This is a genomic window from Streptomyces sp. CRCS-T-1, assembly GCF_024442335.1.
Classification (GTDB): Bacteria; Actinomycetota; Actinomycetes; order Streptomycetales; family Streptomycetaceae; genus Streptomyces; species Streptomyces koelreuteriae.
Genome location: NZ_CP101651.1, coordinates 4,103,657 through 4,159,112, shown reverse-complemented (window position 1 = coordinate 4,159,112; position 55,456 = coordinate 4,103,657). Strand labels below are relative to the sequence as shown.

Below are 55,456 nucleotides of genomic sequence, written 5' to 3'. Positions count from 1 at the left end.
AGGCCGACCCCTGGTCGGTGATGAAGGTCAGCTTCCTGCTCTCCATCGCGCTCGGCATCTGCACGATCGTCGCGGCCGCCGTGCTGTGGATGGTCATGGACGCGATGGGCGTCTTCTCCACGGTCGGCGGCACGATCTCCGAGGCGACCGGCTCGAACGAGTCCAACGGCTTCGACCTGCAGGCCTTCCTGTCGCTGCCCAACGTCCTGATGTTCACCTCGGTCATCGCGGTCATCGACGTCGTCCTGGCGACGGCCCTCGCGACCCTCGGCGCGTTCATCTACAACCTGTCCGCGGGCTTCGTCGGCGGGGTGGAGCTGACGCTCGCCGAGGACGAGTGACACGACCCTTTTGACCTGGATTGAGGCAGTCCCGACAACCGATTTTGGGACTGCCCATGTCGTGCGCTAATCTTCAGGAGTCAGCGCGCGGGACACACCCCCGCACAGCGCGGCGGGGCTATAGCTCAGTTGGTTAGAGCGCATCCCTGATAAGGATGAGGCCACAGGTTCAAATCCTGTTAGCCCCACCAGCGAAAAGACCCCCAGCCGGTACCGGCTGGGGGTTTTGACGTTCATGGCTGACATCAGCCGGTCGAAGTATGGAGATCGCAGAAAGCCGTACGCCTCCCGTGCGCGGGGCGCGGCTGAGTTCGTGGAGCTGCCGACCGGCCTGACTCCGACCCCACCGGGCCTTTGCGCATGGTCTCTACGCGCACTGCTTCTCGACCTCGAGTCCGGTCATACACGGCATCACGCTGAAGCCCGAGCACGAACCCTTACGCGTTCCATGGGATAGGGCGTGCGGGGCATGAAGAAGCCCGGCGGCTCTGTCGAGCTGCCGGGCCTGTACGCAGGGTCGCCGTTCGGATGGGATCGGGCGGGGGGTTCAGCGCTGCAGGGGAGTCAGGTAGTCCGCCATGGGGTCCGAGTCCGCGTCGGTGTCCGCGAGTGGGCGGTGGCGGCAGCGGGGGGTCTTGCCGTGGGCCTCGGCCCGGATGCGCTGTTTCATCGTGGGGGGCAGGGCTTTCGCCAGGGACACGGGAGATGTCGCCGATGCCGTTCGCTGGTGCGGGATGCGGTCGCTGCCGCTGTTGCGCTCCGGCTCCGCCTGCGGTACTGCCGCGCTGGCGGTCGTGGCGGCGTTCGTGGTGACGAATCCGAGCTTCGTGCACAGCGCCAGGAAGGCGGTGACGATGGCGGTCCACAGTTTCATAACCTTGTTCCGGGCCATGGCCCCTCACTTTCGGGTCGGGCGATTTGCGTACTTTCCTCATGATGTGTATGGGGGGCGAGAAGTGGTGGACCGACGCCCGTGGCGCGGCGATGTTCCGATGAACACCACTCGGATGGACGCAAGAGGGGTGAAAATGTGAGGAGAGAGGAGAAGGAGGCCCAAAGTAACCGTCCGTCGGGGTGTGATCACCCTCCGATCGGAGCGGTGGACTCCGCTTCTATCCCGGTTCCGGGGAAGGGAGTTGAGGTCCGACTCAGGTCACCGATCGGTCTCGGTCGGTGTGTATAGTCGGGCGCCAGAGGTCCCCTACGTCAACGAAAGACGAGGTCGCGCGGTGAAGAAGCTTCTCCTGGTCGCACTGGCCGCTATCGGCGGGCTCCTCGTGTACCGCCAGATCCAGGCGGATCGCGCCGAGCAGGACCTGTGGACGGAGGCGACTGACTCCGTGCCCACGGGTTCGTGAGTCACGACATCCCAAAGCGAGCACACCCCGGCCGCCTCGCGGTCGGGGTTTTGTGTGTCCTGGGGCCGGCCGTACGGGCAGGATGGGCCACGGCTCACGGAATTTCGTCGTTGAGGGGTGGCGCGTGAGGGGACGGGGTCGTACGGCGTGGGGGCGTGCGGGCGCGTGGCAGGGGCGTCCGTCGGTGGCTGTGCGCCTGGGGCTCGTGGGGGTGGTGCTGGGCGCTACGGCTGCCGTGGCGCCGGGCCAGGCCGCTCTGGCCGCTGCCGGGGCCTCCGGGGTCTCCGGGACCTCTGGGGCGTTAGGGGCTGCCTCCGGAGCTGCCGGGACGCCGAGCCCGTACGCCTTCGCCGACGGTGCCCGGAGCGTCGAGGGAGCGAGGAGCACCGCGGACGCCGAGTTGCTGAAGCCCGGCACCGCCTACAAGAGCTCGCTCCCGAGCAGCGGCAAGGTCAGCTACAGCATCGAACTCGACGCCGCGTCGGACGCGTATGTGTCCGTCACCGCCGCCCCCTCCCCCGACAGCACCGTCTCCGTCATCGACGGGCTGAGGGTGTCCGTGCAGGACGCCGAGGGCAATTCCTGCTCCGTCGACACCGAGAGCTTCGGCGCCGCCCGTAGTCCGCACCCCATCGCGGCCTGGGGCATGCGCGAGATCTCGCCCACCAAGGCCCTGTGCCGGAAGGCCGGCACCTATTACGTGTCCGTCGAGCGGGCCGACCCGAAGGGCGAGGGCTCCTCACCGGACGCTTGGGACCTGGAACTTCTCGCCATGACGGAGCCGCGGACGGCGAAGACCGGGCCGACCGGCGCGCCCGAGGTGTGGAACTCCGCCACGCCCCAGCCGCTCCAGGGGAAGGCCGAGCGCCGCCGGGGCGGTGCGGGATTCGCCGGGGCGACCCCCCTCGACCAGGGCGTATGGCGGGACTACCTCCGGCCCGGCCAGACGGTCTTCTACGAGGTGCCGGTCGACTGGGGCCGGCAGCTCCACGCCACCGCCGAGCTGGGCAGCACGGACTCCGGCGGCACCGGCTACACGACCGGCGCCCTTGACCTGGTCCTCTACAACCCCGCCCGCGGTCATGTCGCCGATGTGAGCGTCGGCTACGACGGCGACCAGAATTCCGGCAGCCTGCCTCCCCTGCCGCCGGTCGACCACGCCAACCGCAATGCCCCCGTCGAACAGGTCGGCGCCGTGCGCTTCGCCGGTTCCTACTACCTCGTCGCGCATCTCGCCAAGAGCGTCGCCGACAGCTTCGGGGACGGGCCGTTCGCGATGACGCTGCGCGTCCGGGTGAGCGGAGCGGCGAAGAGCGGGCCCGAGTACGTGGGGGAGTCCGAGCCCGCGGGCGTCTTCGAGGTCTCGGACCAGGAGCGTGAGGCGGCGGCGGAAGGCGTGGCCGGGGGTGGCGACACCACGATGCGGGCGGTCGCCGTGGGCGGCATCGGCACCGGGAGCGCGCTGCTGGTGGGGCTCGGGGTGTGGACCGTGATGGCCCGTCGGCGGGGTCCTGCCCAGTAGCGCCGGTTCCTCGCAGGGGCTCATACCCGTGCGGGCTCAGATGCGGGTCAGGGCCCAGAAGCCGACGGCGTAGCAGGCCAGGGCGAGGAGCAGGAGCGGGACCGCCACCTTGGCCGGAGGGCCGGGGCGGCGGCGCGGCCGTTCCGCGCGATGCCGTGAAGCGGGCCGGGCGGGCTGCGCGAGCGGAGGGGCCTGTGGCGCTTGTGGGGCCTGGTGTGGGTTCTGGGCGGTGTACGAGGCCGTTGAGGTGCCGGTGGCGTAATGCGCTGCGGGGGGCAGGGGCTGACCGGGGTGGCCCTCGTGGCCGGCGTACGCCGGTGGGAGCGGCTGGTAGGTGTGCGGCCGGTGGGCGGTGTCGTAGGGCGGGCCGTCGGGCGCGGGGGAGTACGTGCCGGTGGCCTGCGGAGGCGGCAGATGGAAGCTGCCGGTGTCCGACATGGAGGCCGGCTGAGCAGGCGTCGACGGGGTGGCTGAAGGGTCGGTCTCCTGGCGCGGGTCGGGCGGTACGGCCTCGGGGGACGGCCAGGCGTTGCTGTGGTCGCCCGACGGTGCCTCGTCCGTTCCCGGGCCGGACGGCTCTTCCCTGCGGTCCTGCCGCCCCAGCCCCCGCGCTCTCTCCAGCGGGCCCTCGGGGGCGAACCCAGAGGGCAGCGGGCCGAGTTGGTCGAAGATCTCGATCAGCTCGTCGTCCGGGCCGGGCTCCGGGAGGAGTTCCGCGGCGGCGGCGAGCGCCTTGCGCGCCCCCGTGGCCGTACGGAACCGTGCCTGCGGGTCCGGCTGCAGCAGCGTGGCCACCACCTGCCACAGCGGTTCCGGAATGCCCTTGGGCGCACCGGGCGTCCCGTGCTCGGCGAAGTACTGGATGAGCGCCTTGCTGTCCGGCTTGGCCCCCTCCAGCAGATACAGCGCGACCAGTCCTACGGCGAACAGGTCGGCGGGGAAGTCGGGTTCGGCGCCCATCAGCTGCTCGGGCGCGAGATAGCCGGGCGTTCCCACGACGAGGTTGGTCTCCGTCAGGCGGGGCTCGCCCAGCCGCATCGCGATGCCGAAGTCGGACAGCCGCAGTCGCGGCCGGCCCGTACCGGTGGCCTCCAGCAGCACGTTGGCGGGTTTGACGTCACGGTGGACGACGTCCTCAGCGTGCACCGCGGCCAGCCCCGCCAGCAGCTGGTCGAGCAGGGTGCAGACGAAGGCCGGTGGCAGAGGGCCGTAGTCCCCGACGAGGTGGGCCAGGGAGCCGCCGGCCACCAGGTCCATGGTGAACAGGACCTTGTCGTCGTCCGCGGCCCAGCTGGAGGGGGCGAGCACATGGGGGTGGTCGATCCGCAGGGCCTGTTCGCGCACGAAGCGCAGCAGCGAGTGCGCGTCGCTCTGGAGCAGGACCTTGGCGGCAACATAGCGGCGGCGGCGGTGGTCCCAGGCGCGCCAGACGGCACCGACCCCTCCGCGCCCGATCGGGTCGACCAGTTCGTACCGGCCGGCGAAGACCTCACCCATGGCTGTACGTCGCTCCTCCCCCTGCGGCTACCCCCCTTGCTTCCCCCTCGCCGGGTGCTGCGACTCCCCGACGAGCGAGACGAATCCCTCGATGAGTCGTACGACCCCGACGATCGGGACAAATCCCCGATGAGCGATACGACTCCCCCGTCGCATCCCACCTTCGCGGCCCCCGCCGCATCCCCCGTCGCGGCCCCCGCCGTGCCCCCGTTGCGCGGGAGAACCCGCTCGCGCCGGCCGGTCCCCCGTGCGTGACACGACCCCTCGTGTCCGCCCGTGCCGTGCGCTGTCCCCCGTGACGCCGGTCAGCGTCCGTCCCCCGTCAGATCACTCTGTCCGGCCGCCGAACCCCCTTCGGCTGCCGGGCGGTGCGATCAGCTCTGGTGGGACTGGTAGTGCGCCACCGCGTCCGAGGTACGGCCGGCGCCGTACACCCGCAGGAACTCTGCCAGTTCCGGGTGGGTCGGGGCGAGGGTCTGAGCGGCGTCGATGATGTCCCCCGCCGCCGCGACCGAGCGCAGCAGCGACTGGATCTCCCGGACCACGCGCTTGACCGTGGGCGCTCCCGAACTGGTCGTCGTCTGTGTGGTGTTGCTCAACACCGAACCCCCCTGTGACTTCTTGATCTCCTCCATGCGCTCAGTGGCCTCGGCCGCGCTCACGCTGCCGTCCGCGACCTGCCCGGCCAGGTCCTGCAGCAACTGCACGCGCTGCACGACGGCCGGGTTGCCGATCTTCGCCCGCTGCCCGCTCATCAGCTGTGACAGCATCGGCGCGGACAGTCCCAGAACCCCCGCGAGACGAGCCTGGTTGAGACCAAGATCGTCGATGAGCCTACGGAAGAGCGCCCCCAACGGCTCCCCGTACCAGTTCCGCTGCAGTTCCCGCGCTCTTGCGGTGGCTTCCTGCTGTGCGGCGTCCATTGCGTCTCCCCATCGCTTCCCCATGTACGGCGGTTCGCGGTAGCGAACCACGCCGAGCATCTTACGGAGAGTGGTCGGCGACGGGGACCCCCAATCCTTTTGCGGAATCACGGGGGTGACCCGGTACTCTGGTCTCCGACGCCCGCCGGGACATGCTTCGTCCGGGCGGATGTCCCCTTCCGGGGCCTTAGCTCAGTTGGTAGAGCGCTGTCTTTGCATGGCAGATGTCAGGGGTTCGACTCCCCTAGGCTCCACTTGATCGGACCCCTCTGATCTGCGGAAACGCGGTCGGAGGGGTCCTTTTGCATGCCGGTCGGGCAGCGGGTCAGGCGGTGCTCACGGGCTCGGCCTCGTTCACGTCGTACGTGCCCAGGTGGCGGTTGAGGACGACCCAGGCGATGGAGGTCGCGAGGCCGCAGGACGCGATGACCAGGGCGGTGGTGGGGCTGAGGAACTGGGAGACGGTGCCGCCGACGATCGCGCCGACGGGCTCGAAGCCCAGCGTCGTGAAGCGCATCGCGGAGGTGACCTGGCCGATCATGTGCGTCGGCGTCACCATCTGCTTGATCGTCTCGCTCATGACCAGGTTCACGACGATGGCGAAGCTCCACAGGAACATCCCCGCGGCCACGGCGAGGAACCGCAGGAGGGAGGAGTCCAGCAGTCCGGAGCCGGGGACGAGGAAGGCGCCGACGGTGGGCACGACCAGGGACAGCACGTAGAGCAGCCGGGTCCGCACCCTGCTCATGAACGCGGAGGCGGCTGTCGCGGACAGCACGCCGCCGAGCCCGCCGGCCGCGCTCGCGAGGCCCACGAGGAGCGGGCTGAAGCCCAACTCCTTGACCACGTAGAAGGTGTAGACGGCGAAGAACATCGCGGTGAAGAAGTTGAAGTGGGCCGCGGAGACGATCACCGGTCGCAGGATGGGGTGGGAGAAGGCCCAGGTGAAGCCGGTCAGGGCGCCCTTGACCGTCTCCTGCTCCGGCTGCTCCGACTGTTCGGACTGCTCCGGCTGCTCGGACTCCTGCTCCGTGGTCTCCGCGCCCTTCTTCGGACCGTCTCCGGACCCCAGCAGCAGCACTGTGCTCGCGACATAGCTGCAGACGTCGGCGACCAGGGCCATGGGCGCGCCCAGCGCCTGGACCAGGAGACCTCCCAGGCCCGGTCCCGCGACCTCGCTGACCGCGGTGCTGCCCTCCATATACGAGTTGATCTTGGGGAGTTGACGGCGGTCGAAGGTCAGCACCATGTGCGAGGACAGCGCGGAGTCGTACAGCAGGGTGAGGGCGCCGACCAGGAAGACGGTCGTGAAGAGCAGGGGGATGCTCAGCAGGTCCAGGGCGTAGGCCACCGGGATCATGCCGATCAGCAGCAGGCGCGCGATGTTCGCCGTCACCATGACCGACCTGCGCGGATAGCGGTCGGCGGTCATGCCCACCCACAGCCCGAGGAGCAGCACGGCCAGCGACTCGGCACTGCCGAGCAGACCCATCTCGAACGCGGAGGCGTCGAGGGTTTCCAGGGCGAGCAGCGGGATGATGACCACGCTGGCCTGGGTACCGAACAGGGACACCGTCTGGGCGGTCCACAGGTTTCTGAAACTGCGGTCTTTGAGCACGTCGGACTCCTGGCGGCACGCCGCTAGATCTGATGAGAACGGTGGCGGACGTCACCGCACGGCCCCGCCGGTGGCGGCCGGAGCCGTGCGGGGATCAACAACCGGCCGCCAAAGGCTCGTTGGGGCGGGCCGTCGTCCGTGAGCGGCCGCTACTTGGCCGTGCCGAAGTGTACGGCGATGGAGTAGCGCACCCAGGACTGCGAGCGGATCGCGCACACGCTGTGGTGGTAGCCGGGGTTGATCCGCAGAAGCGCCACGCGGCCCTGCTCGGGCTGCGTGGCCAGGGCCGCGCCGCTGGGCGCCTCCACCACGAGTTCACCGCCGTCGCCCGCGGCCCAGCCGGGGGAGAGGAAGAAGACGAGGCCGAAGCGCCGGTCGTCGAAGGTGTCGGAGTGGCGGCGCAGATAGTGGCCGGCCTCGTACTTGGCGATGTCGGCCGAGCGGAAGGACACCCGCTCGCCGAAGGCCTCCGAGAACGCGTCGGCCACATCGGTGCTCTTGAGCGCGGAGATGAAGGCGCGGATGCCGAGGGCGTCCCGGGGGATGTCGCGCAGACAGCCGCTGCGCGAGAAGCGCCGCTCCGGGGGAGCCTCGGTGAACTCGTCCTCGCCGCACGGCTTCACGTTGTCGTCGGGGGTGAGCAGCCAGTGCTCCGTGGCCCAGGTCGGCAGCGCGGCCAGTTCGGAGACGAGGGGGTGTGTCATGTCCGGGGGCATCAGAGGCAGGCTGGTGGCCGGGGCGTCGCTTCCGGGCCGCAGCAGGCCGAGTGCTTCCCGTGCGGGGGCCGCGGTGAGCAAGTCGATCGTCTTGCCGTGAAAGGCGATCGCGGCGTCCCTGCTCATGTGGTCCATGACGGAAGCGGTCTGCGCCGAGTCCTGCATTGTGCCTCTCCTTCGGTCGGTAGGGGCCACGCCAAGGGGTCAGCGGGCCCTGGTCACCCGGTTCTCGTCCCACACCGGTTCCTGCGTCTGCGCCACCTCGCCGTCGGAGCGGAAGAGGAGGTAGCGGTTGAAGGAGCTCGCGAGCCAGCGGTCGTGGGTGACCACGACGACCGTGCCGTTGAACTCCTCGATGGCCTGCTGCAGCGCCTCGGCCGAGACCAGGTCGAGGTTGTCCGTCGGTTCGTCGAGCAGGAGCAGCGTCGCGCCGCCGAGCTCCAGGAGCAGGATCTGGAAGCGGGCCTGCTGTCCTCCGGAGAGCGTCTCGAAGCGCTGGTCCGCGGCGGCCGCCAGTTCGTACCGGGAGAGCATGCCCGCGGCGGCCCCGCGGTCCAGGCCCTCGCGGATGCCCTCGCCGCGGCCCATGATCTCCACGAGGGTCCTGCCCACCCACTCGGGGTGTTGGTGGGTCTGGGTGAAGAAGCCGGGTACGACCCGGGCGCCCAGCCGCCAGGAGCCGGAGTGGTCCACGTCGAGGCCGGCCAGCAGCTTCAGCAGGTGGCTCTTGCCGGAGCCGTTCGACCCCAGCACCGCGACCCGGTCTCCCAGGTAGATCTCCAGGTCGAACGGTTTCATGAGCCCGGTCAGTTCCAGCCGCTCACAGGTGATGACGCGGGTTCCGGTACGGCCGCCCGTCAGCCGGGGGACCACGCGCTGCTCGCGGGGCAGCTCGGGCGGGCGGCCGGCCTCCTCGTACTTGCGCAGCCGGGTCTGGGCGGCGCGGTAGCGGGGTGCCATGGCGGCGCTGATCTTGGCCTGTTCGCCGAGGGTGTGCACCAGGTCCTTGAGCCGCTCGTGCTCCTCGTCCCACCTTCGGTGCAGCTCGGCCAGGCGTTCGCGCCGTGCCTGGCGGGCTTCCTTCCAGCCGGTGAAGGAGCCGCCGTGCACCCAGGTGCTGCGGCCTTCGAGGGCGACGACCTTCGTGGCGACGTTGCCCAGCAGGGCCCGGTCGTGGCTGACCAGCAGCACGGCTTTGTCGGTGGTGCGCAGCTGCTCCTCCAGCCAGCGCTTGCCCGGGACGTCCAGGTAGTTGTCCGGCTCGTCGAGGATGAGCACCTGCTCGCGCCCGCGCAGCAGCGCCTCCAGGACGAGGCGCTTCTGCTCGCCGCCGGAGAGGGTGTTGACGTCGCGGAAGCGGGCGCGGTCGAAGGGCATGCCGAGCGCCGCGGTGGTCACCACGTCCCACAGCACTTCGATCTCGTAGCCGCCGGCCTCGCCCCAGGTGCTCAGCGCCTCGGCGTACCGCATCTGCGTGGCCTCGTCGTCGCGTTCCATCAGCTCGAGTTCGAGGGCGTCGATGTCCGCCGCGGCCGCGGCGATGCGCTCGGGGGCGGCGGCCAGCAGCAGATCGCGCACGGTCGACTCGTCGCGCACCGAACCGATGAACTGCGGCATCATCGCCAGGCCGCCCTGCACATGGACGGTGCCCGCACGCGGCTTGAGGCGCTTGCCCGCGACGTTGACCAGGGTGCTCTTCCCCGCGCCGTTGTGGCCGATCAGCGCCGCGACCTCCCCTGCCCCCACGGAGAAGCTGACGTCTTCGAACAGTGTTCGCCCGTCGGCGAGATTGCAGCGGACACTGTTGAATTCAAGGAATCCCATGATTCTGAGCTTCGTTCTCTCGCTTTGGAAGATGCGCGGCGTGCGGTGCGGAATTTAATGCTCCGGTTTTAGGTGGTCCGCCCAAGGGGTCCACTACCCCGCACCGGTGGCTCTTCAATCCCCCTGTTGCGCGGCGTCAAAGGCGTTCACGCGTTTCACGGATCCTGCCTGGCCAGCACCTCGAACACAAGGGGAAGAAATGTCCGTGTTGCTAACGTTGAGCATGCTTTGCGGTGAAAAATAAATCCGGCTGAGAGATGCTTGACAAGCGGCTGTCGGAATGGTGAAGCTTCCTGACGTCAGAGCAATTCAGTTCCGCTGCACATGAGGAGCGACAGTGAACGAGAACGTTGCTGAGTCCGCAATTCAGGTTGCCTCGCAGGAGCAGGATGACATCTTCTTCATCGAGGAGATGGACGTGGCCGACGCCGCTCAGGTGATGGTCCACCGCTGTTGACAGTGTGAGCGGGGGTGCGGCTTCGGTAAAACGGAGCCGCACCCCGCTCCGTGCATCCCTGAGTGGTATCCGCTTTCTGCCCCGAGGATGTGTTCGCGCGCTATGCGTGTATGGCTGAACCCGGCCTGGCAACTGGAATCGGCCGACGGCACGGTGACGTTCCAGGGTGAGAAGAAGAAATACGTTCTCGATGACAGCAAGGGCACGGTCAGCCGGCTGCTGGAAACCCTTGAGGGCGGCTGTGAGAACGAGGCACTCGAAGCGCTGACGCGCGGCGATTCCGCATGCGCGGGCCTTGTCGAAGCCCTGCGGAAACGCGGCCTTCTCATCGAGTCGCCCTCGGGCCCCGCGGGCGACGACAGCGTCCATGCCCGGCAGTGGGGGCATCTGGCCCTGCACACCTACCGCCCTGACGAGGCACAACGCCGTCTCTGTGGCGCCAAGGTCATGGTCATGGGCGTCGGCGGCACCGGCAGCGTGATCCTCCAGCACCTCATCGGAGCCGGCGTCGGACGCTTCGTCCTCGTCGACGCCGACAAGGTGCAGCTGAACAATCTGAACCGGCAGTTCACCTTCCCCAGGGCGGCCGTGGGCGAACCCAAACTGGAGGCGGCCCGCGGCTATATCCATGAACGGGTGCCGGACGCCGACGTCTCGCTCGTCGACCGGTTCGTCCGATCACCCGAGGAAATCGGCGAAGTCCTGGAAGCACACGCGGACGTGGATGTCATCGCCGTCTGCATCGACCAGCCGATCGGCAGTATCTCCGATGCGGTGGCCGAATCCGCCTGGGCTCGGAATACGCCGTCGATATTCGGCGGTGTGGGCATGCAGCGGGGCTTCTACGGTCCGCTCTTCGCCCCTGGCCGATCAACGGTCACCCCCGGGCAGCTCGCCTTTCCGGTACGCGCCGACATCGCGCCGGAGAATGACGCCGGGAATCTTCGGAGCACGCGCTATTCCTTCGGCCCCAACAACACCATCATCGGTGCCTGGATGGCCGCCGCGATCATTCATCACCTCGCGGGCATCACCGAACTCGTCGAATACGACGTGCGGAAAATCATTGACTTCGAAACCGGTCATATCATCGCCCAGGCTCAATAAGCGGTCGCTCGGCATGCCGTGGTCAAGGATTTGAGCGGCTGTACCTCGCCCTAGCGGCACGGTTCGCGCCAAAAACGCAGCAGTATCGCGCCAAAGGGGAAGCGGCATGTCCAAGCCGATCCGAGTGGAAACGGACCTGATTCCGTCGGGCCTCTACGGCGCGGCCGACGACTGGACCGGCCTGACGATCACGCGCCAACTCGCCCGCCCGCTCTTCGTGGAAGGCCCCGACCGCACCCTGCGGCCGGGCCTGCTGCACAAGGCGCTGCGGCTGGACGAGAAACGCTGGGACTTCGCACTGCGGCCCGGTGCGGGCTGGTCCGACGGCCGGCCGATCCACGCCCGCGACATCGCCCGGCACATCGCGGGAGTCGCCAAGCAGGCCGGCCCCTTCGCCTGGCTCGTGTCGCTCATCGAGCGCATCCAGCCCCTCGACCCCGACCGGCTGCTGCTGACCACCCGCCACCCCGTCGGCGATCTGCCCGCCCTCCTGGCCAACCCCGTCTTCGGCCCCCGGCACCCCGACCCGGCCGTCACCAGCGGCGCCTACACACTGGCCGAAGGACCACCCGGCGAAATCCGCCTGCGGGCGACCGGCCCCTGGCCCGATGTCACCTACGTGCTGTCCTCCGGCGCCGAGCACGGGCAGGACCTCTACGACCGAAGAGCCGTCGACATCACCTGCCCGACGACCTTCCCCGTGCCCCGATGGGCCCAGCGCGCCGACTACCCGGACCTCCAGGTCGACGACCTCGACATCGCCGTCGCCCTGCTGCCACCGAGCGGCATGACCGCGAAGCACAAGCGGGCCGTCGCGGCCGCCCTCGACCGCCGGGATCTGTCCCGGGGACTGCACGGAGCCCTCAGCCCGCTCGACTCCTTCACCGGACTGTGGGACCCGCACCGGAGCGTCGCACCGGCCCGCGCGGCACACGAACTGTTCCCGGCGGCCGGGCGCACTCCCGTCCGTCTGGTCTTCCCGGACTTCTCACCGAACCGGGAGACGGCCCGCATCCTGGCCGAGCAGATCGGCGAGAACACCGGACTCACCCTCCGGCCCGAGGCCATCGACTACCGGGCCTATCTCACCGAGCTGCACACCACGTACCGCGAAGACTTCCGTCTCGTGCTGATGGCCTCGCCCTGGCCCGACCCGGTCGCCCTCCTGCTCCCCTTCACCCGCCGTCCGGCGGAGCAGCTCCCCGGCGGACCCGCGTCCGCGTTCAAGGACACCGTGCACCGGGCCCTCGCCGCGGACGACCTCCAGGACCGGCTCGCCCACTGCGCCCGGGCCGAGCGGGTGCTGAGCGAGACCGGCGAGATCTGCCTCTTCGGACGGCTCAGGTCGGCCGCCCGGCTGCGCGTGAAGAACTACGTCAGCCCGCCGTCCGGCTGGGCCGACCTGTCGGTGTGCGAACCCCCGCAAGACTGAGGACGGGCGATGGCAAAGATCAATTACCTCAAGGTCAACGAGCAGTACTGGGACTCCAACAGCGAGCTGTACCACGATGCCCACCCCGAGCACTTCGACGCCGAACGGCATCCGTCCTGGGGGATCTGGCACCTCCCGGAGAGCGACCTCAAGATCTTCACCGACGACCTCCCGGCCGGCTCCCGGATCATCGACCTGGGCTGCGGCATCGGGCACGACACCACCGGATTCGCCCGCGCCGGATACGAGGCCTACGGAGTCGAACTCTCCTCCGGCCAGCTCTCGCGCGCCCTCGGCGAAGGGGCCGCGGGCTTCGTCCAAGCCGCCGCGGAGCGCCTGCCGTTCCGTTCCGGAGTCTTCGACGCGGCCTTCTGCGACCATGGCGCGTTCGACTTCTCCCCGCCCCACCGCCTGCTCCAGGAAGCCCACCGCGTGCTCCGCCCCGGCGGCGTCCTAGGCCTGTGCACCTACTCCCCGCTGCTGCAGATGTGCTTCGACAACCGGAGCGGCACGGTGGGCGAGCGCCTCGCCAACCCCTACGGCGACGCCCGGATGAAGTACGGCGGTGATGTGGTTGTCTTCCACTCCACCTACGCCCAGTGGATCGACATGTTCCGGGACTGCGGATTCTCCATCGAACGACTGGTGGAACCCCTGGCCCCGGTCGGCGGCGCCACCTACTTCAAGGAAGCCCTCGACCGGAACTGGGCGGAGAGGTGGCCGGCGGAGGTGGTGTGGAAGGTGCGCAAGGTCTGAGCCTGGGCTTGTTTCACGTGAAACAGCACGGCGGGGCGGGAGACTCGCAAGGTCAGCCCTTGAGTCTCCCGCCCCGCCGTGCTGTTGCCCCGGCGGCCGTCAGGAACGGTCGTCGCGCTGAGCGGCCTCTTCCTCGGCCTGCTTGGCCTCGACCTCCGGGTCCAGGACCGACTGGCCGCTGCCGTCCACGGAGGACAGCCGACCCGACTCGGGCACCTCGGTCGCGGCGGGCGGTTCCACCAGCCAGTCCGGGTTGGCCTGCTTGTCCCACCACTTCCAGGCGGCGAAGGCACCCCCGGCGAGGGCGCCCAGAATCGCCAGTGTCTTCAGGGCACGGCCGGCCCTCGCCCGCCGTTCCTGCTTGCGGACCAGCTTCTGGATCTCCTTGGCCGAGACCTGACCGCGCAGCGCGGCCATGGCGGCCACACTCCGGGCGGCTGCCTCGGTCGTGACGGGTCCGGCCGCGGCCATCGCCTGCTCAAGCCTCGGCCGGGAGTAGTCCGCCGCCTGCTTTGCGGCCTTGCGCGTACGGACGGCGGCTTCGTGGGCGGCCTGGTCGACCTTCGGCGGCACATGCGTACGGGCCTGCTCCAGATACGGCTGCACATGGGCGCCGTACTGAACGCGTGCCTGTCCGGCGGCCTGGGTCACCTTGGGCGCCAGCCGTACGCGTGCCTCGTGTGCGTAGTGCGTTGCCCTGTCCTTGGCCGTGTCGGCGTAGGGCGCCACCACTTCCGCGGCGTGCAGCACGCTGTCCTTCGCCGAACCGGTCGCGGCGCGCACGCTGTCGATGCGGGTCACGGGTTCCTCCTCCTCGGTGGCGTACGGTATTTCGACTTTCCACCCTTTTACGGATCATGCCTCCGGGTGCGCCGCCAGGCATGCGCGGACGCGCATCCGGGTCACGGGAATCGGCCCCGGGCCATCTCGGGTCGTCAGCCGATCACGTGCAATAGCGGATGAATCGGGGGCAACAGGAGCTTGTCGTCGACAATGCCACGGATCGCTGCCCCGTGCCCCCGCCCCGGGACTACTCGACTGGTTTCCGCAACCGAACCGCCCGGTTTCCCCCCGGCGAACGGAGGTCAGGCGACGTGGAGCCCCGTCCATGCGAGGATCAGGGAGTCACGGAAAGACAACGGAAGGCAGGATCGTGGCTGAGCAGCTCTACGCCACCCTGAAGACCAACCACGGCGACATCGAAGTCCGGCTTCTGCCGAACCACGCCCCCAAGACGGTCAAGAACTTCGTCGAGCTCGCCCAGGGCGAGCGGGAGTGGACGCACCCCGAGACCGGGAAGAAGTCCACGGACAGGCTCTACGACGGTACGGTCTTCCACCGGGTGATCAGTGGCTTCATGATCCAGGGCGGTGACCCGCTGGGCAACGGCACCGGCGGTCCCGGTTACCAGTTCGAGGACGAGTTCCACCCGGACCTGCGCTTCGACAAGCCCTACCTGCTGGCGATGGCCAACGCCGGCCCGGGCACCAACGGCTCGCAGTTCTTCGTCACCGTCTCCCCGACGGCGTGGCTGAACCGCAAGCACACCATCTTCGGCGAGGTCACCGACGCGGCGAGCCAGAAGGTCGTGGACACCATCGCCACGATCCAGACGAACCCGCGCACCGACCGCCCGCTCAACGACGTGGTCATCGAGTCGGTCGTCATCGAGACCCGCTGAGCACGAAGGCCCCCACAGGGGAACCAATCGCCCCGCTCATCCGTAAGGATGGGCGGGGCGGGGCTTTGTCCACCACGGCCTTGCCCACGACGGCTTTCACGACCTAGGGGATCTCATGGACGACCAGGCTGCGGGCAGCCCGCAGGACGCCCACAGCGTCCCCATGTGCTACCGCCACCCGGACCGCGAGACCGGCATCCGCTGCACCCGCTGCGAGCGCCCGATCTGCCCCGAGTGCATGATCAACGCCTCCGTCGGATTCCACTGCCCCGAGTGCGTCCGCACCGGCTCCGGCACAGGGCACGCGCCCACGGCCGCCATGCCCCGGACGATCGCGGGCGGCACCATTGCCTCCGACCCCCGGCTGCTGACCAAGATCCTCATCGGTATCAACCTGGCGGTGTTCATCGCCGTCCAGGTCCGCGAGTCGATCCTCACCGACATCGTCCTGCTCGGCGCCTGGCCGCCGGCGCCCTTCATGCCCACCCAGGGCGTGGCGGGAGGCGAGTGGTACCGCATGGTGACCTCGATGTTCACGCACCAGGAGATCTGGCACATCGCGTTCAACATGCTCAGCCTGTGGTGGCTCGGCGGCCCCCTCGAAGCGGCCCTCGGCCGTGTCCGCTACTTCGCGCTCTACATGGTCTCGGGTCTCGCGGGCAGTGCCCTGGCCTATCTGCTGGCCTCTCCGAACACGGCCACGCTGGGCGCCTCGGGCGCGATCTTCGGCCTCTTCGGCGCCACGGCGGTGCTGATGCGCCGGCTCAACTACGACATGCGGCCGATCATCGCGCTGCTGGCGATCAACCTGATCTTCACCTTCAGCCCGGGCTTCAACATCTCCTGGCAGGCCCACATCGGCGGTCTCGTCGCCGGTGTCGTCCTCGGATACGCCATGGTCCACGCCCCCCGTGCGCACCGCGCGCTGGTGCAGTACGGCACCTGTGCGCTGGTCCTCGGTGTGGTAGTCCTGCTGACCGTTCTGAGGACCGCCCAGCTCAGCTGAGCGTGATGTTGTCCACAGCGGGTGGCGAATCTTGTGCATGCGGTGCGGGAACACATGTGCCCCCTGTCACTGACCTGCGTTTCCGCAGGTCAGGCAGGGGGCGAACAGGTTTTCGAGCTGCGGTACTTCCGTCGTACCGGCGTCAACACTCAACGAGTTATCCACAGATCGTCTTTCTTTTCCACCTGTGGATAACCGCTGTGGATAACTCAGCGAACAGCCCTGGGCAGAGCTGGGTTCAGCGTCCGGCGAGTGCTACTTCCACTGTGTGGAGACGCCGAATCCGGCGGCGATGAAGCCGAAGCCGACCACGATGTTCCAGTTGCCCAGGGAGTCGATGGGCAGCGAGCCGTCGGTGACGTAGAAGACGACGATCCAGGCCAGGCCGATGAGGAACATGGCCAGCATGACGGGCGCGACCCAGGAACGGTTGGTCAGCTTGATCGCCGTTGCCTGCTTCGCCGGCGGCGGCGTGTAGTCGGCCTTCTTGCGGATACGTGACTTCGGCACGAGGGTCTCTCCTGTCGATGCGCTGCGTGGCCGCGCAGGGATCTGGGTCTGGCTCGGGGCAGCGTAAGGGGACTCTGAGTGCTCCCCCGGTCGTCCGTTAGCGTAGTGCTTCCGTGGCGCCGAAGGAGATAAGGGTACGTTGAGCAATTCTGCCGACTCCCCCGGGACGGGATCCACCCCTGAGCGCGCGCGCCGCTTCCGGCCCGTGCGCATTCTCACGGCGGCCGTCTTCGCTCTCGCGGGTCTGATCTTCTTCACCAGCTTCAACACCGCCAAGGGCACCAACATCCGTACGGACAGCTCCCTGCTGAAACTGTCCGACCTCATCCATGAGCGCAGCCGGGAGAACGGCGAGCTGGACGAGACCAACGGAACCCTGCGCCAGGAGATAGAGGCGCTCGCCGAGCGGGACGACGGCAGCTCCAAGGCGGAGGACCTCAAGCTCGCCGCCCTGGAGCAGCGCGCGGGCACCCAGAAGCTCAAGGGCGACTCGTTGACGGTCACCCTCAATGACGCCCCGCCGGACGCCACCGCCAAGCTCCCCGGCTACCCCGAGCCGCAGCCCGACTTTCTGGTCATCCACCAGCAGGACCTCCAGGCCGTGGTGAACGCGCTGTGGCAGGGCGGGGCCAAGGGCATCAAGGTCATGGACCAGCGGCTGATCTCCACCAGCGCGGTGCGCTGCGTCGGAAACACCCTGATCCTCCAGGGCCGCGTCTACTCACCGCCGTACAAGATCACGGCGGTCGGGGACCCGGACAAGCTGCAGCGGACGCTCGCGGCGTCCCCGGCGATCCAGAACTACATGGTCTACGTCAACGTCTACGGGCTCGGCTGGAAAGTCGAGGAGAACGGGCCGGTGACTCTTCCCGGCTACTCGGGCACAGTGGATCTGCATTACGCGAAGCCCGTGGAGCAGTAGCCAGGCCGGGGGGAGCCGCCGGTGCGCGTGATCGTCAGGACCGTCAGCGAACTCTGCGTCACCGTCGGCAGCGTGATCGTGCTGTTCGTCGTCTATGTGCTGTTCTGGACCGGTGTGAAGGCCGACCATGTCATGGACGACCAGATCGAGCTGCTCGAGCAGGAGTGGTCGAAGCCCCGTCCGCCGGCCGACGGCACCGCCGCGGGCCCGCAGAAGCCCGGGCCCTACGCCCAGGGCAGGCCCTTCGCGATCATGCACATCCCGCGTCTTGGTTTCACGTGGAACAAGCCCGTGCTCGAAGGCACCACCACCGGCACCTTGAAGAAGGGCCTCGGGCACTACGCGGACACCGCCCGGCTGGGGCAGAAGGGGAACTTCGCGGTCGCCGGCCACCGCCGCACCTACGGCGACCCCTTCAAGGACTTTCCCAGGCTGCGGCGCGGCGATGCGGTGGTGCTGACCGACGGCACGACATGGTTCACGTATCGGATCGACAAAGGCCCGTACAAAACAGTGCCCTCGGACATCGAGGTGATCGACCCTGTTCCACGTACTTCCGGGTACACGCGTCCGGGCCGGTACCTGACGCTGACGACGTGCGAACCGGAATGGGGTCACAGTCATCGGTTGATCGTCTGGGCGCACCTGGACTCCACCCAGCCTGTGGAGGCCGGGAAACCCGAGGCGTTGCGCCGTTAGTCTGGTGGCTGTACGGCGTGGGTCTGGTGCCGTGGTACGACGGAAGGGACGGCATGTACGGCTGGGTCTGGCGGCATCTGCCGGGGAACACGTGGGTGAAGGCGCTGATCTCACTCGCCCTGGTCGTGGCCGTGGTCTACGTCCTCTTCCAGTTCGTCTTCCCGTGGGCGGAACCGCTGCTGCCCTTCAACGATGTGACGGTGGACAACCAGTGAGCGCGCGCATTCTCGTCGTCGACAACTACGACAGCTTCGTCTTCAACCTGGTCCAGTACCTGTACCAGCTGGGCGCCGAGTGCGAGGTCCTGCGCAACGACGAGGTGTCGACGGCGCACGCCCAGGACGGCTTCGACGGTGTCCTGCTCTCCCCGGGCCCCGGCACTCCGGAGCAGGCGGGCGTCTGCGTCGACATGGTCCGGCACTGCGCCGCCACGGGTGTCCCGGTCTTCGGCGTCTGCCTCGGCATGCAGTCGATGCAGGTGGCCTACGGCGGTGTCGTGGACCGCGCGCCCGAGCTGCTGCACGGCAAGACCTCGCCGGTGGAGCACGCGGGCAAGGGTGTCTTCGCGGGTCTGCCCTCGCCCTTCACGGCGACGCGCTACCACTCGCTGGCCGCCGAGCCCGCGACGGTCCCGGCCGAGCTGGAGGTCACGGCCCGGACCCACGACGGCATAGTGATGGGCCTCAGGCACCGCGAACTGAAGGTCGAGGGTGTGCAGTTCCACCCCGAGTCGGTGCTGACCGAGCACGGGCACCGGATGCTGGCCAACTGGCTGGTGGAGTGCGGCGACCAGGGCGCGGTGGCGAGGTCGGCCGGGCTCGCCCCGGTGGTGGGCAGGGCCACGGCGTGACGGCGCTGCGCCCCGAGCGCGAGTCCGACACCTCGTACGGGCAGCAGTCGTACGGGGCGCAGGGTGCGTTCGAGGACTGGTCGGGCTCAGGGGCGTACGGCGCTTCCCCGCAGCCACCACCGCAGCAGCAGCCGAACCCGCAGCAACAGCCGTACATGTCAGATCCGTACATGTCAGAGCCGTATGTGCCGGAGCAGGAGCCCGATCCGTACCCGGCGTCGTACGAGCCTCTTCCCGAGGAGCCGTACCTGCCTCCCGTCGACGACGAGACGGTGGCGCTGCGGATACCGGATCCGCCGCCCGCGGCCGATGACTCCCTGACGGGCTCTCCGGGCTCCTCGGGCCCGCGCGGGGCCGGAGCGGCCCCTGGCGGCCGGGCGGCCCGCAGAAAGGCCGCCAAACGCCGTCATGGGCGCCATGGCGGCGCTCCGGACACCCGCTCCGCTCAGGAGGAGCCGGCCCGGGAGGGGCGGCGGGCGCCGCTGTCGCGGGTCGAGGCGCGGCGGCAGGCGAAGGCGCGCAAGCCGGGCGCCGCGGTCGTCGCCAGCCGGGCGATCGGCGAGGTGTTCATCACGACCGGCGTGCTGATGCTGCTGTTCGTCACCTATCAGCTCTGGTGGACGAATGTGCGGGCGCACGCCCAGGCCGGCCGGGAGGCGAGCAGCCTCCAGGACGACTGGGCGAACGGCAAGCGCAACCCGGGGGCCTTCGAGCCGGGGCAGGGTTTCGCCATCCTGCACATCCCCAAGCTGGACGTGGTCGTGCCGATCGCCGAGGGCACCAGCAACAAGGGTGTCCTGGACCGGGGCATGGTCGGCCACTACGCGGACGGCGCGCTGAAGACCGCGATGCCGGGCGACAAGACCGGCAACTTCGGGCTCGCGGGCCACCGCAACACTCATGGAGAACCGTTCCGGTACATCAACAAGCTCGCGCCGGGCGATCCGATCGTCGTGGAGACGCAGGACGAGTACTTCGTCTACAAGATGGCGTCGATCCTGCCGGTGACCCCGCCGAGCAACACGAGCGTCCTGAAGCCCGTCCCCACCGGGTCCGGCTTCACCGAGCCCGGCCGCTACATCACGCTGACCACGTGCACGCCGGAGTTCACCAGCAAGTACCGGATGATCGTCTGGGGCAAGATGGTCGAGGAACGGCCGCGCAGCAAGGGCAAGCCGGATGCGCTCGTCAGTTAAGGGCAGATGACCAGTGGCAGCGACCACCGACACGGACCACGAAGAGCACATCGGCGCGCCCGCGCCACGGCGGGCCGCGGCACGCCGTCGGCCCGGCCCGATCGCCATAGCGGTCAGTGTCTTCGGGGAACTCCTCATCACCGCGGGCCTGGTCCTCGGCCTGTTCGTCGCGTACTCGCTGTGGTGGACGAACGTCGTCGCCGACCGCGCGGCCGGCAAGCAGGCCGACAAGGTCCGTGACAACTGGGCCCACGGCCGGGGCGGCCCCGGTGTGCTGGACACCAAGAACGGCATCGGCTTCCTGCACGTGCCCGCGATGAGCGGTGGTGAGGTGCTGGTCGAGAAAGGCACGTCGAACAAGATCCTCAACGACGGTGTCGCCGGCTACTACACCGACCCGGTCAAGTCGGCCCTGCCGATGTCGGGCAAGACCGGCAACTTCTCCCTCGCGGCTCACCGCGACGGCCACGGCGCCAAGTTCCACAAGATCGACAAGATCGAGAAGGGCGACCCGATCGTCTTCGAGACGAAGGACAAGTGGTACGTCTACAAGGTCTACGGCATCCTTCCCGAGACCTCGAAGTACAACGTCAAGGTCCTGTCCGAGGTCCCGAAGGAGTCGGGGAAGAAGAAGCCGGGCCACTACATCACCCTGACGACCTGCACGCCGGTGTACACGAGCACGTATCGCTACGTCGTGTGGGGTGAGCTGGAGCGGGTCGAGAAGGTCGACGCGGACCGGACGCCGCCGAAGGAACTGGGCTGACTGCCGCAAACTTTCCTTGCGGCTTCGGGCCTTTGTGCCGTGGTCCGATTGCTACTCCAGACCGTTCAGCGGCGCACCGGCGCTCCACTCCTCCAGCAGTCCGCGGTGCACCACGGTGATGCCGCTCTCGGCTGCGATGTTCCGGGCGTCGCGGGTGAAGGGGCATGTCGCCACGAAGAGGGCCACGTCGGATTCGTGCAGGACTTTGGCGGCCCCGGCGAACTTCTGGACGTCGGGGCTGGTGATGGAGAGGTGCGGAGCGAACCTCTTGCACTGGACGACGATGCGCCGCCCGGAGGCTGTGAGGGCGGTGATGTCGATGCCCCGGTCCCTCGCGCCGCCTTGGACGACGACGTCGGTGCAGCCGTCGCGGCGCAGCAGCTCGGCGACGTGCTCTTCGAACTCGCGTCCGTTCATGGCGTCCATGGCGGCCATGACTCCGGCGAGGGGGCGGTCTTCTCGTGGGCCTTCCAGCCGCTGCAGCCTCGCGTTGTGCTGCTGCAGTCGCTTCTCGATGCGCTGGACGCCTGCCCGTAGGGCGATGAGCTCTCGCCGGTGCTCGCCCGACGTTTCGATCAGGGCGTTGAACATGGGAACGACTGTCCTGCCCAGGATGTGGGTGATGCGCTGGTCGATCCGGTCGTCGAGGGATCCGACGTCGGCCGGGACAGGGTTTTCCACAGGCTGTGTGCGTGCGAGGTACTCCATGTCGAGGAGATACACACGTACCTGACGTGCGACTTCGCTGTCACGGAGCAGCATGGCGACGTTGAGGACGGCGCGTCGGGAGAAGAGGGCGAGGGACCGGGTGCGGGACTGGATTCCACTGAGGTTCTTGAAGGACCTCAGTTCTTCGCCGGTCAGCAGACGGTAACCGTTGGCCTCCAGCTCGGTTCGGTGGTCCTTGACGAGTGACTTGATGGCTTCGAGACCGACCTCGAAGTACGTTGCCACCATCGCCGTCGTCACATGCATCCCGTCCGGCAGCAGGGTCAGTGTGTTGACTCTGTCGAGTACGTCCGTGCGGTCGAGCACACTGCAGCGCAGAGTCGGCGATTCCAGCAGCGCGGTTTCGTTGATCATGTCTTGCCCTCCGGCTCGTGTGGCCGGGGCGGCGTTTCGATTCCCCACCCCACCCGGTGAACGAGTCATGAAATGTGAAGACACGATCGATGGGCGTACGAGTCTGCGAGACGAACCCGAAACGGCACCCTGGCGCAGGAGCAGTGCGCCCAGCACCAGGTGGATCCCGGGCTCCGGGGCGACTGATCCACGGTGTCACCCTGGCCCGTGAACGGCGTCCCGGTCCCGCGTCGAGGACGCCCTCGCCGCCTACGACGCGGCCCGCCGCCGTCCCACCCAGCGGCAGGCCCGTGCCGCCCGGTTGATGAATCGCGCGGTGCACACCCGCCGCCGGGGCGCCCCGGTGCGGGACGCCGCGATGCGCCTCTTCCTCACGGTGGGACGGCCGCCGGCCTGACGCGCGTTTCGATGTCCCGGCGGGCTTCGCCGATCATTGCGACTCCAACGGCATGTCGGTCGGGCGGAGCTTCAAGGACCCCACACCGGCTATTGCCCGGGCGCGGAGCACATGATGGCCTCCGGGGTGGTTTCGACAGGCTTCAGACCTTCTAGCAGGGATTCGTGGACTGAGTCATGACCGACTGGAACAAGTCTCTCCGGCCGGAACGCTTCGCCTTTCTGGCCGGGCTGGCCGTGATGGGCGTCGCGCTGCTGTTCCTCCTGGGCGCCACCGGCATCGTCGTGGCGGCCGTGGTCGGTGTGCTGTGCCTCGGCGCGGTCGCCGGTGGCCGCAGCGGTGTCCGGGCCGTCCGCGCGCGCCGGTGGGGCCGGCCCGGGACCTGGCTGACCCTGGGCGCGGCCTGCGTGTCGACCGGTGTCGGCGGATTCGCGGTCGCCTATCTGACCGGGATCCTCTCCGGGGGCCTGGACGTCGAGGAGGCCTGTGTCCACGGGCACGGCGTCAGCTACGACGACGCCTACCGGGAAGCGCACGCGCAGGAGTTCAACCGTTGGTTCCCGCTGTCCAGCAAGTGCAACGAGAACTTCGACCTTGTTCCCGCCTGGGTCAACCCGGCCCTTGTGTTCTTCGCCCTGCTGGCGGCGATCGGCGTGCTGTGCCTCGCCGCCGCGGTGGTGACTGCTCTGAGACCTAGGAGAGACAGATGAAGATGGGTGACCTGACGAGGCGTCGCTTTGCCGGTGCCACCATCGGTGTGGCGGGTGCGGCGGCCCTGGGCTCGCTCCTGCCCGCCGGAGCGGCCGTCGCGGCGGCCGAGGCCGGTTCCTGGACGAAGGACACCAGCGGCAACGGCTGGCCGCTGCTGAAGGAGGCGGAGTCGTTCACCGTCGAGGGCAGCGACCAGGAGGTCAGACTCGCCGGCGGTGACGCCGCCGTGGTCCTGCTGCATGTGGCACGCCGGTTCCACTACGAGATCGACCGGCTGCGGGACGGCGATGTCCACGGATGGGTGGGCGAGCGCCGGATCGAGGCGGAGTACGAGTCGAACCACCTCTCCGGCACGGCGATCGCCATCCGGCCGCTGTCGTACCCGCTCGGCGCGAAGAACGGTCTGTACCCGAACGAACTCATCGTGGTCCGGGACATCCTCGCCGAACTCGACGGTGTCGTCGTCTGGGGCGGTGACCTCACGCCGGCGAAGGAGTCCCACTTCGAGATCGGCGTCAAGCCGGGGCATCCGCGGCTGAAGGGCGTCGCCCGGAAGATCGTCGGCTGGCAGCAAGGGCCCGGGGACCAGGGAGCGGGGGCGACGGACGCCTTCGACCCCGAGCGGCGCGGCAAGGCCCGCTCCTTCGCCCGACGCTCGGCGTAGCAGGCCCGAGACGAAGGGAGCCTGCCCGCATGACCTGCGGGCAAGCCCCCTTCAACCGCTCGTCACACCACCGTGGTTCAGGTGGTGAGGTTGTGCTTGAAGCCGCTGAACTTGTCGCCGCTCTTGATGAGCGAGACGCGCACGCCGACCTTGATGTTCTCGGGCACCTTGCTCCCGAAGCACTGGTACTCGTGCGTCAGGGCGGGCTGCTTCGTCTTCAGCTGGGCGATCGTCTTGTAGTCGCTCATCCTGAAGAGGTGGATCTCGACGGCGTAGCCGTCGCTCTGCTCGTCGTAGACGGTCAGGCAGTCCCCGTCATGACCGAAAGCGCCCCTGCCGCCCGGGTCCCAGTCCGTCGTCTCGACGAAGCCGCTGTTGGTCCCGGCGTTCGCCGTCCCCGAGGCGAGGAAGGTCAGGGCGCAGGCAGCCCCCAGGGCGGCCACGATGTGCTTCTTGATGATTACCCCCATTGGTCATGTCGCGTTCAAGACGCGATCATGGCGTGATCATAACCCAGGGGACAGACAGGCGCCCCGGCACCGAGGGTGCCGGGGCGCCTGTCGTACGCGGTGCGGTCAGTCGTCCTCGTTGCGGCCGTTGAGGCCTCCGAAGATGCCGCCGTTGCCGTTGCCGCCGTTGTTGCCGCCTCCGACGCCGACGGTCTGCAGGGTGACCGTCGTGGCCGCCGGGTCGTCGACCTCCTGGTTGCCCTGGGGGTCCTGGCCGGCGACGAGGGCGGTGTCGCTCTGGTCGCTGCCGTTCGCGAACTGGATGTTCGTGAAGCCGGCCGCCGCCAGCGCCTGCTTGGCCTGGCCGACCGTCTGGCCGACGACCTGGGGCACGCGCGCCTTCTGCTGTTCCTTCTTGCCGATCTGGATGTTGACCGACGAGTTCTTGTCGACGGAGGAACCGGACTGCGGTGTGGTCTGGATGACCTTGCCGACCTGGTTGTCGTCCTGGGTGTCGACCTCGGTGCAGTTGCCGACCAGGTCGTTGGCCGTCATCTGCGCCTTGGCCTGGTCACAGCTCTGGCCGAGAACATCCGGGACGGTGGACTTCGCCTCCGCCTTGGCGATGGTGAGGGTGATCGTGGATCCCTTCTCCACCTCCTTGCCCAGATCCGGGCTCTGCTCGAGGACGGTGCCGGGGTCCTCAGGGGACTCCTGCGGCTTCGTCTCGACCTTGAACTTGTACTTGTCGTCCTCCAGCGTCGCCCTGGCGTCGTCGATGATCTTGCCGACGACACTCGGCACGGCCACCTTCGGCGCCCCGGTCGACACGGTCAGGGTGATGGTGTCGTTCTTCTTGACCTTCGTCCCGGCCGTCGGGTCCTGTTCGCACACCTTGCCCTTGCTCTGCTCCTCGCAGGGCTTGTTGGTGGTGGTCAGCTTGAGGTCGCTGTTCTTCGCCAGTCTCCTGGCGTCGTCCACCGTTTCGCCGACGAAGTTCGGGGTGTCGACCGATTCGTTGCCGACCCCGTTGCCGCTGAACGCCCACCGGCCGATCAGGATCGCGCCCACCAGCACCAGGATGCCCGCCGCCACCAGCAGGATCGTCGAGGTGTTGGACTTGCGCTGCTGCCCGCGGCGCCGGTCGGGGCGGTCGTCGTAGCCGAAGCCGTCGTCCGGGCCCACGGGGGGCATCATGGACGTGGCGCCCGCGCCGGCGTCCGCGCGCAGGGCCGTCGTCGGCTGGTCGTCGGGGTAGCCGCCGTAGCCCACCGAGCCCATCGCGGCGGTGGCCGCGACCGGCTGGCCGTCGAGGCAGGCCTCGATGTCGGCGCGCATCTCGTCGGCCGACTGATAGCGGTAGTCGGGGTCCTTGACGAGGGCCTTCAGCACGATCGCGTCCATCTCGGGCGTGATCTCGGGATCGAAGACCGACGGGGACTGGGGCTCTTCCCGCACGTGCTGGTACGCGACGGCGACCGGGGAGTCGCCCACGAACGGCGGACGGACCGTCAGCAGCTCGTACAGCAGACAGCCGGTCGAGTAGAGGTCCGACCGCGCGTCGACCTGCTCGCCCTTCGCCTGCTCCGGGGAGAGGTACTGGGCGGTGCCGATGACGGCCGAGGTCTGGGTCATCGTCATGCCGGAGTCGCCCATGGCGCGGGCGATGCCGAAGTCCATGACCTTGACCTGGCCGTTGCGCGTCAGCATGACGTTGGCCGGCTTGATGTCGCGGTGGACGATGCCGGCTCTGTGTGAGTACTCCAGGGCCTGGAGGATGCCGATGGTCATCTCCAGCGTCCGCTCCGGCAGCAGCTTGCGGCCGGAATGCAGCAGCTCACGGAGCGTCGAGCCGTCCACGTACTCCATGACGATGTACGGGATCGACACGTTGTCGATGTAGTCCTCGCCCGTGTCGTAGACCGCGACGATCGCGGGATGGTTGAGCGAGGCGGCCGACTGGGCCTCCCGGCGGAACCGGGCCTGGAAGGAAGGGTCACGCGCGAGATCCGCGCGCAGCGTCTTCACCGCCACGGTGCGGCCGAGGCGGGTGTCATGCGCGAGGTAGACCTCCGCCATGCCACCACGCCCGAGCACCTGGCCCAGTTCGTACCGGCCGCCGAGGCGACGCGGCTCTTCCATAGCTACCTACCAGCCCTCTCCGTCGGTCCCGACCGGAAATCTTGTACGGTCGGAGGCTGCCGTCCGGGCCTACCGTACCCGGCTCGCTTTGTGTGACCTGGCCAAGCCCGTCAGCCGATACAGGACCGGTATCGCAACGTGCACCGATGTGAAGCAGACGTGAGCGGGGTCACTTCTTGCTCTTGATGACCGCCTCCATCACGTTCCTCGCGATCGGCGCCGCGAGGCCGCCGCCGGAGATGTCGTCACGGACGGCGTTGTCGTCCTCGATCACGACCGCCACGGCCACCGGTGCGCCGCCGTCGCTGTCCTTGGCGTAGGAGATGAACCACGCGTAGGGGTTCTCGCTGTTGTCGACACCGTGCTGGGCGGTACCGGTCTTGCCGCCGACCTTGACGCCGTCGATCTTGGCGTTGGCGCCGGTGCCCTTGTCGACGACGGTCTCCATCATCGACTGGAGGATCTGGGCGTTCTCCGAGGACATCGGCTGGCTGAGCTCTTCCGGCTCGGTCTTCTCGATGGTGTCGACGCTGCGGGCCTGGAGCTCGTCGACCATGTACGGCTTCATCAGCTTGCCGTCGTTGGCGACGGCCGAGGCGACCATGGCCATCTGCAGCGGGGTCGAGGCGGTGTTGAACTGGCCGATCGACGACAGCGCCGTCTCCGACGGGTTCATGTCGTCACCGAAGACCGAGGCGTTGGCGCGGACCGGGGTGAACTGCTCCTCGGTGAAGCCGAACTTCTTGGCCATCGCCAGCATCTTCTCGTTGCCGAGGTCGGAGCCGATCTTGCCGAAGACGGTGTTGCAGGAGTACTGCAGCGCCACCCGCAGGGTCGCGTTCTTGCAGGGGATGTTGCCCTCGTTCTTCAGCGGAGTCGTGGTCCCCGGCATGGTCCACGGCAGCGGCGTCTCCGTCTTCTGGTCCGCCTCCGAGTACAGCCCGTCCTCCAGTGCGGCGGCCGCGGTGAGCACCTTGAAGGTGGAACCCGGCGGGTAGGTCTCGCGCAGCGCCCGGTTGAGCGTCGGGTCGTCGGGGTTGTTCTTCTTCTCCAGCTTCTGCCACGCCTTGGTGTCCGTGGTCGTGGAGTTCCCCGCGAAGGTCGACGGGTCGTACGACGGGTAGGAGGACAGCGCCAGGATCTTGCCGGTGGACGGCTCCAGAGCCACCACCGCGCCCTTGGCGCCCTGCTTCTTCAGACCGTTGTACGCGGCCTTCTGCGCGGCGCCGTTCAGCGTGGTGACGACGTTGCCGCCCTCTTGCTTCTTGCCCGTGAGCATGTCGAGCGTGTTGCGGAAGAAGAGCCGGTCGTCGTTGCCGGTGAGGATGCCGTCCTCGAGGTTCTCCAGCTGCGTGGCACCGAAGGCCTGCGAGGCGTAGCCGGTGACCGGCGCCCACATCGCGCCGTCCTTGTAGGTGCGCTTGAACTTGAAGTCGCTGCCCGATGTTTCCTTGGAGCCGGTGATCGGCTGGCCGTCGACGATGATGTCGCCGCGCGGCGAGGCGTACCGCTCGATGATGACCCGGCGGTTCTGCTTGTCGGTGCGGAGCTCGTCGGCCTTGACGTACTGGATCCAGTTGTCGCGGATCAGCAGGGCCAGGACGAGGAGACCGCAGAAGATCGCGATCCGGCGCAGGGGCTTGTTCATGACGGGCGGACCACCTGGGTCATCTCGGCGTCGGGGTTGCTTGCCGGGGCGGGGGCCGGGCGGCGTGCGGTGTCGCTGATGCGCAGCAGGATGCCGATCAGGGCCCAGTTGGCGATCACGGAGGATCCGCCGTAGGCGACGAACGGCAGCGTCATACCGGTCAGCGGGATGAGGCCCATCACACCGCCGGCCACGACGAAGACCTGGAGACCGAAGGCACCGGACAGGCCGATGGCCAGCAGCTTGCCGAACGGGTCGCGGGCCGCGAGCGAGGTGCGCACGCCCCGCTCGATGATCAGGCCGTAGATCAGCAGGATCGCCATGACGCCCGCCAGGCCCAGCTCCTCGCCGAAGGTCGCGAGGATGAAGTCGGAGTTGGCGGCGAAGCCGATGAGGTCGGAGTTGCCCTGCCCGAGGCCGGTGCCGAGGGTGCCGCCGGAGCCGAAGGCCCACAGGGCCTGCATGGCCTGCTCGGAGTGGACGATGCCGTCCTGGACGCCGGCCCGGCTGAGCTCGAACTCGCGCATCGGGTCGAGCCAGGCCTGCACACGGGTCTGGATGTGCGGCTCGAAGCTCGCCACACCGACGGCGCCGACCGCGGACATCAGCAGACCGAAGACGATCCAGCTGGTCCGCTCGGTGGCGACGTACAGCATGATGACGAACATCCCGAAGAACAGCAGGGACGTACCGAGGTCGGTCTCGAAGACCAGGATGAGGATCGACATCACCCAGACGACCAGGATCGGACCCAGGTCGCGGCCACGCGGCAGGTACAGGCCCATGAAGCGGCGGCTGGCCAGGGCTAGGGCGTCCCGTTTGACCATGAGATAGCCGGCGAAGAAGACCGCGAGGGCGATCTTCGCGAACTCACCGGGCTGGAGCGTGCCGAGGCCGGGGATCTTGATCCAGATCTTGGCGCCGTAGACGTTCGCGCCGAGGCCGGGCACGAGCGGCAGGACCAGCAGGAACAGCGCACCGGCCATGGAGATGTAGGTGTAGCGCTGCAGGACGCGGTGGTCCTTGAGGAAGATCAGCACGACCACCAGCAGGGCGACGCCCATCGCTGAGTACAACAGCTGGCGCGGTGCTGCATCGGCGTAATTGCTGAGTCGCTTCGACTGGTCGAGCCGCCAGATGGCGACCAGACCGAGCCCGTTCAGCAAGGTGGCCAGCGGCATCATCAGCGGGTCCGCGTACGGCGCGAACTTCCGCACCACGAGATGACCGACGCCCGCGAGCAGACCGAGGCCGAGGCCGTAGCTCAGCAGGCCCGGCGGGACCGAGTCATTGAGGGCCAGCCCGACGTTGGCGTAGGCGAAGACCGGGATGACGACGGCGAACACCAGCAGCGCGAGCTCGGTGTTGCGCCGGCTCGGCGCACCGATCGCGCCGATCGTGGACGTGTGGTGCGTCGGCGAGTTCGACGTATTCGTACTGCTCATCGTGTGACAGGGCCTCTCACGGCTTGCCTACTGCTTACCGCACAGCGAGACGACCTTCTGCTCTTCCTCCGAGAGGCTGGGGCCGGGGCTGGGAGTAGGTGCGGTCGTGGACGGGGGCGTGGACTTCTCAGGCGCCGACGGCGATCCCGACGGGTTCGACGGGTTCGGCGTCGGTGTGGCCTTGGACGTGAAGGAGGCGGGAGTGGTTCCCGTGGTGCCCCCGGCCTCGCCTTCGCCGGTCTTGGCGTTGCTCCGGGTCTCGGCGTCGCGCCGCTGGGCTTCCTTCTTGCACGCGGAGGCCTGCACCGACAGTTCCTGGATCTTGGACTGGGCGTTCTTCAGCCCGCCCTCGGCGATGGTCGCCTTGACCAGCTTCTGCTGGTAGGGCGGCAGGTACTTGAGTTCGATCTCGGGGTGGTCCTTCTCGACCTCCGACAGCGACACCCAGGCCAGATCCTGGCTGATGCCCCGGTACAGCGCGACGTGCTCGTCCTCGGCGCCGACGTAGTACTGCGTCTGCGTCCAGCGCCAGCCGCCGTACAGACCGCCGCCGATGACGGCCAGCGCGAGGGCGCCGTAGAAGGATCTCTTCAGCCAGCGGCCCTTGCGGCGGGGCTTGACGAAGTCGTCGTCGCCGTAGTCCAGGCCGGTCGCCGGGATGTAGCCGGTGGTGTCGCCGGAGCCGGGCGGGCCGAACTCCCCTCCGCCGCCGTGCCCGTGCCCTTGGCGGCCGAGGCCGGAGGCGCGGCCGGCGGGGGTCTGCATGATGCCGTTGTCGTGCAGCTGGTGCTGGTTCTCGGCGACGGCGCCGACCACGACCGGGGTGTCGGAGAGCTGGCCCGCGAGGGTGTCGCCGGTGTCCAGGTCGAGGACGTCCGCGACGATCACGGTGATGTTGTCCGGGCCGCCGCCGCGCAGCGCCAGCTCGATCAGGTTCTGGACGGTCTCCTGGGGGCCCTGGTAGCTGGCGAGGGTGTCCTCCAGGGTCTGGTGGGACACCACGCCGGACAGGCCGTCGGAGCAGATCAGATAGCGGTCGCCGGCGCGGACCTCGCGGATGGAGAGGTCGGGCTCGACGTGGTCGCCGGAGCCGAGCGCGCGCATCAGCAGCGAGCGCTGCGGGTGGGTCGTCGCCTCTTCCTCGGTGATGCGGCCCTCGTCGACCAGGCGCTGCACCCAGGTGTGGTCCTGCGTGATCTGCGTCAGCACGCCGTCGCGCAGGAGGTAGGCGCGGGAGTCGCCGACGTGCACGAGGCCGAGGCGCTGGCCCGTCCAGAGCAGGGCGGTCAGGGTGGTCCCCATGCCCTCGAGCTGGGGGTCCTCCTCGACCATGGAGCGCAGCTGGTCGTTGGCGCGCTGTACGGCCGTGCCGAGCGAGGTGAGGACGTCGGAGCCGGGGACGTCGTCGTCGAGCGCGACGATGGTGGAGATCGCCTCGGAGGAGGCGACCTCACCGGCCGCGGCGCCGCCCATGCCGTCGGCGATGGCGAGCAGGCGCGGGCCGGCGTAACCGGAGTCCTCGTTGCCCTCCCGGATCATCCCCTTGTGCGATCCGGCGGCGAAGCGCAGTGACAGACTCATGCGCACCTCGCCCGTCGGCTCCGGGTACAGCCGGTCGTGTCGAGCCACACTGCCCACCCTCCGGTCGGGAGCGCGCGGGGGCCCGGGAGGCCCGCCACCGCGTGCTCGCTCCGCTCGCGCTCATTCATTGGTGTAGCACTACTTCCGCAGCTCGATGACGGTCTTGCCGATGCGGATCGGCGCGCCCAGCGCAATCGGTGTGGGAGTCGTCAGCCGGTTCCGGTCCAGGTACGTGCCGTTGGTGGAGCCGAGGTCCTCGACGATCCACTGGCCGTCGCGGTCCGGATAGATCCTGGCATGACGGCTGGACGCGTAGTCGTCGTCCAGCACGATCGTCGAGTCGTGCGCCCGGCCCAGGCTGATGGTCTGGCCCTGGAGGGCGACCGTCGTGCCGGTGAGGGTGCCCTCGGTCACGACGAGCTTGGTGGGGGCGTTACGGCCGCGCCGTCCGCCGGCGGACTGCTGGCGCTGCTGCGGCGGCGCCTGGCGTGCGGCGGCCTGCTGCTGCCGGCCGGCCTCGCGGCGCGATCCGCGCTGCGTGACACGCGTACCGAACAGGTCGCTGCGGATGACCTGCACGGCCACGATCACGAACAGCCACAGAACGGCCAGAAAACCCAGCCGCATGACCGTGAGGGTCAGCTCTGACATTGCCCCCGCTTCACCCTTCGGCTTGCCGGTAAATGATGGTGGTGCTGCCCACGACGATCCGCGAGCCGTCGCGGAGCGTAGCGCGGGTGGTGTGCTGCCCGTCCACCACGATGCCGTTGGTGGATCCGAGATCCTGGATCGTCGAGGGCGTTCCGGTCCGGATCTCGCAGTGCCGGCGGGAGACGCCGGGGTCGTCGATCCGCACGTCGGCCTCGGTGCTGCGACCCAGCACCAGCGTCGCGCGGGAGATCTGGTGGCGTGTGCCGTTGATCTCGATCCAGTGGCGGGTGCGTCCGCCGGCGGCCGGGGCGGCCGGGGCGGCCGGGGGCCGCTGGCCGCCCGCGGGCTGGCCGTAGCCGCCGGGGCGGCCGCCGGGCGGCGGCGCGGACGGCATGGGCGGGGCGCCCGAGGGCCCGCCGGCCGGCGGGTAGCCGTAGCCACCGCGTCCGCCCTGCGGGGCGGCGGGCGCGGCGGCGCCGCCTCCCGGGCCGTCCTGCTGGCTGCTGGAGGAGGCGAGCGTACGGCTGCGCACCCGGTACAGGCCGGTGTCGAGGTCGTCCGCCTTCTCGAGATGGACCTTGATGGGGCCCATGAAGGTGTAGCGCTGCTGCTTGGCGTAGTCGCGCACCATGCCGGCGAGCTCGTCGCCGAGCTGGCCGGAGTAGGGGCTGAGCCGCTCGAAGTCCGGGGTGCTCAGCTCGACGATGAAGTCGTTGGGCACGACCGTCCGGTCGCGGTTCCAGATGGTGGCGTTGTTGTCGCACTCGCGCTGGAGCGCTCCCGCGATCTCCACGGGCTGGACCTCGGACTTGAACACCTTGGCAAAGGTGCCGTTGACCAGACCTTCGAGACGCTGCTCGAACTTCTTCAGGACTCCCATGGGGCACCTCCTCCGTGGCTGCCGTCCTGTGTACTGCCCTGCGGGCCGCTTGCCGGGTACTGCTGGTACTGCTTACTGATCGTATCCACGCGCCGCTCGATCGGCTGGTTCCCCCTGTCGGCCATGCCGACGGGTGTCGACGCATGACGAAGTTCCCTGTGGAGCTCGTCTTCGAACTCCTCCGGTGGTACTGCTGCGCGTCACCGCCTCGCGTACCCCTGCCAAGGATCGTAGAGGCGGCCGTGGACCAGTGTCCCGCACCGGGCTGTGGACCCGGACCGCCTCCCGCGCGGACCAGGGGTACCGGTACGAGGTTGATACGTGAATCAGTGCGTGTTGATACGTGGCCAGGGCATCGAAGGTTCGCGGGCGGGTCTGCCTGCGGGGAGAAGGGATGTGAACCCACCCCTTCCTGCGTGCTAATGTTCTGGGTGTCGGAAGGCGCCCGGCCCGCAAGGGACAGGAGCCCAGGACACACCCAAATGCGCGGGTGGCGGAATAGGCAGACGCGCTGGATTCAGGTTCCAGTGCCCGCAAGGGCGTGGGGGTTCAACTCCCCCCTCGCGCACAGTGAGAACCGATGAAACGGGTCTCTGCCGGTGACGGAAGTCACGGCAGGGGCCCGTTTCTCGTGTCCGTGATTCCTGTGAGGCATCACACAGCCTGGTCAGGCCCCACGACCGTTCGCACGCGTGAGCTATCTCACGGCTGCCGGGGCCTCGCTGTGAGCCACCGGTTCCGGTGGGTCGGGTGGTACCGCGGTACCACCCGGACGCCGAAGAGTCGCCTCCGGTCCCAGGGGCCGGGCGGGCCGCGCTCCTAGCTTCGACATCAGACACCGCGGCGCGTCCGCGGGCCGGTCCGAGTCGAGGCAGGAAAGGCCCCCACCCATGATCGAAGCGCGCGAGCTGACGAAGCGCTACGGCGACAAGACGGTCGTCGACCATCTGAGCTTCACCGTGAAGCCCGGCGAGGTGACCGGGTTCCTCGGCCCCAACGGGGCGGGCAAGTCCACGACGATGCGCATGATCGTCGGCCTGGACGCCCCGACCCGGGGCTCGGTCACCGTGGGCGGCACGGCGTACGCCCGGCCCGAGGAACTCGTCTCCGGCATCCACGCGGTCGCGACCGGCGACGCCGTGGTGGCTCCCCGGCTGACCCGGCGCCTGCTGGACGCCTACGCCCATCAGGTCCTGGCACCGGCCGACCCGCCCGTGCCGGATCCGCGGCTCGGGGCCCTCAGCGACCGCGAACGCGAGGTGCTGGTCGCGATCGGGCAGGGCTGGACGAACGCGGAGATCGCCGAACGGCTCGTGCTCAGCGAGTCCACCGTGAAGAAGCACGTCGGACGGGTCCTCGCCAAGATCGGGGCACGGGACCGGATCCAGGCCGTGATCACCGCCTACGACGCCGGGCTGGTCAGGGCGAAGTCCTAGATCCGGCATCCCCCAGGGTCCGTCCGGGGGCGAAGCGCTCCCGGACGGCCGGGTCGTCCAGGAGGCGGGGCGGGTAGCCGGGGCCGGTGCGGGCGGTCAGGTCCCGGTGGTGCAGGGGCTCGCCGCAGGAGGAGCAGACGACCCGGGCCTGGGTGTCGTGGTCGCAGGACGTGTGGTGCAGGACGACCGGGGCGCCCTCGTCGCCGGCCAGCCAGCGGTCGCCCCAGGCGTTGATCGCCGCGAGCACGCCGAAGAAGTCGCGGCCCTTGTCCGTCAGCAGGTACTCGTGGCGCACCGGGTCGGTCTGGTAGGCGCGCCGCTCCAGCAGGCCCTCGGACTCCAGGCGGCGCAGCCGGTCGGTGAGGGTGTTGCGGGCGATGCCGAGCGTGCCGATGAAGCCGTCGAAGCGGGACTCGCCGTAGAAGACCTCGCGCAGCACCAGCAGGGTCCAGGCGTCGCCCAGGATGTCGGCGGTGCGGGCGATGGAGCAGGGCCAGGTGTCGAACGAGGTCCGTCGCATGGCTCCACTTTATGGGGCTCCTGCCTGTTGGTCTCATGATGAGATCCACCCGCTCTCGGGGTCTCATTCCCGTACGCCTGCCAGTTCGACCGGGCGGCGGCGCAGGGCGAGTGCCGCGGGGAGCGTGGCGGAGACGACGGCCAGGAGGGTGCAGGCGGCCGCCGTCGTGCCGAGGGCCTGCCACGGGAGGGTGAGGGCGGGACGGACCGAGAGCAGCGCGAGGGCGCTCCACATGCCGGCGAGGTTGAGGGCGGCGGCGAGGAGGCCGAGGAGCGTGCCGGCGGCGACGACGGTGAGGGCCTCGGCGGCCGTCAGACGCAGGACCTGCCACCGGGTGGCGCCGGTCAGCCGCAGCACGGCCAGGTCGCGGATCCGGTCGGAGGTGGCCATGACCGTGGTGTTGGCCACGGAGATGCCCGTGTAGAGGAGGGCGATGCCGAGGACGAGCAGAAGGCCGAGGCGGGTGGTGCGGTTGGTGCCGGGGGCGGTGGCGTCGAGCCATTCCTGGCGGGTGAGGACCTGTCCGTTCCCGGTGCCGAGCGCTTGGCGCAGGGCGGTGGCGACGGTGTCCGGGTTCGCGCCGTCGGCCAGGGCCACGTCGACGCGGTCGGGTGTGGCGCCCGGGGCGTTGCGGGGGGTGACGTAGACGCCGTTGTCGCCGGTGCCGGTGGACATCACGGCGGCGATCCGCAGGGTGCGCGGTGTGCCGTCGCCGAGCCACACCCGGACCCGTTCGCCGACCCGGTGCTCCTGCCACTCCTCGTTGACGATGATCGAGTCGTCGTCGAGGTCGGTCGTGCTGCCCGCGCTGAGCGGAAGGCGTGCGGTGGCCGCCAGGAGGGCGGGGGTCGCGGCGCGGGCCTCGGAGCGGACGAGGGCCACGCCGTCCTCCAGGACGTGGACGGCCGTCGTGGACGTCGGTGACACCTCGGCTCCCGGTACTGCTCGCAGTCTGCGGAGGGTCGCGGTGTCGAAGGTCGTTCCGGCCGCCGGGGTGACGACGAAGGCGGCGGTGGTGCGCTCGCTCGCCTCGGTGGCCTTCGCCGTGTTGAGGGTCCCGGTGGCGCCGAGCAGGGAACCCGCGAGGGCGACCGTGACCAGGACGGGGGCCGCGAGGGCGGCGGTGCGGCGTACCCCGGCGGCGGTGTTCTCGCGGACCAGCAGCCCGCCGGCACCGGGCAGGAGCGCGGGCAGCCAGGTCAGCAGCCGGGTCAGGGGGCGCAGGAAGAGCGGTGCGAGCAGGGCGGTCGCGGTGATCAGCAGCATCGGGCGGGTGATGTACGTCTTGCGCTGGAGGAGGTCGCCCGGGGCGTCGGTGAGGGCGAGGGCGAGCGTCACGGCGGACGTCAGGAGGAGGGCCGCACCGCAGAGGAGGCGGCCGGGGGTCAGGGTCCCGCTGTCCGCCGAGGCCTCGCGCAGGGCTGCGGTGGGGGCGGTGCGCCCGGCCCGCCAGGAGGCCGCGGTCGCTCCGCCGAGGGCCACGAGCAGGCCGGTCCAGAAGGCCACGTGGTAGGGCCAGGTGTGGTCGCCGATGGTGAACCAGGCCGGGGCGAGGCCCTCGGCGGCCACCCGGTCGGCCAGCAGCGGTGCCGCGTAGGAGCCGAGGGCGCAGCCTGCGGCCGAGGCGAGGGCGCCGACGGCGAGGGCCTCGGCGAGGACGCTCCGGCGGATCTGGCCCGGGGTCGCCCCGGCGGTGCGCAGCAGGGCGAACTCCCGGCGCCGCTGGGCGACCGCGAAGGCGAAGGTCGACGCCACGACGAACACCGACACGAACGCGGTGACGCCCCCGGCGGTGCCGAACAGGGAGTTCATCGCGGTGAGCGCCTCGCTGTCCCGGTCGGGATCGGCGTCGGCGAGGCGGCGCGCGTTCCCGGTGAGGACCTGGGCGCTGTCGCCCACGGCCTTCCGCGCGGCTGCCGGGTCCGCCGTGACCGCCAACTGGTAGATCGGAGGGGACAGTTCGGCGGCGCGGGCGTCGGTGAAGAAGACGGCGTTCTCGAAGCCGCGGGAGGTCAGGGTGCCGACGACACGTACGGTGCCCCGGTCGGTGCGGAGTTGCAGGCCGGGGCGGGCCCAGTCGCCGGTGACGGCTACCTCGTCGGCGGTGCGGGGCGCGCGGCCGGTGGCGAGGTCGTAGGGGGCGAACGCGGCGGTGGACCAGGGGTGGCCGACCAGGTCGGCGGGGGCGTCCGCGGCGCGTACGGGGAAGGAGCGGTCCGCGACGACGGGCCCCAGCATCCGCAACTCCTCGATCGCCGCGGCGGGCACCGGGCGCGGGTGGGCGAGCCGGGACGTGCGGTCGCCGATCGGGGTCGGTACGCGCAGGGTGTCCTGGCCCTTGACGACGACCGGGGCGGCGGCGAAGCGCTCGGGGCCGCGCTCCGGGGCGGTGGCGGAGGAGGCCAGGGCCAGGCCCATCACGGTGAGCAGGGCGACGCCCAGCGAGAGCGCGACGAAGCTGCCGGTGAAGGTGACCCAGCGGGTGCGCAGGGTGCGGAGGGCGATGCTCAGCATGGGAGGGCCTCGGGGTGGTGGGGTGTGTGGATGGCGGTGGTCCTCGGGCGGGTCACGCGCACGGCGCGGCCTCCAGGCGAGTCATCCGGGCCGCGACCGTCTCGGCGTCCGGGTCGGTCAACTCCCCGTGGACGCGGCCGTCGACGAGGAAGAGCACGCGGTCGGCGTGCGCGGCGGCGACCGGGTCGTGGGTGACCATGACGACCGTCTGGCCCTCGCGGTCGACCATGGCGCGCAGCAGCCCGAGCACCTCACGCCCGGTCCGGGTGTCCAGCGCACCGGTCGGCTCGTCGCCGAACAGGACCTCGGGGCGGGTGATCAACGCCCGGGCCAGGGCGACGCGTTGCTGCTGGCCGCCGGAGAGCTGGGACGGTCGGTGCCGGGCCCGGTCGGCGAGGCCGACCTGCTGGAGTGCCTGACGCACCCGGGCCTTCGGGACGCGGCGGCCGGCCAGGCGCAGCGGCAGGGCGACGTTCTGCTCGGCGGTCAGCGAGGGCAGCAGGTTGAACGCCTGGAAGACGAAGCCGACGCGCTCGCGGCGCAGCAGGGTCAGCCGCCGTTCGCTCAGGCCGGTCAGTTCCGTGCCGCCGATCGTGACCGAGCCGGAGGTGGGCCGGTCCAGGCCCGCGGCGCACTGGAGCAGGGTGGACTTGCCGGAGCCGGAGGGGCCCATGACGGCGGTGAAGGTCCCGGCGGGGAAGGAGAGCGACACCCCGTCGAGTGCGGTGACGGCTCCGTACGTCCTGGTGACCGAGTCCAGCTGGATGGCGTTCATGTCCCTACCTCGTGTCGACTGACCGGGCTTCAACTGAATCCCGCGAGGGCGGGCCGGCGCAGTGCGGCGGGACCTAGATCCGGGGTAGGGCCAGGCATACCCCCGGGCCTCCGTCCGAGCCCATGGCCGGGCCCCCGACCGGCCTCTACGGTGATCTCCATGCACCCAAGGAACGTGTGGCAGGCCCTGTCCCGCCCGGGCTACGCGCTGTCGGCGTGGCCCTGGCGGTCCGCCGGGTATCTGCTCACAGGCACGCTGACCGGAGTCGTCTTACTCGTGGGCATCGTGCTGTCGGCGGTCGCGGGCGGGGTGCTGGCGCTCGCGCTGGTGGGGCTGCCGCTGCTGCTGTGCACGGTCCTGGCGGGCATCCCGGTGGCGGCGCTGGAGCGGCTGCGGCTGCGGCTGGTCGACCCGGAGCCGGCGCCCGACCCGCACGAGCCGCCCGGCGACCCGGGCCTGCGGGCCTGGCTGACGACGCGGCTGCGGGAGCGGGCCACCTGGCGGGAGTTCGGCCACGCCCTGCTGTTCGCGGGGCTGTTGTGGCCGGTCGACGCGCTCGCGCTCGCGGTCGGGCTGCTGTGCCCCTTGACCGTGGTCGCCACGCCGGTGCTCCTGGCCGTCTTCGGTGAGGCGAAGGTGCTCAAGGTGTGGCTCGTCACCGGCTGGCCGGCCGCGTTCGGATTCGCGCTCCTCGGGCTGGTCCTCCTCGTCCTGGGCGCCTATCTGCTGGGGGTCGTGGCCGGGGCCAGGGCCGGGCTGACGCGGCTGCTGATCGCGCCGCGCGAGGCCGACCTGGGGGCCAGGGTGGTCGAACTGGCCCGGTCCCGGGTGCGGTTGGTGGACGCCTTCGAGGCGGAACGGCGGCGGATCGAGCGCGATCTGCACGACGGGGCGCAAGTGCGGCTCGTCGCCCTGACGATGACGCTCGGCCTGGCCCGTCTCGACGCCCCGCCCGGCCCGCTGGCCGACCAGCTCGCCAAGGCCCACGAGGAGGCGGGCACGGCCCTCGCCGAACTGCGCGAGCTCATCCACGGCATCCACCCCAAGGTCCTCGCCGACTACGGACTCGAAGCCGCCGTCACCGACGCCGCCGACCGCTCGGCCGTGCCCGTGGACGTCGATCTGGAGCTGTCCGGGCGGCTCTCCCAGGCCGTCGAGGCCGCTGCGTACTTCGTGGTGTGCGAGGCGCTCGCCAATGTGGGCCGGCACAGCGGGGCGAGCCGGGCGGAGGTGAGCGGCGGGCATCGCGACGGCCGGCTGTTCCTGCTGGTCCGCGACGACGGGCGCGGCGGTGCGCGGGCCGGTGCGGGCAGCGGACTGACCGGACTCGCCGACCGGGTGTCGGTGCTCGATGGCAGACTCACCCTGTCCAGCCCGCCCGGCGGACCGACCCTGCTGCGTGTGGAGATCCCTTGTGAGCCTGCGAGTTGACCGGCCGCTGCGCGTCGTCCTGGCCGAGGACAGCGTGCTGCTGCGGGACGGGCTCGTCGGGCTGCTCGGCCGCTGCGGGCACGAGGTCGTCGCCGCCGTGGGGGACGCCGAGGCGCTGGTCACGGCGGTCGGGGAGCACGCGCCGGACGTGGTCGTGACGGACGTACGGATGCCGCCCGGCTTCCAGGACGAGGGCCTGCACGCGGCCGTACGGCTGCGTGAGGAGCGGCCCACGTTGCCCGTCCTGGTCCTCAGCCAGTACGTGCAGCGCCGGTACGCCGCCGAGCTGCTGGACTCCGGCGACGGCACGGGCGTCGGCTATCTGCTGAAGGACCGCGTCGGCCAGGTCGAGGAGTTCGTGGAGGCGCTCGGCGAGGTGGCCGACGGCGGCACGGTCGTCGACCCGGAGGTCGTACGGCAGTTGCTGCGCCGCCGCCGCGACCCGCTGGAGCGGCTCACCCCGCGCGAGCGTGAGGTGCTGGCGTTGATCGCGCAGGGCAGGTCCAACGGCGCGATCGCCCGCGAACTGGTCGTCTCCGAGGCGGCCGTGGGCAAGCACATCTCCGGCATCCTCATGAAGCTCGACCTGCCGCCCGCGGACGAGACCCACCGCCGGGTGCTGGCGGTGCTGGCGTATCTGCGGGCGTAGCGGCGCCGAGACAGGCTCTGCCCTGTCCCCGTCCGCTCTGTCCGTGCCTCCTCTGTCCCTGTCTGCTCCGTCCGTGCCTCCTCTGTCCCTGGCCAACACTCTGTGAAGCAGTGGCCAAAACAAACCGGATGGCAAGTTTTTTCGATGGCCGGATCGCACCATGGTTCCCCAGCCTCTGGACCGAGGAGCGAAGTGTCATGGCACAGCAGGCCTGTCCCTTCCTGACGATCGACCCGTCAGGACAGGACCTCTACGGCGAGATATCCCGGATCCGGGACCAGGGCCCGGCCGTGGAAGTGGAACTGCCCGGCGGCGTACGGGCGTGGTGGATCAACGGCCTGGAGCTGAACAAGCGGCTGCTGGCCGGCCCCGAGACGAGCAAGGACGCCTTCCGGCACTGGCCCGCCTGGATCAACGGGGACATCTCCCGCACCTGGCCCCTCGCGATCTGGGTCTCGGTGCGCAACATGGTCACCGCCTACGGCACCGACCACACCCGGCTGCGCAAGCCGATGGCCGCCGCCTTCACCAAGCGGCGCGTCGACGCGCTGCTCCCGCGCGTCCAGGAGATCGTCGACCGGGCCCTGGACGACCTGGAGCGCATCCCGGAGGGCGAAGTCGTCGACCTGCGCGCGGCGTTCGCGGCGCCGGTGCCGCACGAGGTGGTGTGCGAACTCTTCGGTGTACCGCCCGGCGAGGACGGCCCCCGCGCGGCCCTGTACCGCATCATCGACCGCTTCTTCGACACCGCGATCTCCCTGGAGGACGCCCAGGCCAACGGGGTCGAGCTGTACGGCACGCTCACCGCGTTCCTCCAGGACAAGCGCGCGCACCCGGCCGACGACCTGACGACCGCCCTCATCGCCGCCCGCGACGAAGGAAGCCTCAGCGAACAGGAGTTGATGGACAACCTGATCCTGCTGCTCACCGCCGGTTTCGAGACGACCGTCAACCTCATCGACAACACCGTGCACAGCCTGCTCGCCCACCCCGAGCAGCTCGAACTGGTCCGCTCCGGCCGCGCGACCTGGGAGGACGCCCTGGAGGAGTCGCTGCGCCTCGAAGCGCCGGGCGCCATGTCGGGTCTGCGCTACGCCGTCGAGGACATCGAGATCGAGCCGGGCCTGACGATCCCGAAGGGCGACCCGCTCGTGGTCTCCTTCGCCGGTGCCGGACGCGACCCCGAGCGGCACGGCCCGGACGCCGAACGGTTCGACCTCACCCGCGCCACCAGCCGCGACCACGTCTCCTTCGGCCACGGCGTGCACCACTGCCTGGGCCGCCCGCTGGCCATGGCCGAGGCGACGGCGGCCCTGACGTCCCTCTTCGACCGCTTCCCGCGACTGGCCCTGGCCGACCCGTCCCGCCCGCCGAAGCGGCTGCGCTCCATCATCTCGACGGGGCACGAGGAACTGCCCGTACTGCTCCACGGCACCCGTCCGTAAGACGCGGGTGGGGTCAGGTGGCGCCCCGGTCCCGGAGGAACGAGCGGTACCAGGGTGCCGCCCGCGTGAATTCCGCCGCGAAGCCCTCGCCGGGTGAGCAGTCGAGGTCCTTCCAGAAGGCGTCGTCCGCGAACCAGTGGTCGACCGTGAGCATGCCGAGGTGGTGGAGGGCGAGCGGTGTCCCGGCGGCCCGTTCCAGGGCGGTGGCGACATCCACCGAGGCGTCGGCGCCGGGCACCTCCAACCGCGCGCCCACGGCGCCGAGCAGTTCCTGGATCCCGACCGGCTCGGGGTGGTTGACGTGGTGCACTCCGCCGTCGTGCGCCGGGGACAGGGCCGCCGCCGCCACCGCACGGCCCAGGGTGTCCACGTCGATCATCGACTGGAGCGCCGTACAGCCGGTCAGGGTCGCCGACAACTCGCCCAGCAGCCACACCAGTCCGGGGACGACCCAGCGGTCGCCCTCGCCGTAGACCAGGTGCGGCCGCAGCACCAGGCCGCCCGCGTCCAGGACGTGCCGTTCGGCGGCGGCCCGGGTGCGGCTGGTGGCCGACGCGGGCGCGATCGGCACCTCCCCGGGGCGTACGCCGCGGAAGGGGCCCCGGCCGTACACGGCGGCCGTGCTCACGTACACGATCCGGCCCACCCCGGCGCGCACCGCCTCCTCGACCAGGGCTCGTGTGCCCACGTCGTTGACGGCTTCGAGGGTCTCGGCGTCGCCGCTGATCCGGGTGGCGCAGTGCACCAGGACATCGGTGTCCGCGCAGGCGCCGCGCAGGGAGGCCGGGTCGCCGAGGTCGCCGTGGACGGATGCGGGGCCGGGCGGTGTCCGCCGGGACAACTCCCGTACGCGCACACCGGGTCGCTGCCGGGCGGCGGCGGCCACATGGCTGCCGACGAAGCCGCTCGCGCCGGTGATCAGAAGGTTGGCCGTCACGACAGCGACCGTACCCGCACGGGCCGTGCGGAGGTCAGGGTGGCGGTGAAGACGGACTCGCCGCCCTGCCGCCCCGAGACCCGTACGGTCACTTCCCCCGGGTCCGCGCCGAGCACCTCGGTCTCCAGCCGGCAGGGGCTGTGCAGCTCGGCGTACCGGGCGAAGCGGGCCGTCATCGCGCGGGGCAGGAAGGGGTGCCGGCCGGTCGCGGCGGTCGCCGCCTGGCGGGCCGCCTCGAACAGGACCATGCCCGGCACATGGTCGTTGGGGCGGGGGAAGAGGACCGGGTGGCGGGTGTCCACGCGCAGCAGCCAGACACCGGGGCGGTCGGCGGGGGCGAGTACGACGTCCTCGGCGCGGGAGCGGCCCGCCAGCTCGGGCGCGATGCCCTCCAGCAGCGGCACCGGAGTCTCCAGGGCCGTCAACTGCCGCTCGCGCAGTCGGCGGTAGGCGAGCGGCGAGGTGCAGCCGGTGCTGCCGGTGCCGCGGGCGACGAAGCGTCCGGCGCGGCGGAACTCCATCGTCGTCCGCATGCTGCTCAGGCCGCGGCCGCGGCGGCGCACCTCGGAGCACACGACGTCGATGTCGACCGGTTCGGCGGCGTCCGACAGCGTCAGCGCGGACGGGTCGGCCCGGACCGTCAGGTCCCACATGACGAAGTGGGTGTCGGCCGGGGCGCCGAACTCGGCGTGGGCGAGCACCATCGAGGCCTGCCGCAGCGTCTCGCCCACGATCATCGGGTCCTGGTGGCGGTCGTCGACGGGGCCGAAGAAGGGGTGGGCGGCCGGCCAGTGCGCGGTGAAGCGGAAGCGGGTGTCGGAGATTCGGCGCCACCGGGTGGGGAAGACGTCGGTGTCGGTGGTGCGATGGGCGAGGGCGGTGGTGACGGCGCGGCCGGTGGTGCGGCCGGCGGTGTGCGGCCCGCGCTCGGGCGTGAGGGTGGTGTGCGGCCCGCGCTCGGGGGTGTCGGCGGGGTGGGGCTCGCGCTCGGTTTGTGGCGCGTTCTCGACGGCCGCAACGGTTCTGTTTGCCGGAGGGGCCCCGCGTCCGGTCTGATCGTCCGTGGGTGCGCCTAAAGGCCCAGTCTGCGGCATGAGAACCCCCAGGATCGGCTGCCTGGCTGCGATCGGTATGTGATGTGGACGTTTGACTAACATACGGACGAGCCGGTTTTTTTCAAAGGGTGAGCCAAGCCGCTGGGACAGGCTCCCGCGCCCCCGCTGCACAGTGACTTCACAGGGATCGACGGAGATCAGGAGGCACCCGATGGCGCGACAGGAGCGCGCGATCCGCACCCGGCGGACCATCCTGGAGGCGGCGGCGGCCGTCTTCGACGAACGCGGCTACACCTCGGCGACCATCGGAGAGATCCTGGACCGGGCGGGCGTCACCAAAGGCGCGCTGTACTTCCATTTCGGCTCCAAGGAGGAGCTCGCGGTCGGGGTGTTCGAGGAACAGCTCGCGATCACCCTCCCGCCGCAGTCCAGCAAGCTCCAGGAACTCGTCGACTCCGGTCTGGTGCTGGCCCGCCGGCTGCGGTCCGAGCCGCTGGTGCGGGCCAGTGTGGGGCTCGCCCTCGACCAGGGCGCCATGGACCTCGACCGCGCACAGGCCTTCGGGATGTGGTTCGAACAGAATGTGCAGCGGCTGACCGAGGCCAAGGCTCAGGGCGAACTGCTGCAGCACGTCGACGTGGCGGAGACGGCCGAACTGCTGGTCGGCAGCTTCTCGGGGGTCCAGCTCCTGTCCCAGCTGCGCTGCCAGCGGCAGGATCTGGAACGCCGGGTCGTCGTGTTGTTCGAGCATTTCCTGCCGAGTATCTGCGTGCCCGCGGTGCTGGCCCGGATCGATGTCTCGGTGGGGCGGGTGGAGCGGTTGCTCGCCGAGGTGGCGCAGGTGTCGCAAGGGCAGGTGCAGCCCGCTCCCGCGTGAGTTGTCCACAGCCGGGGAGTTGTCCACAGGGTCTGACGCGTTTCAGCCGCCCGGATGTACGGTCGGCACGAGTTGATGTTCGTGCGCGTGCGGGGGAGGCGGTTGGGATGACCAGGGCCGGTGTGGGTTCCGAGAGCATGGCGGAGGACGGGGCGGACCGTCGGCTTCCGCGGGTGCGCGGCTTCGCCGAGTGGCCGTCCGCGGGGTCGCCCAAGGACGAGGGCAAGGCCCTGCGCAAGCGGGTCCAGCGCGGCGCGCACGCCGTTCTCGACCTGGACGCCTCCCGCCCCGACGCGGTGAGCGCGGTCGAGGAGTCGGGCCGCGGCAGGCTCCCCGAGCTCACCCCGATCCGCGTCGGCCGCATGGCCGCCACCCCGTTCGCGTTCCTGCGCGGAGCGGCCGGCCTCATGGCCTACGACCTGGCGCGCACCCCCATGACCCGGATCCGCGCCCAGATCTGCGGCGACGCCCACGCGGCCAACTTCGGTCTGTACGCCGACGCGCGCGGCGGCCTCGTCATGGATCTGAACGACTTCGACGAAACGGTGCACGGCCCCTGGGAGTGGGACCTCAAGCGCCTCGCGGCCTCCCTGGTGCTCGCGGGCCGGGAGGCCGGAGCGGACGAGGACCGGTGCCGCAAGGCCGCGTACGACGCGGTCGGCGCCTACCGCCGCACCATGCGGCTGCTGGCCAAGCTCCCGGTCCTGGACGCGTGGAACGCCATCGCGGACGAGGAACTCGTCTCCCACGCGGACGCCCATGACCTGCTCGGCACCCTGGAGCGGGTCTCCGAGAAGGCCCGCCACAACACGAGCGGCCGTTTCGCCGCGAAGTCGACGCAGGCCACGCCGGGCGGAGGGCGCCGGTTCGTCGACGCCCCGCCGGTGCTGCGGCGCGTCTCGGACGCGGAGGCCGCGGCGGTCGCCGCCTCCCTGGAGGAGTACATCGGCACCCTGCCGGAGGACCGCCTGCCGCTCCTCGCCCGGTACGCGGTGCACGATGTGGCGTTCCGCGTCGTCGGCACCGGCAGCGTCGGCACCCGGTCCTACGTCGTGCTGCTCCTGGACCACCGGGGCGAGCCGCTGGTCCTCCAGGTGAAGGAGGCGCGGTCCTCGGCGCTGGTGCCGCATCTGGCGACGGCCGGTTTCGAGGCGCCTCAGGCCGTGCACGAGGGCCGGCGGGTCGTGCGGGGCCAGAAGCGGATGCAGGTCGTCAGCGACAGCCTGCTGGGCTGGACGACGGTCGACGGCCTCCCCTTCCAGGTCCGCCAGTTCCGCAACCGCAAGGGCAGCGTCGATCCGGCCGAGCTGGCTCCCGACCAGATGGACGACTACGGCCGGATGACCGGCGCGCTCCTGGCCCGGGCCCATGCCCACAGCGCCGATCCTCGCCTCATCGCCGGGTACTGCGGCAAGAGCGAGGAGCTGGACGAGGCGATGGCCGGGTTCGCCGTGGCCTACGCGGACCGTACCGAGGCGGATCACGCGGAGCTGGTCGAGGGGGTGCGGGCGGGGAAGGTCGCCGCGGAGCTGGGGGTGTGACCCCTGAGGTGCTTCCGGCGCGTGGCCGCCCGGGGTGAGGTGTGGCCTAGGCTGGTCGGGTGACGACCCCGGAAGCTGAGCAGGGCGGTGGCGGCGCCGATGAGGAACGGGTGACGCCCGAGGGCGACGCGGCCCACGCCGAAGGTGACGCCGCGCGGCCCGAGGAGCGGCTCGAGCGGGCCGTGCGGGCCGCCGAGCAGGCGTTGATCGAGTACGAGATCGCGGTGGAGACCTTCCGCGTCGAGATCGAGAACTTCTCCCGGCTGCACGAACAGAAGCTCGGCCCGCTGTACGCCCGGCTCGAGGACCTGGACGCCCGGATCCTGGAGGCCAGGGCCGCCCGCAGCGGCGACCCCGACGATCTGCGGCGCGCGGAGGAGGCCAGATCGCGGCTGGCGCCGATCCCCGGCGTCGAGGAGCTGCTGAACGGCTGGATGGACGACAGCGGCCTCTTCCCGGAGGCCGTGGCGATGCTCACGGACCAGGCGGTCCGGCCCCCGCAGCGGGTCCGCCCCAGCGAGGAGGCCCGCAAGCTCTACCGGGACCTGGCCCGCAAGGCGCACCCTGACCTGGCCCAGGAGGAGAAGGAGCGCGAGCGGCGCGAGGAGTTCATCACCCGGGTCAACGCCGCCTACGCCCGCGGCGACGCGGCGGAGCTGCGCGAGCTCGCCGAGGAGTGGGCCAAGGGACCGGAGCTGAAGCGGGGCCCGAGCCGCGCCGAGGAGCTCTACAACCGCCTGGAGTGGCTCGCCCAGCGCAAGGAACTGCTCGCCCTGCTCGCCAAGGAGCTGGAGGAGAGCGCCATCGGCCACATGCTCCAGCTCGCCCCGGACGACCCGGACCGGCTCCTGGACGAGATCGGTCAGCAGCTGCGCACCCAGGTCACCGAGCGGGAGTCGGAGCTGGCCACGCTGCTCGGCGAGGGCTGAGCCGCGTCCCGTCCGGCCCGTGGGGCGGGTCGGGTAGCGTCGGACGTATGAGTTTTGGAGCTGGTGTGCCCACGGTCGGGGTCGCTGACCTCAAGGACGGCGACTTCCTGCTGGACGTCCGGGAGGACGACGAGTGGAAGGCCGGTCACGCCGAAGGGGCGCTGCACATCCCCATCAGCGAGTTCGTCGCCCGGTACGGCGAGCTGACCGAGGCCGCCCCGCAGGACGGCCGCGTCCATGTGATCTGCCGCTCCGGCGGCCGGTCCGCCCAGGTCACGATGTACCTGGCCCAGCAGGGCGTCGACGCGGTGAACGTCGACGGCGGCATGCAGGTGTGGGAGGCGGCGGGCCGTCCCGTGGTGACGGACGACGGGCAGTCGGGGTTCGTCCTCTAGCGCCTCTTTCCTCGGGCGTTCAGGTTTCTCCGGGCGTTCAGGCCAGCGGATGTGCCGCCAGCAGGTCGCCCAGGGCCTCCTCGTGTGCCGCGGCCGGGCCGAGCGACAGCTCCAGGTGCTTGGCCCAGGCGTGGTAGCGGTGCAGGGGGTAGTCGACGTCGGCGCCGAACCCGCCGTGCAGATGCTGCGCGGTCTGCACGACCCGGCGTACGCCCTCCGCCGCCCAGATCTTGGCGACGGCGACATCACCGGCGGCGGGCAGCGCGCCCGGTGACCCCGAGGCGATCCGCCACGCGGCCTGCCACAGCGTGGCCTCCATCGCGCGCAGGTCGATGTAGCGGTCGGCGGCCTGTACGGCGACGGCTTGGAAGGTGGCGATCGGGAAGCCGAACTGCTCCCGCTTGCCCGTGTACTCCGCGGTCATCCGCAGCACGCGCTCCCCGAGCCCGAGGGCCAGCGCGCACGTCCCGGTGGCCAGCAGGTTCCGCAGCCACTCCCACGCCCCGTCGGCGTCGATGACGTCCCGGGCGGTGAGCCGGGCCGACTCCAGCCGCAGCTCGCCGAGGCGCTCACCGCTGGTGGAGAACTGCTCGGCGAGGACGGCCCCGGGGTGGTCGCGCGGCACCAGGGCCAGGACGGTCCGGCCGGTCGCGGTGTGGGCGGGTACGACCGTGACGTCCGCGTCGTAGGCCCACGGCACGGCCGTCTGCACCCCGTCCAGCACCCAGGACCCGCCGTCCTGCCGTGCGGTCACGGCCAGCTCGGCCGGGTCGTGGCCGGTGCGGCCGTGCGCGGCGACGGTCAGCACGATCTCGCCCCGGCCGGCCCGGGCGAGCAGGGCGGACTTCGCCTCGTCACTCCCGAAGGCCTGGACGGCGGCCGCCGCCGCGCCGCTCTCCAGCAGCGGCACCCTGGCCAGCACCCGCGCCGACTCCCGCAGCACCAGGCAGAGCGCGATGGCGTCCAGTCCGGCTCCGCCGTACCGCTCGTCGAGCAGCAGGCTCAGCAGGTCCGCGTCGGCGAGCCGGGCCCACAGGGCGCGGTCGTGGGTGTCGGCGACAGCGCCGGGGGCGAGGGCGGGGCTGGGCACGGCGTCCGGGGCGACCCCGGCGAACACGCCCTTCGCCGCCTCGGCCGCCGCCTGCTGCTCCTCGGTGAAGGTGAAGTCCACGGTGCCTGTCCTTCCGGGCCGATCCCGTTGAGCTGACGGGGCGTCAAGATAGAACAGGTTCTAGAAGAAGGGAATGGGTGTACGGGCGGGCGCCGTAGGGTGTCACTCCTGCCGTACGGTCGGCTTCCGCGCGGTCGGCTCCGCAGTGTGGTGACGGCCACGGCCGGGACCGGCGGACAGGGGCTGTGCCGGGGTGGGTGGCCTGAGTACCGTGCCCGTGCCGACGCCGCGCGGCGTTGTGCGGGCGGTACGAGGGACCGGGATCTGGAACGGGGCGGAATTGGACGCGTACGACGAGGGCTCGAACGCCCGGCACGGGCCGGACGGCCCGCCCGGCCCGTCGGGGCTCGCCGAGCCGGGTCCGCCCGACCCGCCGCGCTCCGGCATCGCCGCGCTCTCCCTCCCGTACCAGATCGGTGTCGCGCTGGCGCTCGCGGTCGTCGCGATCGGGGTCTGTGTGCACATCGCGATGACGTTCCTGCATGTCGCGCCGGCGAACACGGTCACCAAGGAGCACGGCCGGGCCGTGGACGACTGGATCTATCCGGAGTTCGAGCAGAACTGGAAGCTCTTCGCCCCGAACCCGCTCCAGCAGAACATCTCGATCCAGGCCCGCGCCGAGGTGCGCGGCGCGGACGGCGAGAGGCTGAGTACCGGCTGGTACGACCTGTCCGCCGAGGACGGCCGGGCCATCGACGGCAATCTGCTGCCCAGCCACACCCAGCAGAACGAGCTGCGCCGCGCCTGGGACTTCTTCACCGCGACGCACGACAGCGAGAGCCGCCCGGTGGGCCTGCGCGGCTCGCTCTCCGAGTCGTATCTGCGCCGGATCGTGGTCATGCGCCTCGACCGCGACGACGCGGCGGGCGCCTCGGCCGGGGACGGCGGCGTGATCGAGCGCGTCCAGGTCCGCTCCCGCACCACCAATGTGCCCCCGCCGAAGTGGAGCCGGGAGAAGGTGTCCACGACGCCGTCCTACCGGGAGCTGCCCTGGTGGCCGGTGCCGCGGGACGAGGCCCGGGGAGGCGTGCGGTGAACCGCTTCTCGCTGGCCGTCTCGCGCGGCATCGCCCGGGTCACCGAGGCCGCCCTCGGCCCGTACCAGACGGCCGTGATCCGTATCGGCTTCAGCGCGACCTGGCTGCTGTTCCTGCTGCGCGAGCTGCCCCACCGCCATGAGCTCTACGGTCCCGACGGGCCCTGGAGCTGGGGTCTCGCCGAGCAGCTCATCGGGAACAACAAGGCCTTCACCACCCTGATGTGGTCGGACGGGCGGCTCTGGTTCGAGTTCGTCTACGCGCTCGCGATCCTGTCCGGCGTCCTGCTGCTGCTGGGCTGGCGCACCCGCACCATGTCGGTGCTGTTCATGGTCGGGGTGCTGTCGCTCCAGAACCGCAGCGTCTTCATGGGCGACGGCGGCGACAACGTGCTGCACCTGATGTCGATCTACCTGGTCTTCACGCGCTGCGCCCAGGTGTGGTCGCTGGACGCCCGGCGGGCCGCGCGCGCCCGGGACGCCGCCGCGCGCGGCGAGCGGATCACGGACCGGACCGGCCCGGCCCTGTGGGTCGTGCTCGGGGCCGTGCTGCTCGCGGCGACCCTGGCCGGGCGGATGGACGGCGACGACCTGCTGATACCCGTGCTGCTGTGGACCGTGTGGGTGGCGCAGGCCCTGTGGTGGCTGGCCGGGCGCCGTGTGAAGTCCGGCGAACCGCGGATCCTGCTCGACGTCGTCGCCAACATCGTGCACAACGGCGCCCTGCTCGTGATCATGGCCGAGGCGTGCCTGATCTACGCGACGGCCGGCTGGTACAAGATCCAGGGCTCCCGCTGGCAGGACGGCACGGCCGTCTACTACCCGCTCCACCTGGAGTACTTCTCGCCCTGGCCGGCCCTCGCCGACCTGCTGGCCTCCAGCGGCACGATGGTGATGCTCGTGACCTACGGGACGGTCCTCGTGCAGGTCGCCTTCCCGTTCACGCTGTTCAACCGGCGGGTGAAGAACGTCCTGCTGGCGCTCATGATCATCGAGCACGCCGTGATTGCCGTTGTCCTCGGTCTGCCGTTCTTCTCGCTGGCGATGATCGCGACGGACGCGGTGTTCCTGCCGACGTCCTTCCTGCGCCGACTGGGCGGCGGGGCGGCCCGCGCGCGTGACCGGCTGCCGCGCCGGCGGGGCGGGCGCGTGCCCGTGCCCGAACAGCACGCCCCCGAGGGCTCCCGGGACACGCACGTAGGCTTCGGGGCATGACCGACCCCGTGACCGTCTGGCACCGGCTCGCCGGCAGCACCGTCCTGCTCGACGGCTTCCATGCCCTCAAGCACGCGGTGCGGTTCGGCGCCGAGGTGCCGGTGGCGGTCACCGCCGACCGGGCGGCGGCGCTCGCCCTCGCCGACGAGCTGGCCCCGGACGTACGGGACGCGCTGGGCGCGCTGCTCATGGAGGTGCCGCACGAGACGTACGCGTCGTTGGTGCCGCGCCCGCACCCCACCGCCGTGGCCGCGCTCGCCGTGCGTCCCTCGCGCGAGTCCAACCTCGCGCGGCTGGCGCACTCGCCGCGCACCACCCCGGTCGTGGTCCTCGACAACCCGCGCAACCTCGGCAACGCGGGGGCGGTGATCCGGCTGGCCGCCGGCTTCGGCGCGACGGGTGTGGTGACGACCGGGACGGTCGACCCCTGGCATCCCACGGTCGTGCGCGGCGGCGCGGGCCTGCACTTCGCTACGGCGGTGGAACGGCTGGAGGTCCCCGACCTCCCACCCGGCCCGCTGTTCGCCCTCGACCCCGAGGGCGACGACATCCGGGGCATCAAGCTCCCGGACGACGCCGTCCTCGCGTTCGGCTCGGAACGCACGGGCCTGTCACCGGAACTCCGCGCGCGTGCCGACCATTTGCTGTCCCTGCCGATGCGTCCGCAGGTCAGCAGCTACAACTTGGCGACGAGTGTGGCGATGACGCTGTACCACTGGAGCTGCGGAAGTCTTTAGGCCTCCCGCCGCACCTCGACAACCCTGAACCGGTTGGCCACGAACGCCCCGTCACACAGAGCCGCGCTCGCCGCCGGATTCCCGCCCGACCCATGGAAGTCGGAGAACGCCGCCGTCTGGTTCACATACACCCCACCCGTCAGATTCAGCGACAACTGCGCCGCCTCCTCCAGACAGGCCTCCCGCACATCCCGCTCGACCTCCGGGTCGGTCGTGTACGCCCCGACCGTCATCGCACCCTTCTCCCGGACGGTCCGCCGCAGCAACTCCACCGCGTCGGAGGCCGAGTCGACGGCGACGGCGAAGGACACCGGCCCGAAGCACTCGCTCATGTACGCGGCCTCGTCGTCCGGCTTGGCCCCGTCCAGCTTCACGATCACCGGGGTGCGGACGACCGCCCCCGGGAAGTCCGGGTTGGTGATCTCCCGGGACGCCAGGGCGACCTCGCCGAGACCGGCCGCGGCCTCCAGACGGGCCTTCACGTCCGGGGTGACGATCGCCCCGAGCAGCGCGTTCGCCCGGGCGTCGTCGCCGAGCAGGCCGTCGACCGACTTGGCGAGGTCGGCGACCACCTCGTCGTAGGACTTGGGGCCCTGGTCGGTGGAGATGCCCTCCCGGGGGACGAGGAGGTTCTGCGGGGTCGTGCACATCTGGCCGCTGTACAGGGACAGCGAGAACGCCAGGTTGGAGAGCATGCCCTTGTAGTCGGCCGTGGAGTGGACGACGACGGTGTTGACGCCGGCCTTCTCCGTGTAGACCTGCGCCTGGCGGGCGTGGGCCTCCAGCCAGTCGCCGAACTCGGTCGAGCCCGTGTAGTCGATGATCCGGATCTCGGGGCGCGTCGCCAGGGTCTTGGCGATGCCCTCGCCGGGGCGCTCGGCGGCCAGCGCGACCAGGTTCGGGTCGAAGCCGGTCTCGGCGAGCACCTCGCGCGCGACCCGCACCGTGAGCGCGAGCGGCAGCACCGCGCGCGGGTGGGGCTTGACCAGCACCGCGTTGCCCGTGGCGAGGGAGGCGAACAGGCCCGGGTAGCCGTTCCACGTCGGGAAGGTGTTGCAGCCGATCACCAGGGCGATGCCGCGTGGGACCGGCGTGAACTGCTTGGTCAGGGCCAGCGGGTCGCGCTTGCCCTGGGGCTTGGTCCACTCGGCGTTGTCGGGGGTGCGCACCTGCTCCACGTACGCGTACGCCACGGCCTCCATGCCGCGGTCCTGCGCGTGCGGCCCGCCCGCCTGGAACGCCATCATGAAGGCCTGGCCGGAGGTGTGCATGACCGCGTGCGCGAACTCGTGGGTGCGGTCGCTGACGCGCTTGAGGATCTCCAGGCAGACCACCGCGCGCTGCTCCGCGCCCGCGTCGCGCCAGGCCCGCTGTCCGGCCTTCATGGCGGGCAGCAGCACGTCGAGGTCCGCGTGCGGGTACGTCACGCCGAGGTCGAGGCCGTACGGGGAGGTCTCGCCGCCCACCCAGTCGTCGGTGCCGGGCTGGCCCAGGTCGAGGCGGGAGCCGAGCAGGGCGTCGAAGGCGGCCTTGCCCGCCGCGGCGTCCAGGCTGCCGTGCTCCCCGTAGGCCTTGGGGTGCTCGGGGTGCGGGGACCAGTAGGCGCGCGTGCGGATCGCTTCCAGCGCCTGGTCGAGGGTGGACCGGTGCCGGGCGATCAGCTCGTGCGCCGAGAGTGCGGCGGTCATGGGTGACCATCTCCTCGTCTCAAGAACTCTTCGTCGAGTTCATGACCTGGGCAGAAACCTGGGCAGGAACACTCGGACACAGCTAGAGTAACCGAACGATCGGTCGGCTCAAGGGGGTCCGCCGCATCTGTGGAAAACCCCGTGCGGGAGGATCGCGCACATGACAGCACTCGACCTCAGCAGCCCCGTGGCCGTCGTCGGCACCGGCACCATGGGCCAGGGAATCGCCCAGGTCGCGCTGGTCGCGGGCCATCCGGTACGGCTGTACGACACCGTCCCCGGGCGGGCCCGGGAGGCCGCCGACGAGATCGGCGCGCGCCTGGACCGGCTCGTCGAGAAGGAGCGGCTCACCGCCGCCGACCGGGACGCCGCCCGCGCCCGGCTGCTGCCCGCCGAGGCCCTCGCCGAGCTGGCGGACTGCGTCCTGGTCGTCGAGGCGGTCCTGGAGCGGCTGGACGTCAAGCAGGACCTGTTCCGCGAGCTGGAGGGCATCGTCGCCGACGACTGCCTGCTCGCCACCAACACCTCGTCCCTGTCCGTCACCGCCATCGGCGGCGCCCTGCGCTCCCCCGGCCGCTTCGTCGGCCTGCACTTCTTCAACCCGGCGCCGCTGCTGCCGCTGGTCGAGGTCGTCTCCGGGTTCGCCACCGACGTCTCGTCGGCCACGCGCGCGTACGAGACCGCCCGTGCCTGGGGCAAGACGCCGGTCGCCTGCGCGGACACCCCCGGCTTCATCGTCAACCGCATCGCCCGGCCCTTCTACGCCGAGGCCTTCGCGGTGTACGAGGCGCAGGGCGCCGACCCGGCCACCATCGACGCCGTGCTGCGCGAGTCGGGCGGCTTCCGGATGGGCGCGTTCGAGCTGACCGACCTGATCGGCCAGGACGTCAACGAGTCGGTGACGCGGTCGGTCTGGGAGTCCTTCTTCCAGGACGTGCGCTTCACGCCGTCCCTCGCCCAGCGGCGCCTGGTCGAGTCCGGCCGGCTGGGCCGCAAGACCGGCCAGGGCTGGTACGACCACCAGGACGGCGCCGAGCGCCCCGATCCGGACACGGCGGAGCGGCGGCAGCCGCCGGCGTACGTCGTCGCCGAGGGCGACCTGGGTCCGGCGTCCGACCTGCTCGCGATGGCCCGTGAGGCGGGCATCCCGGTCCGCGAGGAGGACGACGACAACGGCACCCGCATGGTGCTGCCGAGCGGCGGCCAGCTCGCCCTCGCCGACGGGCAGACCTCGGTGGAGTTCCGGGACGTCGTCTACTTCGACCTCGCCCTCGACTACCGCAAGGCCACCCGGATCGCCCTGTCCGCCTCCCAGGACACCTCCCCACAGACCCTCGCCGAGGCCATCGGCCTGTTCCAGGCGATGGGCAAGCGGGTCAGCCTCATCGGCGACGTCCCCGGCATGATCGTCGCGCGTACGGTCGCGCGGATCATCGACCTGGCGCACGACGCGGTCGCCAAGGGTGTGGCCACCGAGGAGGACATCGACACCGCGATGCGCCTCGGCGTCAACTACCCCCTGGGCCCCTTCGAGTGGAGCCGGAAACTCGGCCGCTACTGGGCCTACGCGCTGCTGGACGATCTGCACATGCGCGACCCCTCGGGGCGCTACACGCCGTCCCTCGCGCTGTACCGCCACGCCCACGCCTCCGACAAGCGGGAGGGCCCAGCCTCATGACCACCGCCAAGCGCGACACATACACCCCGGACACCCTGCTGTCCGTCGCCGTCCAGGTGTTCAACGAGCGCGGCTACGACGGCACCTCCATGGAGCACCTCTCCAAGGCGGCCGGTATCTCCAAGTCGTCGATATACCACCACGTCGCCGGCAAGGAGGAGTTGCTGCGCCGCGCCGTGAGCCGGGCCCTGGACGGCCTCTTCGGGATCCTCGACGAGGAGCACGCGCGCGTGGGGCGGTCCGCCGAGCGCCTGGAGTACGTCGTGCGGCGCATGGTCGAGGTGCTCATAGCCGAGCTGCCCTACGTGACCCTGCTGCTGCGGGTGCGCGGCAACACGGACACCGAGCGGTGGGCCCTGGAGCGGCGGCGCGACTTCGACCACCGGGTGGCCGACCTGATCAAGGCGGCGGCCGCGGACGGGGATGTGCGCGGCGACATAGAGGTCCGGCTGGTGACCAGGCTGGTCTTCGGAATGATCAACTCGATCGTGGAGTGGTACCGGCCCGACGGGCGCGGCATGAACGAGCGCGAGGTGGCCGACGCGGTGGTGCGGCTGGCGTTCGGAGGGCTCCGGAAGGCCGCCTGAGCCTCAGCC

At 70.4% G+C, this 55,456-nt stretch carries 53 protein-coding genes and 3 tRNA genes (2 of these 56 cut by a window edge); 32 read left to right on the top strand and 24 right to left on the bottom strand.

Translation table 11 applies throughout. The features are described 5' to 3' along the window. Both NNW99_RS18775 and NNW99_RS18770 read left to right on the top strand, forming a co-directional pair. Window positions 1–341: the 3' portion of a DUF3566 domain-containing protein gene (locus NNW99_RS18775; protein WP_215120297.1), read on the top strand. It extends 493 nt beyond the left edge of the window; only the last 341 of its 834 coding nucleotides appear in the window; the start codon falls outside the window, past its left edge; the stop codon is at window positions 339–341. 114 nt (window positions 342–455) lie between these two features. Beyond that, window positions 456–532, top strand: a tRNA-Ile gene (locus NNW99_RS18770). Window positions 533–888: 356 nt separating this feature from the next. Here NNW99_RS18770 and NNW99_RS18765 read toward each other — a convergent pair. Then, complete coding sequence (locus NNW99_RS18765) at window positions 889–1,215, bottom strand: DUF6344 domain-containing protein (protein WP_321170426.1); 327 nt, start codon at window positions 1,213–1,215, stop codon at window positions 889–891. Between the two features lie 355 nt (window positions 1,216–1,570). Here NNW99_RS18765 and NNW99_RS18760 point away from each other — a divergent pair, with 355 nt between their 5' ends. Both NNW99_RS18760 and NNW99_RS18755 read left to right on the top strand, forming a co-directional pair. Next, the gene (locus NNW99_RS18760; protein WP_003999697.1) at window positions 1,571–1,699 is read left to right on the top strand and encodes a DLW-39 family protein; all 129 of its coding nucleotides are present in this window, start codon (window positions 1,571–1,573) and stop codon (window positions 1,697–1,699) included. Window positions 1,700–1,883: 184 nt separating this feature from the next. Then, window positions 1,884–3,221 (top strand): hypothetical protein, encoded by a 1,338-nt coding sequence (locus tag NNW99_RS18755; RefSeq protein ID WP_251057857.1) that lies wholly within the window; start codon window positions 1,884–1,886, stop codon window positions 3,219–3,221. Between the two features lie 36 nt (window positions 3,222–3,257). Here the strand turns inward: NNW99_RS18755 and NNW99_RS18750 are convergent, their stop codons facing one another. Together NNW99_RS18750 and NNW99_RS18745 are read right to left on the bottom strand one after the other, a co-directional pair. Further along, the gene (locus NNW99_RS18750; RefSeq protein ID WP_215120294.1) at window positions 3,258–4,718 is read right to left on the bottom strand and encodes a serine/threonine-protein kinase; all 1,461 of its coding nucleotides are present in this window, start codon (window positions 4,716–4,718) and stop codon (window positions 3,258–3,260) included. A gap of 374 nt (window positions 4,719–5,092) precedes the next feature. Further along, the gene (locus tag NNW99_RS18745) at window positions 5,093–5,641 is read right to left on the bottom strand and encodes a DNA-binding protein (RefSeq protein WP_215120293.1); all 549 of its coding nucleotides are present in this window, start codon (window positions 5,639–5,641) and stop codon (window positions 5,093–5,095) included. A 181-nt stretch (window positions 5,642–5,822) separates the two neighbouring features. Here NNW99_RS18745 and NNW99_RS18740 point away from each other — a divergent pair. Further along, window positions 5,823–5,895, top strand: a tRNA-Ala gene (locus tag NNW99_RS18740). Window positions 5,896–5,966: 71 nt separating this feature from the next. Here the strand turns inward: NNW99_RS18740 and NNW99_RS18735 are convergent. From NNW99_RS18735 to NNW99_RS18725, 3 genes are all read right to left on the bottom strand, one after another. Then, window positions 5,967–7,259, bottom strand: a complete 1,293-nt coding sequence (locus NNW99_RS18735) for an MFS transporter (protein WP_215120292.1) — start codon at window positions 7,257–7,259, stop codon at window positions 5,967–5,969. A 149-nt stretch (window positions 7,260–7,408) separates the two neighbouring features. Beyond that, a complete protein-coding gene (locus NNW99_RS18730) occupies window positions 7,409–8,140 on the bottom strand; it encodes a 2OG-Fe(II) oxygenase (protein ID WP_215120291.1) in 732 nt (243 codons plus the stop codon). Between the two features lie 39 nt (window positions 8,141–8,179). After that, window positions 8,180–9,799 carry an ABC-F family ATP-binding cassette domain-containing protein gene (locus NNW99_RS18725; protein WP_215120290.1) on the bottom strand — a complete coding sequence of 540 codons (1,620 nt, stop codon included), beginning with the start codon at window positions 9,797–9,799 and terminating at the stop codon, window positions 8,180–8,182. 559 nt (window positions 9,800–10,358) lie between these two features. Here NNW99_RS18725 and NNW99_RS18720 point away from each other — a divergent pair. The 3 genes from NNW99_RS18720 to NNW99_RS18710 all read left to right on the top strand — a co-directional run bounded on the left by NNW99_RS18720 (window position 10,359) and on the right by NNW99_RS18710 (window position 13,551). Beyond that, complete coding sequence (locus NNW99_RS18720) at window positions 10,359–11,363, top strand: ThiF family adenylyltransferase (RefSeq protein ID WP_215120289.1); 1,005 nt, start codon at window positions 10,359–10,361, stop codon at window positions 11,361–11,363. A 106-nt stretch (window positions 11,364–11,469) separates the two neighbouring features. Continuing rightward, window positions 11,470–12,795 carry an ABC transporter substrate-binding protein gene (locus tag NNW99_RS18715; RefSeq protein ID WP_215120288.1) on the top strand — a complete coding sequence of 442 codons (1,326 nt, stop codon included), beginning with the start codon at window positions 11,470–11,472 and terminating at the stop codon, window positions 12,793–12,795. A gap of 9 nt (window positions 12,796–12,804) precedes the next feature. Beyond that, a complete protein-coding gene (locus NNW99_RS18710) occupies window positions 12,805–13,551 on the top strand; it encodes a class I SAM-dependent methyltransferase (protein WP_215120287.1) in 747 nt (248 codons plus the stop codon). A gap of 99 nt (window positions 13,552–13,650) precedes the next feature. Here the strand turns inward: NNW99_RS18710 and NNW99_RS18705 are convergent, their stop codons facing one another. After that, window positions 13,651–14,352 (bottom strand): DUF5324 family protein, encoded by a 702-nt coding sequence (locus NNW99_RS18705; RefSeq protein ID WP_215120286.1) that lies wholly within the window; start codon window positions 14,350–14,352, stop codon window positions 13,651–13,653. Between the two features lie 352 nt (window positions 14,353–14,704). Here NNW99_RS18705 and NNW99_RS18700 point away from each other — a divergent pair, with 352 nt between their 5' ends. Beyond that, window positions 14,705–15,232, top strand: a complete 528-nt coding sequence (locus tag NNW99_RS18700) for a peptidylprolyl isomerase (RefSeq protein ID WP_215120285.1) — start codon at window positions 14,705–14,707, stop codon at window positions 15,230–15,232. A gap of 115 nt (window positions 15,233–15,347) precedes the next feature. Then, window positions 15,348–16,238 (top strand): rhomboid family intramembrane serine protease, encoded by an 891-nt coding sequence (locus NNW99_RS18695; RefSeq protein WP_215120284.1) that lies wholly within the window; start codon window positions 15,348–15,350, stop codon window positions 16,236–16,238. A gap of 255 nt (window positions 16,239–16,493) precedes the next feature. Here NNW99_RS18695 and crgA read toward each other — a convergent pair whose 3' ends face one another. Next, window positions 16,494–16,748, bottom strand: a complete 255-nt coding sequence (crgA, locus tag NNW99_RS18690) for a cell division protein CrgA (protein ID WP_215120283.1) — start codon at window positions 16,746–16,748, stop codon at window positions 16,494–16,496. A gap of 139 nt (window positions 16,749–16,887) precedes the next feature. Between crgA and NNW99_RS18685 the strand changes: the two genes are divergently transcribed. From NNW99_RS18685 to NNW99_RS18660, 6 genes are read left to right on the top strand one after another with little or no spacing between them, the layout of a single operon-like run. Next, window positions 16,888–17,670 carry a DUF881 domain-containing protein gene (locus NNW99_RS18685; RefSeq protein WP_215120282.1) on the top strand — a complete coding sequence of 261 codons (783 nt, stop codon included), beginning with the start codon at window positions 16,888–16,890 and terminating at the stop codon, window positions 17,668–17,670. Between the two features lie 21 nt (window positions 17,671–17,691). After that, entirely contained in the window at window positions 17,692–18,369 is a 678-nt protein-coding gene (locus NNW99_RS18680) for a class E sortase (RefSeq protein ID WP_215120281.1), read from the top strand. A 17-nt stretch (window positions 18,370–18,386) separates the two neighbouring features. Next, window positions 18,387–18,584, top strand: a complete 198-nt coding sequence (locus NNW99_RS18675) for a hypothetical protein (protein ID WP_189727378.1) — start codon at window positions 18,387–18,389, stop codon at window positions 18,582–18,584. Continuing rightward, window positions 18,581–19,219, top strand: a complete 639-nt coding sequence (locus NNW99_RS18670) for an aminodeoxychorismate/anthranilate synthase component II (protein ID WP_215120280.1) — start codon at window positions 18,581–18,583, stop codon at window positions 19,217–19,219. The genes NNW99_RS18675 and NNW99_RS18670 overlap by 4 nt, the downstream gene beginning before the upstream one ends. Continuing rightward, the gene (locus NNW99_RS18665; RefSeq protein WP_215120279.1) at window positions 19,216–20,415 is read left to right on the top strand and encodes a class E sortase; all 1,200 of its coding nucleotides are present in this window, start codon (window positions 19,216–19,218) and stop codon (window positions 20,413–20,415) included. The genes NNW99_RS18670 and NNW99_RS18665 overlap by 4 nt, the downstream gene beginning before the upstream one ends. A gap of 13 nt (window positions 20,416–20,428) precedes the next feature. After that, window positions 20,429–21,181: a class E sortase gene (locus NNW99_RS18660; RefSeq protein ID WP_215120278.1), complete on the top strand. Its 753-nt coding sequence runs from the start codon at window positions 20,429–20,431 to the stop codon at window positions 21,179–21,181. 51 nt (window positions 21,182–21,232) lie between these two features. Here the strand turns inward: NNW99_RS18660 and NNW99_RS18655 are convergent, their stop codons facing one another. Next, window positions 21,233–22,264 (bottom strand): restriction endonuclease, encoded by a 1,032-nt coding sequence (locus NNW99_RS18655; RefSeq protein ID WP_215120277.1) that lies wholly within the window; start codon window positions 22,262–22,264, stop codon window positions 21,233–21,235. Window positions 22,265–22,837: 573 nt separating this feature from the next. Here NNW99_RS18655 and NNW99_RS18650 point away from each other — a divergent pair. Together NNW99_RS18650 and NNW99_RS18645 are read left to right on the top strand one after the other, a co-directional pair. Continuing rightward, complete coding sequence (locus NNW99_RS18650) at window positions 22,838–23,371, top strand: hypothetical protein (RefSeq protein ID WP_215120276.1); 534 nt, start codon at window positions 22,838–22,840, stop codon at window positions 23,369–23,371. A gap of 2 nt (window positions 23,372–23,373) precedes the next feature. Then, window positions 23,374–24,036, top strand: coding sequence for a hypothetical protein (locus tag NNW99_RS18645; RefSeq protein ID WP_215124346.1), 663 nt, complete (start codon window positions 23,374–23,376; stop codon window positions 24,034–24,036). A gap of 77 nt (window positions 24,037–24,113) precedes the next feature. On the opposite strand, the gene NNW99_RS18640 is transcribed toward NNW99_RS18645, so the two are convergent. The 7 genes from NNW99_RS18640 to NNW99_RS18610 all read right to left on the bottom strand — a co-directional run bounded on the left by NNW99_RS18640 (window position 24,114) and on the right by NNW99_RS18610 (window position 32,832). Next, on the bottom strand, window positions 24,114–24,506 hold the full coding sequence (locus tag NNW99_RS18640; protein WP_215120275.1) for a hypothetical protein: 393 nt from the start codon (window positions 24,504–24,506) through the stop codon (window positions 24,114–24,116). Window positions 24,507–24,611: 105 nt separating this feature from the next. Continuing rightward, a complete protein-coding gene (gene pknB / locus NNW99_RS18635) occupies window positions 24,612–26,627 on the bottom strand; it encodes a Stk1 family PASTA domain-containing Ser/Thr kinase (protein WP_215120274.1) in 2,016 nt (671 codons plus the stop codon). Window positions 26,628–26,796: 169 nt separating this feature from the next. Beyond that, on the bottom strand, window positions 26,797–28,275 hold the full coding sequence (locus NNW99_RS18630; RefSeq protein WP_215120273.1) for a penicillin-binding protein 2: 1,479 nt from the start codon (window positions 28,273–28,275) through the stop codon (window positions 26,797–26,799). Then, window positions 28,272–29,720: an FtsW/RodA/SpoVE family cell cycle protein gene (locus NNW99_RS18625; RefSeq protein WP_215120272.1), complete on the bottom strand. Its 1,449-nt coding sequence runs from the start codon at window positions 29,718–29,720 to the stop codon at window positions 28,272–28,274. Before NNW99_RS18625 ends, NNW99_RS18630 begins: the two co-directional genes overlap by 4 nt. 27 nt (window positions 29,721–29,747) lie before the next feature. After that, complete coding sequence (locus tag NNW99_RS18620; RefSeq protein WP_215124345.1) at window positions 29,748–31,301, bottom strand: Stp1/IreP family PP2C-type Ser/Thr phosphatase; 1,554 nt, start codon at window positions 31,299–31,301, stop codon at window positions 29,748–29,750. A 138-nt stretch (window positions 31,302–31,439) separates the two neighbouring features. Further along, window positions 31,440–31,952 carry an FHA domain-containing protein gene (locus tag NNW99_RS18615; RefSeq protein WP_215120271.1) on the bottom strand — a complete coding sequence of 171 codons (513 nt, stop codon included), beginning with the start codon at window positions 31,950–31,952 and terminating at the stop codon, window positions 31,440–31,442. 10 nt (window positions 31,953–31,962) lie between these two features. After that, a complete protein-coding gene (locus tag NNW99_RS18610; protein ID WP_215120270.1) occupies window positions 31,963–32,832 on the bottom strand; it encodes a DUF3662 and FHA domain-containing protein in 870 nt (289 codons plus the stop codon). A gap of 484 nt (window positions 32,833–33,316) precedes the next feature. Between NNW99_RS18610 and NNW99_RS18605 the strand changes: the two genes are divergently transcribed. Both NNW99_RS18605 and NNW99_RS18600 read left to right on the top strand, forming a co-directional pair. Continuing rightward, window positions 33,317–33,400, top strand: a tRNA-Leu gene (locus tag NNW99_RS18605). Window positions 33,401–33,722: 322 nt separating this feature from the next. Then, window positions 33,723–34,268 (top strand): LuxR C-terminal-related transcriptional regulator, encoded by a 546-nt coding sequence (locus NNW99_RS18600; protein WP_215120269.1) that lies wholly within the window; start codon window positions 33,723–33,725, stop codon window positions 34,266–34,268. Here NNW99_RS18600 and NNW99_RS18595 read toward each other — a convergent pair. The 3 genes from NNW99_RS18595 to NNW99_RS18585 all read right to left on the bottom strand — a co-directional run bounded on the left by NNW99_RS18595 (window position 34,252) and on the right by NNW99_RS18585 (window position 38,077). Then, window positions 34,252–34,788 carry a helix-turn-helix domain-containing protein gene (locus NNW99_RS18595; RefSeq protein WP_215120268.1) on the bottom strand — a complete coding sequence of 179 codons (537 nt, stop codon included), beginning with the start codon at window positions 34,786–34,788 and terminating at the stop codon, window positions 34,252–34,254. The two genes, NNW99_RS18600 and NNW99_RS18595, sit on opposite strands and share 17 nt — an antisense overlap. A gap of 63 nt (window positions 34,789–34,851) precedes the next feature. Further along, the gene (locus tag NNW99_RS18590) at window positions 34,852–37,302 is read right to left on the bottom strand and encodes an ABC transporter permease (RefSeq protein ID WP_215120267.1); all 2,451 of its coding nucleotides are present in this window, start codon (window positions 37,300–37,302) and stop codon (window positions 34,852–34,854) included. A gap of 52 nt (window positions 37,303–37,354) precedes the next feature. Further along, window positions 37,355–38,077: an ABC transporter ATP-binding protein gene (locus NNW99_RS18585; RefSeq protein ID WP_215120266.1), complete on the bottom strand. Its 723-nt coding sequence runs from the start codon at window positions 38,075–38,077 to the stop codon at window positions 37,355–37,357. Between the two features lie 159 nt (window positions 38,078–38,236). Here NNW99_RS18585 and NNW99_RS18580 point away from each other — a divergent pair, with 159 nt between their 5' ends. From NNW99_RS18580 to NNW99_RS18570, 3 genes are all read left to right on the top strand, one after another. After that, a complete protein-coding gene (locus NNW99_RS18580) occupies window positions 38,237–39,508 on the top strand; it encodes a sensor histidine kinase (RefSeq protein WP_215120265.1) in 1,272 nt (423 codons plus the stop codon). Then, on the top strand, window positions 39,498–40,157 hold the full coding sequence (locus NNW99_RS18575) for a response regulator transcription factor (protein ID WP_215124344.1): 660 nt from the start codon (window positions 39,498–39,500) through the stop codon (window positions 40,155–40,157). Before NNW99_RS18580 ends, NNW99_RS18575 begins: the two co-directional genes overlap by 11 nt. 197 nt (window positions 40,158–40,354) lie before the next feature. Next, entirely contained in the window at window positions 40,355–41,602 is a 1,248-nt protein-coding gene (locus tag NNW99_RS18570) for a cytochrome P450 (protein ID WP_215120264.1), read from the top strand. Window positions 41,603–41,615: 13 nt separating this feature from the next. On the opposite strand, the gene NNW99_RS18565 is transcribed toward NNW99_RS18570, so the two are convergent. Next, window positions 41,616–42,539, bottom strand: coding sequence for an NAD(P)-dependent oxidoreductase (locus tag NNW99_RS18565; RefSeq protein WP_215120263.1), 924 nt, complete (start codon window positions 42,537–42,539; stop codon window positions 41,616–41,618). After that, entirely contained in the window at window positions 42,536–43,633 is a 1,098-nt protein-coding gene (locus tag NNW99_RS18560) for a ScbA/BarX family gamma-butyrolactone biosynthesis protein (RefSeq protein ID WP_215120262.1), read from the bottom strand. The genes NNW99_RS18565 and NNW99_RS18560 overlap by 4 nt, the downstream gene beginning before the upstream one ends. Before the next feature lie 172 nt (window positions 43,634–43,805). On the opposite strand from NNW99_RS18560, the gene NNW99_RS18555 reads away from it, so the two are divergent. The 4 genes from NNW99_RS18555 (at window position 43,806) to NNW99_RS18540 (ending at window position 47,336) form a co-directional block, all read left to right on the top strand. Further along, window positions 43,806–44,471 carry a ScbR family autoregulator-binding transcription factor gene (locus NNW99_RS18555; RefSeq protein WP_215120261.1) on the top strand — a complete coding sequence of 222 codons (666 nt, stop codon included), beginning with the start codon at window positions 43,806–43,808 and terminating at the stop codon, window positions 44,469–44,471. 107 nt (window positions 44,472–44,578) lie between these two features. Then, the gene (locus tag NNW99_RS18550; protein ID WP_215120260.1) at window positions 44,579–46,012 is read left to right on the top strand and encodes a DUF2252 domain-containing protein; all 1,434 of its coding nucleotides are present in this window, start codon (window positions 44,579–44,581) and stop codon (window positions 46,010–46,012) included. 59 nt (window positions 46,013–46,071) lie between these two features. Then, window positions 46,072–46,941, top strand: coding sequence for a hypothetical protein (locus tag NNW99_RS18545; RefSeq protein ID WP_370869143.1), 870 nt, complete (start codon window positions 46,072–46,074; stop codon window positions 46,939–46,941). A gap of 65 nt (window positions 46,942–47,006) precedes the next feature. Then, complete coding sequence (locus NNW99_RS18540) at window positions 47,007–47,336, top strand: rhodanese-like domain-containing protein (protein ID WP_215124342.1); 330 nt, start codon at window positions 47,007–47,009, stop codon at window positions 47,334–47,336. A 37-nt stretch (window positions 47,337–47,373) separates the two neighbouring features. On the opposite strand, the gene NNW99_RS18535 is transcribed toward NNW99_RS18540, so the two are convergent. Next, on the bottom strand, window positions 47,374–48,507 hold the full coding sequence (locus tag NNW99_RS18535; protein ID WP_215120259.1) for an acyl-CoA dehydrogenase family protein: 1,134 nt from the start codon (window positions 48,505–48,507) through the stop codon (window positions 47,374–47,376). 280 nt (window positions 48,508–48,787) lie between these two features. On the opposite strand from NNW99_RS18535, the gene NNW99_RS18530 reads away from it, so the two are divergent. The 3 genes from NNW99_RS18530 to NNW99_RS18520 are packed head-to-tail and all read left to right on the top strand — an operon-like array spanning window position 48,788 to window position 51,494. After that, window positions 48,788–49,543 carry a DUF5819 family protein gene (locus tag NNW99_RS18530; RefSeq protein ID WP_215124341.1) on the top strand — a complete coding sequence of 252 codons (756 nt, stop codon included), beginning with the start codon at window positions 48,788–48,790 and terminating at the stop codon, window positions 49,541–49,543. Beyond that, window positions 49,540–50,757 (top strand): HTTM domain-containing protein, encoded by a 1,218-nt coding sequence (locus tag NNW99_RS18525; protein ID WP_215120258.1) that lies wholly within the window; start codon window positions 49,540–49,542, stop codon window positions 50,755–50,757. Before NNW99_RS18530 ends, NNW99_RS18525 begins: the two co-directional genes overlap by 4 nt. Continuing rightward, window positions 50,754–51,494 carry an RNA methyltransferase gene (locus tag NNW99_RS18520; RefSeq protein WP_215120257.1) on the top strand — a complete coding sequence of 247 codons (741 nt, stop codon included), beginning with the start codon at window positions 50,754–50,756 and terminating at the stop codon, window positions 51,492–51,494. Before NNW99_RS18525 ends, NNW99_RS18520 begins: the two co-directional genes overlap by 4 nt. Here the strand turns inward: NNW99_RS18520 and paaN are convergent. Then, a complete protein-coding gene (gene paaN, locus NNW99_RS18515) occupies window positions 51,491–53,182 on the bottom strand; it encodes a phenylacetic acid degradation protein PaaN (protein WP_215120256.1) in 1,692 nt (563 codons plus the stop codon). The genes NNW99_RS18520 and paaN overlap by 4 nt on opposite strands. Window positions 53,183–53,342: 160 nt before the next feature. On the opposite strand from paaN, the gene NNW99_RS18510 reads away from it, so the two are divergent. Then, on the top strand, window positions 53,343–54,860 hold the full coding sequence (locus NNW99_RS18510; RefSeq protein ID WP_215120255.1) for a 3-hydroxyacyl-CoA dehydrogenase: 1,518 nt from the start codon (window positions 53,343–53,345) through the stop codon (window positions 54,858–54,860). After that, complete coding sequence (locus NNW99_RS18505) at window positions 54,857–55,447, top strand: TetR/AcrR family transcriptional regulator (RefSeq protein WP_215120254.1); 591 nt, start codon at window positions 54,857–54,859, stop codon at window positions 55,445–55,447. The genes NNW99_RS18510 and NNW99_RS18505 overlap by 4 nt, the downstream gene beginning before the upstream one ends. Window positions 55,448–55,450: 3 nt before the next feature. Here NNW99_RS18505 and NNW99_RS18500 read toward each other — a convergent pair whose 3' ends face one another. Then, window positions 55,451–55,456, bottom strand: the 3' end of a protein-coding gene (locus tag NNW99_RS18500; RefSeq protein WP_215124340.1) for an Lrp/AsnC family transcriptional regulator. 480 nt of this gene lie beyond the right edge of the window; 6 of the gene's 486 nt are visible here — the last part of the coding sequence; its start codon lies beyond the right edge, outside the window; it ends in the stop codon at window positions 55,451–55,453.

What these genes read in the sequence shown, in the direction of transcription:
- NNW99_RS18765 (WP_321170426.1), bottom strand. Translation starts at nt 1,215, where the DNA reads ATGAAACTGTGGACCGCCATCGTCACCGCCTTCCTGGCGCTGTGCACG.
- NNW99_RS18750 (WP_215120294.1), bottom strand. Translation starts at nt 4,718, where the DNA reads ATGGGTGAGGTCTTCGCCGGCCGGTACGAACTGGTCGACCCGATCGGG.
- NNW99_RS18745 (WP_215120293.1), bottom strand. Translation starts at nt 5,641, where the DNA reads ATGGACGCCGCACAGCAGGAAGCCACCGCAAGAGCGCGGGAACTGCAG.
- NNW99_RS18730 (WP_215120291.1), bottom strand. Translation starts at nt 8,140, where the DNA reads ATGCAGGACTCGGCGCAGACCGCTTCCGTCATGGACCACATGAGCAGG.
- NNW99_RS18725 (WP_215120290.1), bottom strand. Translation starts at nt 9,799, where the DNA reads ATGGGATTCCTTGAATTCAACAGTGTCCGCTGCAATCTCGCCGACGGG.
- NNW99_RS18720 (WP_215120289.1), top strand. Translation starts at nt 10,359, where the DNA reads ATGCGTGTATGGCTGAACCCGGCCTGGCAACTGGAATCGGCCGACGGC.
- NNW99_RS18715 (WP_215120288.1), top strand. Translation starts at nt 11,470, where the DNA reads ATGTCCAAGCCGATCCGAGTGGAAACGGACCTGATTCCGTCGGGCCTC.
- NNW99_RS18710 (WP_215120287.1), top strand. Translation starts at nt 12,805, where the DNA reads ATGGCAAAGATCAATTACCTCAAGGTCAACGAGCAGTACTGGGACTCC.
- NNW99_RS18695 (WP_215120284.1), top strand. Translation starts at nt 15,348, where the DNA reads ATGGACGACCAGGCTGCGGGCAGCCCGCAGGACGCCCACAGCGTCCCC.
- NNW99_RS18655 (WP_215120277.1), bottom strand. Translation starts at nt 22,264, where the DNA reads ATGATCAACGAAACCGCGCTGCTGGAATCGCCGACTCTGCGCTGCAGT.
- NNW99_RS18650 (WP_215120276.1), top strand. Translation starts at nt 22,838, where the DNA reads ATGACCGACTGGAACAAGTCTCTCCGGCCGGAACGCTTCGCCTTTCTG.
- NNW99_RS18645 (WP_215124346.1), top strand. Translation starts at nt 23,374, where the DNA reads ATGGGTGACCTGACGAGGCGTCGCTTTGCCGGTGCCACCATCGGTGTG.
- NNW99_RS18640 (WP_215120275.1), bottom strand. Translation starts at nt 24,506, where the DNA reads ATGGGGGTAATCATCAAGAAGCACATCGTGGCCGCCCTGGGGGCTGCC.
- pknB (WP_215120274.1), bottom strand. Translation starts at nt 26,627, where the DNA reads ATGGAAGAGCCGCGTCGCCTCGGCGGCCGGTACGAACTGGGCCAGGTG.
- NNW99_RS18630 (WP_215120273.1), bottom strand. Translation starts at nt 28,275, where the DNA reads ATGAACAAGCCCCTGCGCCGGATCGCGATCTTCTGCGGTCTCCTCGTC.
- NNW99_RS18625 (WP_215120272.1), bottom strand. Translation starts at nt 29,720, where the DNA reads ATGAGCAGTACGAATACGTCGAACTCGCCGACGCACCACACGTCCACG.
- NNW99_RS18620 (WP_215124345.1), bottom strand. Translation starts at nt 31,301, where the DNA reads ATGAGTCTGTCACTGCGCTTCGCCGCCGGATCGCACAAGGGGATGATC.
- NNW99_RS18615 (WP_215120271.1), bottom strand. Translation starts at nt 31,952, where the DNA reads ATGTCAGAGCTGACCCTCACGGTCATGCGGCTGGGTTTTCTGGCCGTT.
- NNW99_RS18610 (WP_215120270.1), bottom strand. Translation starts at nt 32,832, where the DNA reads ATGGGAGTCCTGAAGAAGTTCGAGCAGCGTCTCGAAGGTCTGGTCAAC.
- NNW99_RS18600 (WP_215120269.1), top strand. Translation starts at nt 33,723, where the DNA reads ATGATCGAAGCGCGCGAGCTGACGAAGCGCTACGGCGACAAGACGGTC.
- NNW99_RS18595 (WP_215120268.1), bottom strand. Translation starts at nt 34,788, where the DNA reads ATGCGACGGACCTCGTTCGACACCTGGCCCTGCTCCATCGCCCGCACC.
- NNW99_RS18590 (WP_215120267.1), bottom strand. Translation starts at nt 37,302, where the DNA reads ATGCTGAGCATCGCCCTCCGCACCCTGCGCACCCGCTGGGTCACCTTC.
- NNW99_RS18585 (WP_215120266.1), bottom strand. Translation starts at nt 38,077, where the DNA reads ATGAACGCCATCCAGCTGGACTCGGTCACCAGGACGTACGGAGCCGTC.
- NNW99_RS18580 (WP_215120265.1), top strand. Translation starts at nt 38,237, where the DNA reads ATGCACCCAAGGAACGTGTGGCAGGCCCTGTCCCGCCCGGGCTACGCG.
- NNW99_RS18570 (WP_215120264.1), top strand. Translation starts at nt 40,355, where the DNA reads ATGGCACAGCAGGCCTGTCCCTTCCTGACGATCGACCCGTCAGGACAG.
- NNW99_RS18560 (WP_215120262.1), bottom strand. Translation starts at nt 43,633, where the DNA reads ATGCCGCAGACTGGGCCTTTAGGCGCACCCACGGACGATCAGACCGGA.
- NNW99_RS18555 (WP_215120261.1), top strand. Translation starts at nt 43,806, where the DNA reads ATGGCGCGACAGGAGCGCGCGATCCGCACCCGGCGGACCATCCTGGAG.
- NNW99_RS18550 (WP_215120260.1), top strand. Translation starts at nt 44,579, where the DNA reads ATGACCAGGGCCGGTGTGGGTTCCGAGAGCATGGCGGAGGACGGGGCG.
- NNW99_RS18520 (WP_215120257.1), top strand. Translation starts at nt 50,754, where the DNA reads ATGACCGACCCCGTGACCGTCTGGCACCGGCTCGCCGGCAGCACCGTC.
- paaN (WP_215120256.1), bottom strand. Translation starts at nt 53,182, where the DNA reads ATGACCGCCGCACTCTCGGCGCACGAGCTGATCGCCCGGCACCGGTCC.
- NNW99_RS18510 (WP_215120255.1), top strand. Translation starts at nt 53,343, where the DNA reads ATGACAGCACTCGACCTCAGCAGCCCCGTGGCCGTCGTCGGCACCGGC.
- NNW99_RS18505 (WP_215120254.1), top strand. Translation starts at nt 54,857, where the DNA reads ATGACCACCGCCAAGCGCGACACATACACCCCGGACACCCTGCTGTCC.